53 protein-coding genes and 1 riboswitch are annotated in these 50568 nt (G+C 52.6%); of the genes, 26 read left to right on the top strand and 27 right to left on the bottom strand.

Going from position 1 to position 50568, the window contains the following annotated elements; all coding sequences use genetic code 11:
• Positions 1-89 (top strand): IS3 family transposase (locus EVJ24_RS13970; protein WP_145984890.1); only part of this gene is annotated, 89 nt, incomplete at its 5' end.
• Positions 90-147: 58 nt separating this feature from the next.
• Here the strand turns inward: EVJ24_RS13970 and EVJ24_RS13975 are convergent.
• On the bottom strand, positions 148-1773 hold the full coding sequence (locus EVJ24_RS13975; RefSeq protein WP_070328113.1) for an ABC-F family ATP-binding cassette domain-containing protein: 1626 nt from the start codon (positions 1771-1773) through the stop codon (positions 148-150).
• A 132-nt stretch (positions 1774-1905) separates the two neighbouring features.
• Between EVJ24_RS13975 and EVJ24_RS13980 the strand changes: the two genes are divergently transcribed.
• Positions 1906-2517 (top strand): stage II sporulation protein M, encoded by a 612-nt coding sequence (locus EVJ24_RS13980; RefSeq protein ID WP_161568755.1) that lies wholly within the window; start codon positions 1906-1908, stop codon positions 2515-2517.
• A 23-nt stretch (positions 2518-2540) separates the two neighbouring features.
• Here the strand turns inward: EVJ24_RS13980 and EVJ24_RS13985 are convergent, their stop codons facing one another.
• From EVJ24_RS13985 to EVJ24_RS14005, 5 genes are all read right to left on the bottom strand, one after another.
• A complete protein-coding gene (locus tag EVJ24_RS13985; RefSeq protein ID WP_131441672.1) occupies positions 2541-3263 on the bottom strand; it encodes a DNA/RNA nuclease SfsA in 723 nt (240 codons plus the stop codon).
• Between the two features lie 2 nt (positions 3264-3265).
• Positions 3266-3712, bottom strand: a complete 447-nt coding sequence (locus EVJ24_RS13990) for an SACOL1771 family peroxiredoxin (RefSeq protein WP_131441673.1) — start codon at positions 3710-3712, stop codon at positions 3266-3268.
• 54 nt (positions 3713-3766) lie between these two features.
• Complete coding sequence (gene pepT / locus EVJ24_RS13995; protein ID WP_131441674.1) at positions 3767-5005, bottom strand: peptidase T; 1239 nt, start codon at positions 5003-5005, stop codon at positions 3767-3769.
• Between the two features lie 118 nt (positions 5006-5123).
• Positions 5124-5798 (bottom strand): LrgB family protein, encoded by a 675-nt coding sequence (locus EVJ24_RS14000; RefSeq protein WP_131441675.1) that lies wholly within the window; start codon positions 5796-5798, stop codon positions 5124-5126.
• Positions 5795-6151: a CidA/LrgA family protein gene (locus EVJ24_RS14005; RefSeq protein ID WP_131441676.1), complete on the bottom strand. Its 357-nt coding sequence runs from the start codon at positions 6149-6151 to the stop codon at positions 5795-5797. Before EVJ24_RS14005 ends, EVJ24_RS14000 begins: the two co-directional genes overlap by 4 nt.
• A gap of 151 nt (positions 6152-6302) precedes the next feature.
• Here EVJ24_RS14005 and EVJ24_RS14010 point away from each other — a divergent pair, with 151 nt between their 5' ends.
• Positions 6303-7040, top strand: coding sequence for a YwqG family protein (locus tag EVJ24_RS14010; RefSeq protein ID WP_131441677.1), 738 nt, complete (start codon positions 6303-6305; stop codon positions 7038-7040).
• A 47-nt stretch (positions 7041-7087) separates the two neighbouring features.
• On the opposite strand, the gene EVJ24_RS14015 is transcribed toward EVJ24_RS14010, so the two are convergent.
• Positions 7088-10231 carry an efflux RND transporter permease subunit gene (locus tag EVJ24_RS14015; RefSeq protein WP_131441678.1) on the bottom strand — a complete coding sequence of 1048 codons (3144 nt, stop codon included), beginning with the start codon at positions 10229-10231 and terminating at the stop codon, positions 7088-7090.
• 29 nt (positions 10232-10260) lie between these two features.
• On the bottom strand, positions 10261-10827 hold the full coding sequence (locus EVJ24_RS14020; RefSeq protein WP_131441679.1) for a TetR/AcrR family transcriptional regulator: 567 nt from the start codon (positions 10825-10827) through the stop codon (positions 10261-10263).
• 227 nt (positions 10828-11054) lie between these two features.
• Between EVJ24_RS14020 and EVJ24_RS14025 the strand changes: the two genes are divergently transcribed.
• The 3 genes from EVJ24_RS14025 (at position 11055) to EVJ24_RS14035 (ending at position 14601) form a co-directional block, all read left to right on the top strand.
• Positions 11055-12125, top strand: a complete 1071-nt coding sequence (locus EVJ24_RS14025; RefSeq protein WP_131441680.1) for a Fe(3+) ABC transporter substrate-binding protein — start codon at positions 11055-11057, stop codon at positions 12123-12125.
• A gap of 131 nt (positions 12126-12256) precedes the next feature.
• Positions 12257-13894 carry an ABC transporter permease gene (locus EVJ24_RS14030; protein ID WP_131441681.1) on the top strand — a complete coding sequence of 546 codons (1638 nt, stop codon included), beginning with the start codon at positions 12257-12259 and terminating at the stop codon, positions 13892-13894.
• A complete protein-coding gene (locus tag EVJ24_RS14035) occupies positions 13894-14601 on the top strand; it encodes an ABC transporter ATP-binding protein (protein ID WP_131441682.1) in 708 nt (235 codons plus the stop codon). Before EVJ24_RS14030 ends, EVJ24_RS14035 begins: the two co-directional genes overlap by 1 nt.
• Before the next feature lie 52 nt (positions 14602-14653).
• Here EVJ24_RS14035 and EVJ24_RS14040 read toward each other — a convergent pair whose 3' ends face one another.
• From EVJ24_RS14040 to EVJ24_RS14055, 4 genes are all read right to left on the bottom strand, one after another.
• Complete coding sequence (locus EVJ24_RS14040) at positions 14654-15100, bottom strand: hypothetical protein (RefSeq protein ID WP_131441683.1); 447 nt, start codon at positions 15098-15100, stop codon at positions 14654-14656.
• 105 nt (positions 15101-15205) lie between these two features.
• A complete protein-coding gene (locus EVJ24_RS14045; protein ID WP_071398818.1) occupies positions 15206-16102 on the bottom strand; it encodes a class F sortase in 897 nt (298 codons plus the stop codon).
• A gap of 18 nt (positions 16103-16120) precedes the next feature.
• A complete protein-coding gene (locus EVJ24_RS14050; RefSeq protein WP_236637673.1) occupies positions 16121-17443 on the bottom strand; it encodes a copper amine oxidase in 1323 nt (440 codons plus the stop codon).
• A 98-nt stretch (positions 17444-17541) separates the two neighbouring features.
• Positions 17542-18321 (bottom strand): helix-turn-helix domain-containing protein, encoded by a 780-nt coding sequence (locus EVJ24_RS14055; RefSeq protein ID WP_131441685.1) that lies wholly within the window; start codon positions 18319-18321, stop codon positions 17542-17544.
• 123 nt (positions 18322-18444) lie between these two features.
• Between EVJ24_RS14055 and EVJ24_RS14060 the strand changes: the two genes are divergently transcribed.
• Both EVJ24_RS14060 and EVJ24_RS14065 read left to right on the top strand, forming a co-directional pair.
• The gene (locus EVJ24_RS14060; RefSeq protein WP_131441686.1) at positions 18445-20094 is read left to right on the top strand and encodes a glycoside hydrolase family 13 protein; all 1650 of its coding nucleotides are present in this window, start codon (positions 18445-18447) and stop codon (positions 20092-20094) included.
• Between the two features lie 103 nt (positions 20095-20197).
• Positions 20198-20704, top strand: a complete 507-nt coding sequence (locus tag EVJ24_RS14065; protein WP_131441687.1) for a flavodoxin domain-containing protein — start codon at positions 20198-20200, stop codon at positions 20702-20704.
• On the opposite strand, the gene EVJ24_RS14070 is transcribed toward EVJ24_RS14065, so the two are convergent.
• Positions 20668-22266, bottom strand: a complete 1599-nt coding sequence (locus EVJ24_RS14070; protein WP_131441688.1) for a glycoside hydrolase family 55 protein — start codon at positions 22264-22266, stop codon at positions 20668-20670. The genes EVJ24_RS14065 and EVJ24_RS14070 overlap by 37 nt on opposite strands.
• A gap of 265 nt (positions 22267-22531) precedes the next feature.
• Between EVJ24_RS14070 and EVJ24_RS14075 the strand changes: the two genes are divergently transcribed.
• The 4 genes from EVJ24_RS14075 (at position 22532) to EVJ24_RS14090 (ending at position 24348) form a co-directional block, all read left to right on the top strand.
• Positions 22532-22732 (top strand): cold-shock protein, encoded by a 201-nt coding sequence (locus EVJ24_RS14075; RefSeq protein ID WP_016507985.1) that lies wholly within the window; start codon positions 22532-22534, stop codon positions 22730-22732.
• Positions 22733-22857: 125 nt separating this feature from the next.
• Positions 22858-23271 (top strand): pyridoxamine 5'-phosphate oxidase family protein, encoded by a 414-nt coding sequence (locus EVJ24_RS14080; RefSeq protein ID WP_070328358.1) that lies wholly within the window; start codon positions 22858-22860, stop codon positions 23269-23271.
• A gap of 194 nt (positions 23272-23465) precedes the next feature.
• Entirely contained in the window at positions 23466-23969 is a 504-nt protein-coding gene (locus tag EVJ24_RS14085) for a DoxX family membrane protein (protein WP_071398824.1), read from the top strand.
• An 82-nt stretch (positions 23970-24051) separates the two neighbouring features.
• Positions 24052-24348 (top strand): DUF3817 domain-containing protein, encoded by a 297-nt coding sequence (locus EVJ24_RS14090; protein WP_021068057.1) that lies wholly within the window; start codon positions 24052-24054, stop codon positions 24346-24348.
• A gap of 25 nt (positions 24349-24373) precedes the next feature.
• On the opposite strand, the gene EVJ24_RS14095 is transcribed toward EVJ24_RS14090, so the two are convergent.
• Positions 24374-25639 carry an MFS transporter gene (locus tag EVJ24_RS14095; protein ID WP_131441689.1) on the bottom strand — a complete coding sequence of 422 codons (1266 nt, stop codon included), beginning with the start codon at positions 25637-25639 and terminating at the stop codon, positions 24374-24376.
• A gap of 110 nt (positions 25640-25749) precedes the next feature.
• Between EVJ24_RS14095 and EVJ24_RS14100 the strand changes: the two genes are divergently transcribed.
• Complete coding sequence (locus EVJ24_RS14100) at positions 25750-26940, top strand: helix-turn-helix domain-containing protein (RefSeq protein WP_131441690.1); 1191 nt, start codon at positions 25750-25752, stop codon at positions 26938-26940.
• A gap of 4 nt (positions 26941-26944) precedes the next feature.
• Here the strand turns inward: EVJ24_RS14100 and EVJ24_RS14105 are convergent, their stop codons facing one another.
• Together EVJ24_RS14105 and EVJ24_RS14110 are read right to left on the bottom strand one after the other, a co-directional pair.
• Positions 26945-27952, bottom strand: coding sequence for a S66 family peptidase (locus tag EVJ24_RS14105; RefSeq protein ID WP_131441691.1), 1008 nt, complete (start codon positions 27950-27952; stop codon positions 26945-26947).
• Between the two features lie 64 nt (positions 27953-28016).
• On the bottom strand, positions 28017-28343 hold the full coding sequence (locus tag EVJ24_RS14110; protein WP_071398828.1) for a winged helix-turn-helix transcriptional regulator: 327 nt from the start codon (positions 28341-28343) through the stop codon (positions 28017-28019).
• Positions 28344-28449: 106 nt separating this feature from the next.
• On the opposite strand from EVJ24_RS14110, the gene EVJ24_RS14115 reads away from it, so the two are divergent.
• On the top strand, positions 28450-29250 hold the full coding sequence (locus tag EVJ24_RS14115) for a VOC family protein (RefSeq protein ID WP_131441692.1): 801 nt from the start codon (positions 28450-28452) through the stop codon (positions 29248-29250).
• 12 nt (positions 29251-29262) lie between these two features.
• Here EVJ24_RS14115 and EVJ24_RS14120 read toward each other — a convergent pair whose 3' ends face one another.
• Together EVJ24_RS14120 and EVJ24_RS14125 are read right to left on the bottom strand one after the other, a co-directional pair.
• The gene (locus EVJ24_RS14120; RefSeq protein WP_070328350.1) at positions 29263-30255 is read right to left on the bottom strand and encodes a 5'-3' exonuclease; all 993 of its coding nucleotides are present in this window, start codon (positions 30253-30255) and stop codon (positions 29263-29265) included.
• Between the two features lie 193 nt (positions 30256-30448).
• Entirely contained in the window at positions 30449-31759 is a 1311-nt protein-coding gene (locus EVJ24_RS14125) for a hemolysin family protein (RefSeq protein ID WP_071398830.1), read from the bottom strand.
• Positions 31760-31960: 201 nt separating this feature from the next.
• Between EVJ24_RS14125 and EVJ24_RS14130 the strand changes: the two genes are divergently transcribed.
• Positions 31961-32758, top strand: a complete 798-nt coding sequence (locus EVJ24_RS14130) for a glucose 1-dehydrogenase (protein ID WP_071398831.1) — start codon at positions 31961-31963, stop codon at positions 32756-32758.
• Between the two features lie 41 nt (positions 32759-32799).
• Here EVJ24_RS14130 and EVJ24_RS14135 read toward each other — a convergent pair whose 3' ends face one another.
• Positions 32800-34755 (bottom strand): ATP-binding protein, encoded by a 1956-nt coding sequence (locus EVJ24_RS14135; protein ID WP_131441693.1) that lies wholly within the window; start codon positions 34753-34755, stop codon positions 32800-32802.
• A 195-nt stretch (positions 34756-34950) separates the two neighbouring features.
• Between EVJ24_RS14135 and EVJ24_RS14140 the strand changes: the two genes are divergently transcribed.
• Positions 34951-35271 carry a PadR family transcriptional regulator gene (locus EVJ24_RS14140; protein WP_071398833.1) on the top strand — a complete coding sequence of 107 codons (321 nt, stop codon included), beginning with the start codon at positions 34951-34953 and terminating at the stop codon, positions 35269-35271.
• Entirely contained in the window at positions 35268-36296 is a 1029-nt protein-coding gene (locus EVJ24_RS14145; RefSeq protein ID WP_131441694.1) for a DUF4097 family beta strand repeat-containing protein, read from the top strand. The genes EVJ24_RS14140 and EVJ24_RS14145 overlap by 4 nt, the downstream gene beginning before the upstream one ends.
• 41 nt (positions 36297-36337) lie before the next feature.
• On the opposite strand, the gene EVJ24_RS14150 is transcribed toward EVJ24_RS14145, so the two are convergent.
• The 4 genes from EVJ24_RS14150 to EVJ24_RS14165 form a co-directional block, all read right to left on the bottom strand.
• Positions 36338-37033: a LutC/YkgG family protein gene (locus EVJ24_RS14150; RefSeq protein WP_071398835.1), complete on the bottom strand. Its 696-nt coding sequence runs from the start codon at positions 37031-37033 to the stop codon at positions 36338-36340.
• The gene (locus tag EVJ24_RS14155) at positions 37030-38433 is read right to left on the bottom strand and encodes a LutB/LldF family L-lactate oxidation iron-sulfur protein (protein WP_131441702.1); all 1404 of its coding nucleotides are present in this window, start codon (positions 38431-38433) and stop codon (positions 37030-37032) included. The genes EVJ24_RS14150 and EVJ24_RS14155 overlap by 4 nt, the downstream gene beginning before the upstream one ends.
• A gap of 2 nt (positions 38434-38435) precedes the next feature.
• On the bottom strand, positions 38436-39173 hold the full coding sequence (locus EVJ24_RS14160; protein ID WP_131441695.1) for a (Fe-S)-binding protein: 738 nt from the start codon (positions 39171-39173) through the stop codon (positions 38436-38438).
• A gap of 238 nt (positions 39174-39411) precedes the next feature.
• Positions 39412-40701: an NCS2 family permease gene (locus EVJ24_RS14165; protein WP_070328344.1), complete on the bottom strand. Its 1290-nt coding sequence runs from the start codon at positions 40699-40701 to the stop codon at positions 39412-39414.
• A gap of 236 nt (positions 40702-40937) precedes the next feature.
• On the opposite strand from EVJ24_RS14165, the gene EVJ24_RS14170 reads away from it, so the two are divergent.
• The 5 genes from EVJ24_RS14170 to EVJ24_RS14185 all read left to right on the top strand — a co-directional run bounded on the left by EVJ24_RS14170 (position 40938) and on the right by EVJ24_RS14185 (position 43752).
• Positions 40938-41171, top strand: a complete 234-nt coding sequence (locus EVJ24_RS14170; RefSeq protein WP_131441696.1) for a hypothetical protein — start codon at positions 40938-40940, stop codon at positions 41169-41171.
• Positions 41172-41182: 11 nt separating this feature from the next.
• A complete protein-coding gene (locus tag EVJ24_RS14175; protein ID WP_071398837.1) occupies positions 41183-42142 on the top strand; it encodes a LacI family DNA-binding transcriptional regulator in 960 nt (319 codons plus the stop codon).
• A 67-nt stretch (positions 42143-42209) separates the two neighbouring features.
• The gene (locus tag EVJ24_RS14180; RefSeq protein WP_016507928.1) at positions 42210-42494 is read left to right on the top strand and encodes a HesB/YadR/YfhF family protein; all 285 of its coding nucleotides are present in this window, start codon (positions 42210-42212) and stop codon (positions 42492-42494) included.
• A 96-nt stretch (positions 42495-42590) separates the two neighbouring features.
• Complete coding sequence (locus tag EVJ24_RS15540; protein WP_269089715.1) at positions 42591-42725, top strand: hypothetical protein; 135 nt, start codon at positions 42591-42593, stop codon at positions 42723-42725.
• A gap of 97 nt (positions 42726-42822) precedes the next feature.
• Positions 42823-43752 (top strand): manganese-dependent inorganic pyrophosphatase, encoded by a 930-nt coding sequence (locus EVJ24_RS14185; RefSeq protein ID WP_071398838.1) that lies wholly within the window; start codon positions 42823-42825, stop codon positions 43750-43752.
• Between the two features lie 46 nt (positions 43753-43798).
• On the opposite strand, the gene EVJ24_RS14190 is transcribed toward EVJ24_RS14185, so the two are convergent.
• From EVJ24_RS14190 to EVJ24_RS14200, 3 genes are read right to left on the bottom strand one after another with little or no spacing between them, the layout of a single operon-like run.
• Complete coding sequence (locus EVJ24_RS14190; protein WP_131441697.1) at positions 43799-44923, bottom strand: DUF418 domain-containing protein; 1125 nt, start codon at positions 44921-44923, stop codon at positions 43799-43801.
• 21 nt (positions 44924-44944) lie between these two features.
• On the bottom strand, positions 44945-46498 hold the full coding sequence (locus EVJ24_RS14195) for an ABC-F family ATP-binding cassette domain-containing protein (RefSeq protein WP_131441698.1): 1554 nt from the start codon (positions 46496-46498) through the stop codon (positions 44945-44947).
• 60 nt (positions 46499-46558) lie between these two features.
• Complete coding sequence (locus EVJ24_RS14200) at positions 46559-47167, bottom strand: NAD(P)-dependent oxidoreductase (RefSeq protein WP_131441699.1); 609 nt, start codon at positions 47165-47167, stop codon at positions 46559-46561.
• 132 nt (positions 47168-47299) lie between these two features.
• Positions 47300-47401, top strand: a riboswitch (purine riboswitch).
• Positions 47402-47479: 78 nt separating this feature from the next.
• Between EVJ24_RS14200 and EVJ24_RS14205 the strand changes: the two genes are divergently transcribed.
• Genes EVJ24_RS14205 through EVJ24_RS14220 form a run of 4 tightly spaced genes read left to right on the top strand, consistent with a single transcriptional unit; the run spans position 47480 to position 50432 of the window.
• Positions 47480-48061, top strand: a complete 582-nt coding sequence (locus tag EVJ24_RS14205; protein WP_071398845.1) for a xanthine phosphoribosyltransferase — start codon at positions 47480-47482, stop codon at positions 48059-48061.
• A complete protein-coding gene (locus tag EVJ24_RS14210) occupies positions 48058-49362 on the top strand; it encodes a nucleobase:cation symporter-2 family protein (protein ID WP_071398846.1) in 1305 nt (434 codons plus the stop codon). The genes EVJ24_RS14205 and EVJ24_RS14210 overlap by 4 nt, the downstream gene beginning before the upstream one ends.
• Positions 49363-49395: 33 nt before the next feature.
• Entirely contained in the window at positions 49396-50043 is a 648-nt protein-coding gene (locus EVJ24_RS14215) for an NAD(P)H-binding protein (protein ID WP_131441700.1), read from the top strand.
• The gene (locus EVJ24_RS14220) at positions 50040-50432 is read left to right on the top strand and encodes an RDD family protein (protein ID WP_131441701.1); all 393 of its coding nucleotides are present in this window, start codon (positions 50040-50042) and stop codon (positions 50430-50432) included. Before EVJ24_RS14215 ends, EVJ24_RS14220 begins: the two co-directional genes overlap by 4 nt.
• A gap of 47 nt (positions 50433-50479) precedes the next feature.
• Here the strand turns inward: EVJ24_RS14220 and EVJ24_RS14225 are convergent.
• A partial coding sequence (locus EVJ24_RS14225) for an IS3 family transposase (RefSeq protein WP_145984890.1) occupies positions 50480-50568 on the bottom strand: 89 nt, incomplete at its 5' end.

Raw genomic sequence — 50568 nt, forward strand, 5'->3', positions numbered from 1 at the left:
TTAGCTACTACAATCACCATCGTTACCAATGGAACATGAAAAAGATGACTCCTGTACAGTACAGGAATCATCTTCTTCAAGTCGCATAAGTTTTTTTTCATATGTCCTTTACATTGGGTACAGATTACGTGCGCCGATCGATTTTTATTATGCGTTTTGGTAAAGTGATTCGACTTGTTGTTGAAGCGATTCGTTCTCGAGGAACTGGTCGTACGTCGCTTCTTTGTCGACAATCCCGTTCGGCGTCACTTCGATGATGCGTGTCGCAATCGTCGAGATGAGCTGATGGTCATGTGAACTGAAGAGGAGTACGCCTTTGAACGTCTCGAGGCCGTTATTGAGCGCTGTGATTGATTCGAGGTCCAAGTGGTTCGTCGGATCGTCAAGGACGAGCACGTTCGAATTCGAGAGCATCATCTTCGAGAGCATGCAACGAACTTTCTCTCCCCCTGAGAGGACAGACGCTTTCTTCATGACTTCTTCGCCAGAGAAGAGCATACGGCCGAGGAAACCACGGAGGAACGTATCTGACTCGTCAGCTGGCGAGAACTGGCGTAACCAGTCCAAGATGCTCTTATCTGAGCCTTCGAAGTATTCCGAGTTGTCTTTCGGGAAGTACGACTGGATCGTCGTCACGCCCCATTTGACCGTACCCGTGTCTGGCTCCATCTCACCCATGAGGATCTTGAAGAGCGTCGTGATGGCGACGTCGTTGCGACCGACGAAAGCGACTTTGTCCATCTTGTTCAATGAGAACGTGACGTTGTCGAGTACTTTGACACCGTCGATCGTCTTCGAGACGTTGTCGACGTACAAGACGTCATTTCCGATTTCACGTTCCATCGAGAAACCGACGAACGGATAACGGCGTGATGACGGACGGATGTCATCCAGTGTGATCTTATCGAGCAACTTTTTACGCGACGTCGCTTGACGCGCCTTCGAGGCGTTCGAGCTGAAACGAGCGATAAAGTTTTGGAGCTCTTTGATCTTCTCTTCTTTTTTCTTGTTCTGGTCGTTGGCCATGCGCGATGCGAGTTGGCTCGACTCGTACCAGAAGTCGTAGTTCCCGACGTACAGCTGAATTTTACCGAAGTCGAGGTCAGCCATATGTGTACAAACTTTGTTCAAGAAGTGACGGTCGTGGGAAACGACGATGACTGTGTTCTCGAAGTTGATCAAGAACTCTTCGAGCCATTGAATCGCTTTGATGTCAAGTCCGTTCGTCGGCTCATCGAGGAGCAAGATGTCTGGCTTACCGAACAACGCTTGGGCAAGGAGTACCTTGACCTTCTCGCCACCCGTGAGCTCGCTCATGAGTTTATGGTGCGACGCGTCAGTGATTCCAAGACCTTGAAGCACCGTTGCGGCTTCCGACTCGGCTTCCCAACCGTTCATCTCAGCGAATTCACCTTCGAGTTCAGCGGCACGCATGCCGTCTTCGTCAGAGAAATCTTCTTTCATATAGATTGCATCTTTTTCTTTCATGACTTGATACAAGCGCTCATGGCCTTTGATGACTGTTTCAAGCACAGCCTGGTCTTCGTACGCATAATGGTCCTGTTTAAGGACAGCGAGACGTTCGCCAGGTGAGAAGCTGACGTCACCCGTTGACGTCTCTTGCTCACCGGCAAGAATTTTCAAGAATGTTGATTTACCGGCACCGTTCGCGCCGATCAAGCCGTAACAGTTGCCTGGTGTGAACTTGATGTTCACGTCTTCGAACAACTTACGGCCACCGAATTGAAGACTTACGTTATTTACTGTAATCATGTATAGAATACCTCGTTTTTCTGATTTGTTTACGACGTGTATTGTATCACGTTTTTTAAAAACGCGCAGTCGCGGGTAAATATGAAACAAATGTGGAACAGATTCGTATGAATGGATAAGGGGGAATCGCTCATGAAAACATCACTATCGATCCGTGAGGCGTGGAACGACTACTACCGCAAAGATTTCGTCCGACTGTTGCTCGTGTTCTTCGTGACAGGCGTCGTCTCGTATTGGTTATTCCGCACGTTCGTCGCGGCCGAACAAGTCGACGAAATTTTAGCCCAACTCGGCGAATCGTTTGAAGCGAGCGGGCTGACGTTCGACTCGAGCGCACGCGACACGATGATCGCCTTGTTCGTGAACAATACACGTGTCACGTTGCTCGCCTTCTTGCTCGGAGTGATCCCACTCTTCATCCCCTATGTGTTCGTCGTCATCAACGCCGCCGTCATCGGCCTCGTCGCCATGCTCGTCGGTTTCACGGGCGAGTCGGTCATTAAAGTGCTCGTTCTCGGAATTTTACCGCATGGCGTCACCGAGATCTCGGCGATCCTGCTCGGGGCGGCGATGGGTCTGTCGCTCAACCGTCATGTATGGAAGAAGTTACGAGGGAAAGAGACAGACGTCACGTTCAAAGCGCTATTGTTCGCAGGATTCAAGACGTTCCTGTTCATCGCGGTCCCGCTCCTCGCTGTCTCTGCTGTCATCGAGGCGTACGTCACGCCGCTCTTGCTACAGTAAAAGTCATCACAGGATGGCTTTTTTTAATTGAAGTAATGTGTCGTCTCGAGACAGCGCAGCTGGGTAATGCCTTCTATGGTGACTTCGCAGTTCAACTGCCAGACTTCGAACCCGTCCGCGATCGCGTCACGAATCCGTTGGCGAATCAAAGCGTCGTGTCTCCGATTCGGATTGCCGGTGAAGACAGGCGCATCATATAAAAAGACATACAATAAAACGGCCCGTCCTGCTTGTGGCAACGTCGCGATCAGTGTTTCAAGATGACGGATGAACCGTTTCGTCTCGACAGGGGTTTGCCTTGCGTTTCCTTCAAAGCGAGGGAGCGGCGTCACGAACAGTTCCGTCAGCGGTGTTTTCACTTCCATATAGACTGCATCGACTTTGAAATCGAGGCGTGAACCACCTGACACGATTTCACGTTCGACACGTTCTAGAGACGGAAAGACCGGCAAAGCGTCCGCTTTCAAGAGATGTTCGACGTAGTCGTTGGCACGCCCTTGATGGATGCCGATCCAGCGCTTGTCCCGGTCAATCGAGATGGCTTCCACCGTGAAAGAAGTGAGGCGTCGCGAATTGTTTGCCGCCGAGACGAGGCAAGGAACACCGTCGAAGATGATATCACCAATCCGTCCCGTGACCGGACAGTGGCACGCGACGATTTCGTCATCGAGCAACACGTCCATGACGAAGCGGTTGCGCCGCTTGACGATCACCCCTTCTTTTAACGGTCGTTCAAACCGATACATCGTCAGTCGACGCGAGTGACCGTCGTGTCGAGCTCGAACGTCACGTTGCCGGCCAAGGCGCGTGAGATCATACAGCCGTCTTTCGCTTTCTTGGCGATTCGTTCGACGAGCGTGATATCCCGGTCGGTGGCGTCGGCCTTTACGTTGATCACCGTTTTATAGCGGATCGTCTCGTACGTGAACACGCGGTTCGTCACGTCGACGATGCCTTCGGCGTCAATTGTGATACCTTGATGGGAAAGATCGCTCCGTCCGAGCATGGCCGCAAGCGTGATGATATAGCACGTCGCCGCAGCTCCGAGGAGCATCTCATCGGGATTCGTCCCGATACCAGGGCCGTCCATTTCCGGGGGAATCGAAATTTGCGTCTTCAACCGTTCGGCCTCGATCGTGCCGACGTCGTTACGTCCGCCGGTCCAGTCAAGGTTCATGTGAAACGTATGCTTCATAAAAATCGCCTCCAATGTCTCTAGTGTAGAAGAGAATGATTGGAGGCGCATAGATTATGCTCGCGCGCGTTCGGCGAACGTGCGGAGCGTCTGGATAATGACGTGTGTCGCTTTTTCCATGTTGTTGACGGAGACGTACTCGAACTTGCCGTGATAGTTCTCGCCGCCAGTGAAGATGTTTGGCGTCGGGAGACCCATATACGACAGTTGTGAGCCATCGGTCCCGCCGCGGATCGGTTCGATTACCGGTTCGATCCCGAGCTCGCGCATGACGTCGGCGACGGTGTCGACGATGTGTTTGACCGGCTCGATCTTCTCGGCCATGTTGTAGTACTGGTCGTCCATCTTCAAGTCGATGCGTGTCTCGCCGTATTTTTGTTTCCATTCGGCGACAAGCTTCTCGAGCAAGACTTTCCGGGCCTCGAACTTCGTCCGGTCGTGGTCTCGTATGATGTATTGGAGAACGGTCGTCTCGACATCACCCGAGAATCCGTTCAAGTGGAAGAATCCTTCGTAATGGCTCGTATGCTCCGGTGCCTCGTCGGCCGGAAGGCGGTTATGGAACGCCATCGCCAGTTTCATCGAGTTGACCATCTTGTTCTTGGCGCTGCCCGGGTGGACGTTCGTGCCGTGGAACGTGACGGTCGCTCCGGCGGCGTTGAAACTCTCATACTGAAGTTCGCCAAGCGGACCGCCGTCCATCGTGTAGGCGAAGTCGGCGTTGAAGCGGGCGACGTCGAACTTATGGGGGCCGCGCCCGATCTCTTCGTCCGGTGTGAACGCAATCCGGACCGGTCCGTGTGGGATTTCCGGATGCGCCAGTAAGTGTTCGACCGCCGTGACGATTTCCGCCATGCCGGCCTTATCATCGGCACCGAGCAACGTCGTCCCGTCCGTCGTCATGAGCGTATGGCCGACGTAATCATCAAGTTCGGGGAAGTCACGCGGTGACAAGATAACATTGAGTGCCTCGTTCAAGACGATATCGCCACCCGCATAGTGTTCAACGAGTTGCGGATTGACGTTGGTGCCTGTAAAATCGGTCGCCGTATCGACGTGAGCAAGCAGCCCGATCGTCGGCACGTCATGGTCGACGTTACTCGGCAACGTCGCGAACAAGTAGCCGTATTCGTCGGTCTCGACGTCCTCGAGCCCAATCGCCTTCAGTTCGGCCTCGAGATGGCGGATCAAATCCCATTGTTTCGCCGTCGACGGCGTCGTCTCACTCGTGAAGTCAGATTGGGTATCAATCTTTGCGTAGGTCATTAATCGTTCAATCAATTTTGCTTGCATGGTAGACCTCCTCTAACGAATCATTACTTATTTAGTGTAGCATGAGAGCTGTTTTGAAAAGTATCAAAATTGTTTGACAACAAACAGGGAGACGCCGGGGCGTCTCCCTGTCTTGCAACTAAAATAGGAAAGGTAATAGGAGCGGCAACAAGAACGACGTGAGAATGGCGGTCAATCCCATCGCGGCGCCACCCGTCGCGCCTGAGAGCGGATGTTCGGTCGCGGCTTGGGCCGTCCCGATGCCGTGGCTGATCGTCCCGAGGGCGAGTCCGCGCGTGAACGGGTCGGTCACGTTGAACATAGATAGAATCACTGGGCCGAGCATGGCGCCAAGGATGCCGCAGGCGACGGCGACCGAAGCGGCGAGCGCGGCGTCACCTTGCAACTGTCGTGCCAGTTCGAGCGCGATTGGCGAGGTCACCGATTTGACGGACAAGGCGAGCAAGACGTGATCCGTCAACTTGAGGGCAGTTCCGAGACCGACAGCGACGAAAATCGTTGATAACGTCCCGAGCACGATGGCACCGAGCGCTCGTTTAGCCCGAGCGAGCAGGATCGGCAAGTTGCGATAGAGCGGCAAGCCGAGCGCCACTGTCGCCGGCCCGAGCAGTGTCGTGATCGCATCTTTCGCCGGCGCATACGTGTCGTACGTCTGTCCAGAGACGAGCAATAACAAGATGAGCGTGAGCGTGCTCAAAAAGACAACGTTCGTGAACGGGGACGCCCATTTGAATGACAGCTTCCGACTCAACATGTAGACGGTAATCGTGATCAATATCCACAGGACGGTCATGACGCCTCACCGTGTCTTCCGGAAACGAGCGCCGTCACGACGAGACCGATCGTCATGCTGATGATCAAGGCGAGGAAGAGCGGAACGCCTTCCTCCTTTAAGAGAGAGCTATAAGACATGAGCCCGACCGCGATCGGGATGAAGAAAAAAGCGAGGTGCTTCGTCAAGAAGCCGGCGCTATCTTCGATCCATTCGACGCGGATGATTTTGGTCATCAATAAGAGCAGTAACAGGACCATGCCGATGACGCTCCCTGGCACTTTTAAATCGAGCACGGCGACGATCCAATTCCCGAGCGCGCTCAAGCCAAATAAGAGCGAAAGGCCGATGATCCATTTGATAAGACGTTGCATGTGATTCATCCTTTCGCATATACGTTCAAAACGTATGGATTCTCTCAAACTTTATCATCTAGGTCAAGATGGAGGCTATGACAAAAAAGATGATGGGTACATATGTTCGGGGTGTTATAATGAGCTCACTACTAACAAATGAGGTGTATTTATGGAACAGACAGCAGTCAAACGGTTTATTCAAGAACAGCAACTCAAAAATGAGGCAGACGTCTTGAACGCGTTCCAACAACGAATCAATTTGAGTATGGTGCCTCGAACGACACGACAAGAGGTGGCGATTGGCCATTCGAAATTTGGTGGGTATCCTGACTTGTCGAACGCGGCCGACCATCCGGGTGAGGATTTGACTTTTTTGGCCCAATTCCGTCTCAGCGACTTCGTGGGGTACGAATCTGTTACCGCTTTACCGAAGGACGGGCTGCTGTCTTTCTTTTATAATCTCGAAGAACAACCGTGGGGCGACAAGGACGAACGTCATCTTTGGCGTGTTGTGTACACGGAAGACACAGACCTTGAACGTGTCAAAGTTGGGGAGGCGCTGAACGAACGGGCAGTCTCGTTTGATGAATCGTACGCACCCAACGTTGATATGCTCGCCCATCTATTGAATGACGACCAGTTCGAGGCGTTCGAAGAACTGATTGACGATGAGGAATTTCACGCAATCGGCGGTCATCCGAGCGCTATTCAAAATGATGTGTTCGAAGAGGTTCAGGACACATATGGTGACCGCTTCAAGCGGCCGTTCCTGCTCTTCCAAATGGATTCGTCAGAAGAGCTCGATATCATGTTCGGCGATGTCGGGATTCTTTACTTTTTGATTCCGACAGAGGCGCTTCAGGCCAAACGATTCGAGGAGACCGAAATGATTATGCAATGCTATTGAACAAAAAAAGAGATTTGACCGAGAGCCGGTCAAATCTCTTTTTTTAATTATGCTTGTTGTTTCTTGCGGAACCGGGCGAAGAACTCATAGACGATTGGGACGATGAGTAACGTCAGTAACGTCGAACTTGTGAGTCCTCCGATGACGGTGACACCGAGTCCTTTCGAGATGAGTGCGCCGCCTTCGAGTCCGAGGGCAAGTGGTGATAAGGCACCGATCGTCGCGAGCGCCGTCATGAGAATCGGACGGAGTCGCGTACCGGCTGCTTCGAGCAACGCTTCACGCGTCGATAGACCGGCTTCTTCTTTATGAATAACGCGGTCAATCAAGACGATCGCATTTGTGACGACGATCCCGATCAACATGAGCGCACCAATCAAAGCAGATACGGAAATCGTTTCTCCCGTGATCAAGAGGGCGACGAGTCCGCCGATGATCGCATAAGGGAGCGAGAACAATACGACGAACGGGGTGACGGCACCGCCGAACGTGACGACGAGCACCAAGTAGACGATGGCGATGGCTGCGAGCATCGCGAGGCCGAGCTGCGTGAACGATTCTTGAATCTGTTCTGTCACGCCGCCGACGTCATACGAGACGCCAGTCGGGAGATCGATGTCAGAGACACGTTCTTCGATGGCGGCCGACGCTTCCGTCGCCTTGTCCGTGCTAAGTTCGACGCTGACGGTAGCAAGGAGCTTGCCGTCGCGCTGGACGAGCGTGTCCGGCGTCGTGCCTTCTTCGACTTCGATGAAGTCTGAGATTGGGCGCGGCCCGAACGGCGTCGTCACTTCTTGCGCTTGCAAGTCTTCAATGCTGTCATACGTGACTTGTTCCGTCGGGATGATGACGTCGAGCTGTTTGTCATCGATCGTCACACTGGCGAGCGGACTGGCCTGTGCTTGGAACTGACCGATCGTTTGAGCGAGTTGAGCGGCCGAGACGCCAGCTTCAGCTGCTGCTTGTTGATCGACGTTGAACGTGTACTGGACGTATGACTCACGAAGATCAGACGTCGCTTGGCGGACGTAGTCCGTCTCTTCTTCGATCGTCTCGATGAATGTCGGGACAATCGCTTCAAGATCTTCGAGCGAGTTTGCGTAGACGTTATACGTCACACCGCTCGTTCCGGCACCGCCGGCGAAGTTTTGTTCTTTCCATTCTCCGCCTGAGGCAAGTTCGTTCAATTGTTCGATGTCTGCCAATTTGACGTCGGCAAAGTCTTCTGTGTCCGGGTCGTACTGGACGATGAAGATCCCTTGCTTGTTATTCCCCGGGTTGAGCGGGTTTTCGCCACCGACCGTGAACTGGACGTCGGTCGCGTTCGGCTGGTCTTCCATAAAGTACGTCTCGGCGATCTCAGCAGCCGCGATCGAGTCGTCAAGCGTCTGTCCCGGTTCCGGGTCGAACGTGACGAACAGCGTTTTCTCCGAATCTTGGTTCAAGAAGTTGACCCCGATGGCTGGTACGAGGGCAAAACTGCCGATCAAGAGAAGTGTCGCGAGTCCGAAGACGACGAGCTTGTGATTGAGCGACCAGTTGAGCACACCGCGGTACCATTCGGCAAGTTTACCGGGTCCTTCTTCTGGCTTCAGCTTGTCACGGTTTTTAAAGAACGAATCGGCCATCATCGGTACGACCGTGATCGCGACGAGGAGCGAAGCGAGCAAGGCGAAGACGACGGTCAAGGCGAACGGCAAGAACAGTTCGCCGACGAAGCCGGTCACGAAACCGAGCGGTAAGAAGACGGCGATCGTCACGATTGTCGATGACGCGATCGGGACGAACACTTCTTTCGTCGCGGCGATGATCAACGCTTTGCCGCGTAACGGTTCGTTCGGACGAGTGAGTCGACGATAAATATTTTCGATGACGACGATTGAGTCATCGACGACGCGTCCAATCGCGACGGTCATCGCCCCGAGCGTCATGATGTTGAGCGTGATATCGAGTTGCTTCAAGACGATGAGCGCCATCAAGAGCGATAGCGGAATCGAGATGACAGCAATGATCGTCGAACGGAAGTTACGAAGGAACACTAAGATGATCAAAATAGCGAATAGACCACCGAGTAACGCCTTCGATACCATCGTCTCGACCGATTCTTCAATCGGCTGACCTTGGTCGAGTGTGATTGAGACGTTCGCCGTATCATATTCGGCCTCAAAGTCGTCTAAAATCGTTTTGACGGCGTTGACGACGTCGACGGTGTTCGCGTCTTGTGTCTTCGTCACTTGAATTCCGATCGAACGTTCTCCGTTCGACCGCGAGATTGATTCTTCGATGCCGCGGTCTTCGATTGTCGCGAGTTCGCTTAAAGCGACGGTCGGGACTGTTGTCGGCACATTCGCAGGTGGGACTGTGCCAGGGACTTCGCTTGGCAACTCAGGTGTCTCGCCAGTCGGGAATCCACTTGGCGTCCCTGGGGCGGTCGGTTCAGCTGGGGCTGGTGAGTACGGGATTTGCAGGTCGCGGAACGCTTCGAGCGTCTCCGACTTCCCGTCGATGACAACGGCCTGTTCCGTATCCCCGAGCTCGTACAAACCGAGCGCGATGCGGGCATCGTTTGCTTGAATCAACTGTTTGACCGTATCTTCTGTCAAGTTGTATTCGGCAAGTGCGGCCTCGTCGAAGCGAAGCTCGACGCGACGGACTTCTTGACCGGCGATTTGGACGAGCTGGGCACCTTCGACACCTTCAAGGGCCGGTTGGAGTTCGTCTTCGACAAGTTTTGTCAACTCAGCTAAATCGAGGCTTTCATCTGAAACGGCTGCACCGACGACCGGGAAAGCGTCGAAGCTGAGGCGTGACACTTGCGGGTCTTGGACGGACTCTGGCAGCTCGACGTTGCTGAGTGCATCTTTGACCTGTTGTTCGGCTGCTTCCATATCCGTGCTGAAATCATAATCGATTTGAATGTTCGAAGCGTTTTGGAACGAAGACGAACGAACTTGTTCGACACCGTTCAAACTCTTCAAGCGATCTTCGAGCACGGTGCTCACTTCGTCGAGCACTTGTTCAGGGGAAGCACCGGGATAAATCGTCGTTACCGAGACGGTCGGTGTCGTGATGTCAGGCAGTGTCTCTAGTTTCATCGTCAGGCCGGCAAAGATTCCGGCGGCCGTTAAGATGATCGTCATCAACCAAACGGCAAACTTGTTGTTGACGGAGAAGGTTGTGATCTTTTGCATGGGGTTCATTTCTCCTCTAATAAATTAGTCTAGTTTCCCGAATCGATATGTCGGGCGCGCTCGATGAGTCGAGCAATAATGGCTTGTTTTAAAGCGGTAGGGGGGACGCCGACATTGAAGTGTTCGGACATCATCATCCCTTCAAGGGCATAGCGGATGATCATCGTCTCGACGGGATCGCTCGTCTGTTGAAATTCGGCGAAGAACGTGTCGAGGTCATGCTTCCAACGGTCGGCGTACGCTTGATCGACGGCGAATAACGTCAAGAAGGCAATCATCTTCTCGGCATCAATATGAATCGGTGAGCGTTCCGGGTAGAGTTTCGTCTCATCAAATAAGCGGACGAACGCCTCGACGGGACCGTGGCCGTCAGCCTGAAGTGATTCGTATAAATCGTTTTGTTCGGTTTGAAGCCGTTCGACGATGGCGGTCAAAAGCGCTTCTTTCGACGGATAATGATACAACAGGCCGCCTTTTGAGACACCAGCGGTCTTTGCGACTTCATCTAATGTCAGTTGGTGCACTCCGTGCTCCATGATGATCTCGGTCGCGGCATCTAACAGTTTTTGTTTCGTGATAGTTGATCGGTTTGTCATTTCGTCACTCCTTTCTGTACCGACCAGACGGTCTTTTCATTTCAACTATAGGCGCCTCATCATTTTGAAGTCAAGAAATGATATCGTCAAAACTGTTAAGTTATAAATATATAACTACTGGTAACGTTTTCAAAAAAAGGTTGACATGAGAATGATTATCATCGATTATAATGATTGAGAGTAATTATCATTACCAACAAAGAGACTAAAACGTGGGGGAAATATAAATGAACAAAAAGTACATGGCACTTGGACTTTCGGCAGCACTTACGACATCACTGCTCGCGGCTTGCGCGAGCACGGAAGAGACGACTACTACGGGGGACAATGAGACGGCAGAAGAATCAAAAGTCGTCAACGTCTACTCGAGCCGTCATTACGATGTCGACAAAGAACTCTACAAACAGTTCGAAGAAGAGACGGGCGTGAAAGTCAACGTCGTTGAAGGAAAAGGTGATGAACTTCTTGAACGTTTGAACACAGAAGGTGAGAACACAGAAGCGGATCTCTTCATTACTGCTGACGCCGGGAACTTGCACCAGGCAAAAGAAGCAGGGCATCTTCAAGCGGTCGATAGCGATGTGCTTGAGTCGAACATCCCAGAAAAATACCGTGACACGGACAACGAATGGTTTGGTCTCACGAAGCGTGCACGTGTCATCGTCTACGCGAAAGATCGCGTGAAGCCGGAAGACTTGTCGACGTACGAAGCGCTCACGGAAGAACAGTGGAATGGGAAAGTACTCGTTCGTCCATCTGAAAACATGTACAACATCTCGCTTCTCGCGTCATTCATCGAAGTGAACGGCGTCGACCAAGCGAAAGAATGGGCAGAAGGCATGGTCAACAACATGGCACGTGACCCACAAGGGAACGACCGTGACCAAGCGAAAGCCGTCGTCGCCGGTGAAGGGGATGTGGCCATCATGAACACCTACTACATGGGTCTCATGCTGAACTCAGAAGACGCGGAAGAGAAGAAAGTCGCTGAAGCGCTCGGTGTCTTCTTCCCGAACCAAGACACGACAGGTACGCACGTCAACATCTCTGGAATCGCGATGACGAAAGCGGCGAAGAACTCTGACAACGCGAAGAAACTCATGGAGTTCATGTCTGACCCGTCAGCGCAAGAGCAGTTCGCAAGCGCCAACTACGAGTACCCGGTCAACGAATCGGTCGAGCCGAACGAGCTCCTCAAATCATGGGGTGAGTTCAAAGAACAAGATATCAACCTATCTGTTCTCGGTGAAAATCAGCAAGAAGCCATCCGCATCTTCAACGAAGCCGGTTGGAAATAAGACGACTTCGGCTTGAACATACGTTCAGGCCGAAGGTTTTTGCGTTTCCTGACAGTCTAAAGGTATGACCGGGACGATGAAACTGATATGATGGGACAGGAAGTAAATGAAAGAAACGGGAGCTGTAAGACATGAACTGGTATGCAATCAAACGACAACTGAATGGATGGTCCATCCTGAGCTTTATCGCGTTGTCGTTTATCGTCCTGCCAGGAATCGTCGTCTTAGTAGAACTGTTCGCACCGGTCAATGACAATTGGCAACACATCCGCGAATACCTGCTGCCGACGTATGTGAGGAACACGTTGTTCATCATGCTCGTGACCGGTTTCTTGACGACCATCATCGGAACGAGCCTCGCTTGGTTCGTCACGGTGTATGACTTCCCGTTACGGCGATTCTTCAAATGGGCGCTCATCTTGCCGCTCGCAATCCCGCCGTATATCGGTGCTTACACGTATCATGGCATCTTGAACTACACCGGCGTCATCCAGACGACGCTGCGCAACGAGTTTGGCATCACCGTGGATCAGACGTACTTCAACATCATGACGATCCAAGGGACGATCTTCATCTTCACGTTGTTCTTGTATCCGTACATTTATACAATCACACGCGCGTTCCTACACAACCAGTCATCGTCGATGATCGAGAACGCCCGCATCCTCGGACGCGGGTCGTGGGATATCTTCTTCACCGTCGTCATCCCGATCTCACGCGTCGCCATCATCGGTGGCGTCAGTCTCGTCTTGATGGAAGTGTTAAACGACTACGGCGTCGTCAAATACTTCGGGATCCAGACGTTCAGTACGGCCATCTTCAGCACGTGGTTCGGTATGAAGGACACGTCTTCAGCGTTAAAACTTGCCGGCACGCTCATGATCATCGTCATCGCCATCTTGATGGGGGAACGACTCGTCCGGGGCCGCAAGCAGTTCAGCTATGCGACGACAAAAGTGAAGCCGCTCAAGCCAAGACCATTGAACGGCTGGCATCGTTACGCCGTGTTCGGTTACGTGGCGACGATCTTCGGCATCGCTTTCGCGATCCCGTTCATCCAACTCGTCGCTTGGACGTTCTTGACGTTCGAGCAAGTGTTCACGGCTGAATTTTTCCGCCTCGTCTGGAACACGGTGAGCGTCGCCTTTATCGCGACGATCATCATTCTCGTATTCGCACTCATCATCGCCAACTATACGCGGTTGTTCCCATCGAACATGACGCGCGTCATCTCGAAAGTGACGACGCTCGGCTACTCGATTCCAGGAGCGGCCATCGCCATCGCTGTCATCACGTTATTTTTACTATTAGACGAATGGGTGCTAAAAGCAGCGCTCGCGCTTGATCTCGGACAGACGTTCGTGTTCCGGACGACGCTCATCATGCTCATCTTCGCCTACGTCATCCGTTTCCTCGCCATCGGTTACAACTCGATCGAGAGCGGATTTGAGAAAGTCGGGAAGTCGTTCACGGAAGCGTCACGCATGCTCGGTTGGGGCACGGTGCAGACGTTCTTCCGGGTCGATATCCCGATGATCAAAGGGGCGATCATGAGCGCGTTCATCCTCGTCTTCATCGATATTATGAAAGAGTTGCCGCTGACGCTGTTCTTGCAGCCGTTCAACTTCTCGACGCTTGCGACGCAGGCGTTCAAATATGTCAGTGATGAGAAGATTCACGAAGCGGCGCTCGCGTCGATCGTCATCGTTCTCATGAGCGGATTGTTAATCTTTGTGTTCCATAAGGTGCTTGATAAGGAGGCCGACTAATGTTTGTTCAAATCAACGATTTACACTTCAGCTATAAAGGTGCGCAAGCAGAGACGATCAAAGGATTCTCGCTCTCGATCACGAAAGGCGAGATCGTATCCCTCCTCGGCGACAGCGGTTCGGGGAAAAGTACGATCTTGCGCCTCATCGCCGGTCTCGAGATGCCAAATCAAGGCGTCGTCGTCGTCAACGATTGCGTCTGTTGTGACGACTGCCAGTTCATGCCGCCCGAACAACGCGGCGTCGGTATGGTGTTTCAAGACTATGCGCTCTTCCCGCACATGACCGTTGAGAAGAACATCCGCTTCGGCCTCCATAAGCTCAGCCGTAAAGAGCGGAACGAGCGGGTCGAGGAGATGCTCACGCTCGTGAACTTATCTGAGTTCCGGCATCGCTATCCGTATGAGCTCAGCGGTGGTCAGCAACAGCGTGTCGCGCTCGCGCGTGCGCTCGCACCGAAGCCGTCCCTCTTGATCTTAGACGAGCCGTTCAGTAACTTGGACACGTCGCTCCAACACCGGATCCGCGACGATCTGCGCCGTCTCCTCAAACAGACGGGGACGACGACGATCTTTGTCACGCACGACGAAGAAGACGCGGAAGCGCTCGCTGACCGCATCGTCTATCTCGGAGAAGGCAAAATTAAAAAGCAGATCATGACGGAGAACAACAAGACGTTCAACCCGCAGATTCCTTGCTTTGTGTAAGTACGGCGCACTCATTGATCAAAAATGGGTGCGTCTTTTTTTGTGAAGTTCATTACTCAAAAAATCGATTGTCTAAATCGGACAGATGCTCCTGCCAATCCGACCAGTAGGACTGGAGTGATGTGATCAATCCATGCCCACCAAAGCTAATTGTACTTTCGTGGGACGCATAAATGATCCAGTTCATTTTTTGGTCAAACCAATAGCGTTCTAAATAACGACCTTCATAACAAGGATCTAATGAAGCGGTGTCGATTTGCCATAGTGTACGGTCCTCATGCAGTTCAAATATAAGCTCCGTCCCTTGGACCCATACCCATTGGCGGATTTCTTCGATTTTTTGATCAACATCTTCAATATAATCGCTGTCGAATGCAATCACATCGAGTCGAGGAGAAGTGGAAAGAGGGTACCAATAATACGAATCGTTCACACCCCAAATGGTGCGAATTCTTCTCTTTAACTGATTTGCGAATGGTTGTGAAAGTCGAGTCCTCATGACTTGAAACTCCTTATCCTAAATCTATGTATTTTTTGCTACATTCACTATATATGGAAAACAGAAAAAATGCCCTTAGATTTTTTATCCAAGGGCGTTTCGTGTCTACTTCGCTGTCTGAGACGGCTTCGACTCATTTCCAAGCCGGTCGATCGCCGTCACGTAATACGTTGCCTGCTCGTTCGTGACTTCAACACTCTTCCGGGCGTGTGACGGGACGCTCTCGATACGTGTCGCGTTCCCGTCGTTGACTTCATAGACACGGTAGCCGATGACGGCATCGTCACGGACCGCGTGCCATGTGAGCAAGTTACCGCTTAACGTGACGTTCGTCGGGGCGTCGAGTTCCACTGTCGACTTGATCTCGCTATCGACAAGCTCCGTGTAAACGACGAAACGTTGGTCATAACCGCCGTCCCCGAACGTACCGGAACACGTGATCAAGTTCAAGTTGCGATTTGACGTGGTGCCAAAAATCTCGTCGATCGGGGCATTTTTCGTGTCATAACTCTCTGTTTTTGTGACACGAAATCGCAGCGTGTTGCCGTTCTCGTCGATAATCGTCACGTCATCGCCTGTCTTCAGTTGATCGAGTTCATAAAAGACGGCGGGCCCCGTCTTACTATCAACGTGTCCGGCGACGACGGCGTTGCCTTTACTGCCTGGTTTGACACCGGGTTCGAACCAGCCGACTTGATTCTCGTCAACGGGTACGCCCATCTGTCCGTTATCGAGCACGCCGACCTGTTCGATCGCGGTGTCGACATTGATGCTCGGGATTTGAATCTGGACAGGTGACACGGCTTTAGTGCTTTCCTCTTCCTCGGCTAAACGAAGTTTCTTCACCTCTTCCTGTAGAAGTGAGAATTCAGCCGATAAATCTGGGCTCTCCTCTATTTGTTTTTCTTCTACAGGTGGTGATGACGATTCTTGAGCGCTCGTCCACGACCAGAAGCCAAAACAAAATAGAGAGAGCGCCAAAAACAAATGGCGCTTGTTCATTGGGCTCTCTCCTTTAGTTTATTGTTCTGATACTTTACGGTTGCGAAGCGTAACAAAGGCGAGCATGATTCCGCCAAGTATGGCTAGGCCAGCGTAAAGGGTATTCATTGATTGTGCTTGTGCACCACCGAGACCTGTTTCAGGCATCGCTTCCGGCATTGCTGTTTCAGCGAACTTGTCAGGCATTTGTGTCACGATCGCGTTACCGAGTGTTTCACCAACACCGAACATGAACGCGTATCCTTCACGGAATGACATCCAAGCTGCATCTGCGTCACCGGCTACATATTGATCAAACGTTTGGAGCACGAGTGCCTCATGTTGCATGATCGCTTCTTGACCGGCCGCTTGTGGCAAGTTGCCTTCTGTCGCCGCATCGAGGAACGTACTGAAGTCGACAGCGAACTGATCGAGTTTCATGCGTGCTTCTTCGATTTTAGCTTCGTCGCCTTCAAGTGTTGCTGCGACGATGTCACCTTGTGCTGTGATGTGGTTACCGTTCCATACTTTTTCAAACTGAGCCGCACCTTCGTCACCGTAGACCGAACCGATGGCTGCTTTAAAGTCGAGCGTGTTTTGATCTTCGGCCCAGCTGACGTAGTCGAAATCTTCCGCTTTGTCGTAGCCTTTTTGCATGCCGATCGCTGCGAGGGCGAAGTGTTCACCAGCGAGGCTATTCAATGTCGAACGAAGTTCTACAGCTGGTGTGTCAGCAGGCGTCGGGAATTTGTCAGGCATTTGTGTGACGACCGCTCCTGAGAGGGCTTTACTGATGTCGAACATGAGTTTGTAGCCTTCACGGTATGTCATGTAAGCCGACTTGTAGTCACCAGCGACGTAGTTATCAAACACCGAGAGAACTTGGTCTTCGTGAAGTTCAAGGACGTCAGCGGCTGCTTCTTTCGGTAAGTTGCCTTCTGTCGCAGCGTCGAGGAATGTCGAGAATTCTTCGACGAACTCATCGACTTCGGCTTCAGCCTCGGCACGAAGTTCTTTGTCGTCTGACTTGGCAGCTTCGACGAAGTCAGCCGAGTAGCTATTATGGCCGGCGAAGATGTCTTCGAACTGAGCCGCGCCTTCGTCACCGTAGATTGAGGCGATGGCTGGCGTCATGTCGAGCGCATTTTGATCGAGTGCTTTCATTGCGACTTCGGCATCCGGTGCCCCGTCGTAAGCTTTCATCATCGATGTGACGGCTAAGACATAATGCTCAGATAGTAATTGGTCGAGCGTGGCACGAAGGTCTCCAGCTGGCGTGCTCACCGTTGGCGCCTCTGCTGCTTGGGCGTTCAATGGTACGAGTAACCCTAGTGCCAGTGCCGGTGCTACAAATTTGTTCATTGTTTTTTTCTTCATGTTCAATCGCTCCTTTTTTGTGAGTGGTTGTCGTTGTTTACACCCATCTAACGGAGCGGTTCAAAAAATGGATCACTTTTTGATTATTTTTTTTCGTTTTTTTGTTGAAGTGTGCGGTAAACCCCTGGTGCGACGCCATATTTCCGTTTAAAAATCCGGTGGAAATAAGGATACGTTCGAAACCCGGACAGCTCGGCAATCCGTTCGAGCGAATGTTGCGTATACCGCATTTGCTCTTCGGCGAGCTGAAGTCGGATCGTGTGCGCGTACTCGATGATCGTCATCCCGGTCACTTCCTTAAAGAGGTGCACGGTCCGCGATACGCTCAAACCGACAGTATCAGCGACGTCGGCAATTTTGAAGTCGGCGGTGACGTTTCCTTCTATATAACGCATCATGCGAGACACGACCGGGGGACGTACATTCGTCCGGACGTCTCGCATCGATCGGTCGAGCATGAGCAGAAGCGCCTCAATCAACTTCTCGATCAACGCAGTGCTCTGTTCATCGGTCGGTCGTCGTGCCTCTTCCGTGACGTGTTGCCAAAGCGACAGGAGGCGAGGGTCAATCGAGATCGTAGTGAGCCGTGAGCGGTTGCCTGCCGACCACCACGCGTCGAGCGTCGGACCAGTGCAGAACAAATGATAGTCGCCACTCGCCGGGGTATCGATATTCAACTCATAGTAGTCACCCGGTTTGACGAGCAACAGATCGCCGGGGTGCGCGACGTACGTCTCCCCGTTGACGAGGATTCGGGCCGACCCTTCAGTCTGCAAGCGGATCAAGTACGTGTCCAACCGGTTGGCGAACGGAAAAGTATATGCTGCTGTGTGATACGAATAGCCACAAAAGCCGATTTCCATCGAATTACTCCTTTATAATAGCAAGATTGTGTATATCTTAATCATATCATGGATAGGCACAGGCGGCGGGACAAGGTACGATGATGACGTCAGATCTGAACCGATGATGAGGAGGAGACTTTTATGAAACAATGGTGGAAAGAAGCGGTCGTCTATCAGATTTATCCGCGCAGCTTTAACGACTCGAACGGGGACGGAATCGGGGACATCCCGGGCATCACGGAAAAGATGTCCTATTTGGCTGAACTCGGGATCGACGTCATCTGGTTGTCACCGGTGTACGATTCGCCGAACGATGACAACGGCTATGACATCCGCGACTACCGTGCGATTATGGATGAGTTCGGGACGATGGACGATTTCGATGCGATGCTCGAAGAGGCGCACCGTCACGGCATCAAGATCATGATGGACCTCGTCGTCAACCATTCTTCCGATGAGCACCAATGGTTCATGGAGTCTCGGTCTTCGAAAGACAGCCCGTACCGTGACTACTACATTTGGAAAAAAGGCGAGAACGGTCAGCCGCCGACGAACTGGGGCGCGTTCTTTGGCGGCAGCGCGTGGGCGTACGATGAAGCGAGCGACGAATATTATCTGCACTTGTTCAGTAAGAAACAGCCCGACTTGAACTGGGAGTCGGAGGCGCTGCGCCGCGAAGTGTACGATTTGATGGCCTACTGGCTCGACAAAGGCGTCGACGGTTTCCGGATGGACGTCATCAACATGATCTCGAAAGACCAAAGCTATCCAAACGGGGAGACGCGCGGGACGGGCTACGGAGACGGAACGCCGTTCTTCTTCAACGGGCCGCGCATCCATGAGTTCATGCAAGAGATGAATCGTGAAGTGTTGTCGAAGTACGATACGATCACGGTCGGGGAGATGCCGGGTGTCAGCGTCGACGAGGCGAAGCTTTACACCGGTGAAGACCGTGACGAGCTCAACATGGTGTTCCATTTCGAGCACGTCGACGTCGGCAACGGCAGCTTTGGGAAGTGGAATCCGACTGACTGGAAGCTGACGGAGTTGAAGACTATCTTCTCGCGTTGGCAAGAAGGACTCGAGGAAGAGGGCTGGAACAGCCTATATTGGAGCAACCACGACCAACCGCGGGCGATCTCGCGATTCGGCAACGATTCGGACGAGTACCGGGTCGTCTCTGGCAAGATGCTTGCGACACTCCTGCACATGTTGAAAGGGACGCCGTACATTTATCAAGGCGAAGAGTTCGGCATGACGAACGTCGCGTTCGACTCGATCGACAAGTACCGTGACATCGAGACGCTCAACGCGTATCGCGATTACACATCGAACGATTTGTTGACGCACGAGGAGATCTTCCGCGGCATCCACGCCCGAGGACGCGACAATTCGCGGACGCCGGTCCAGTGGTCGGCTGACGCGCAAGGTGGGTTCACGACCGGTACGCCGTGGATCGATGTCAATCCGAACTATGTCGACGTGAACGCGGAAGCGGCACGTCTTGATCCGAATTCACTCTTCCATTACTACCGTCAGTTGATCGCGCTGCGGAAACAGAATCCGGTCGTCGTCTACGGGAAGTATGAGCTGTTGCTCCCGGAAGACGAAGCCGTCTACGCGTTCACGCGAACGCTCGAAGGAGAGACGTGGCTCGTGATGTGCAACTTCTCTGCTGAAACACAAGAACGGACGTTGCCGTATGACGTCAAAGACCGTGTCATCGGCAATATGGAGCCGATCGAACCGTTCACGCTTCGTCCGTACGAGGCACAAGTGTACAAACTATGACAAAAAACTCGCCCAAGCGGCGAGTTTTTTTCAAGCGTATAGTATTCTCCAAACCATTCGGGAATAGGAAGAGTAGACTCTGACTTAATAAGGGGGAAACGAGATGAAGACGTTGATTGCGTATACGTCACGATATGGTACGAGCGAGAAAGTCGCCCATCTTTTGGCCGCACGGTTGTCCGGAAACGTCCACGTTCAAAACTTGGTCGATGAGCCAGACGTCGATTGGGCAACGGTCGACCACGTCATCGTCGGGGGATCGATCCGGATGGGGAAAGTTCAAGACGAGCTGACCGACTGGTTGAAGCAAAACGAAGTCCAATTGCTCGAACGTCCGCTCGGATTGTACTTGTGCGCAGGCACGCCGACCGTTGCGGAGCGGCAACGTGAGCTCGAAGGCGCGTACGGGGAACATTTACGAGCACACGCCTACTTCGTCGAAGTCGTCGGCAGCGGCTATGACTTTGAGCGGATGGGCTTCCTCGACAAAGCCATCGTCCGGATGATGGCCAAACAGACGGTCAGTTCGCTCAATTTGGACGAAGCCCGGTTGAATGAGCTCGTCGAGTCGGCTCAAGCGTCACTTCGCACCCGATCTGAGAAACCATAAGCGAATAAGTCGTGCGCTTCGACCGGGCTACTCGTGGAGATGAGGACATCTCCACTTTTTTGTTCGCCTTCGATGTGTTTTAGCACGACGTTAGCTAGCTGTCCGCCGATCTTAACTGAGATCGGGGCCGAATTCCGGCACGTGACATCTTCGATTGTGACGTGATCGGTCCGATTGTCGCCGCCGAAAAGTTCGATGTCGGCACGGCTAGAAACGAACCCGCTTGTGGCAATTCGTTTTAATTGAACGTTCCGAGACTTATACTGGACGGCGAGCGCTGGATGTCCTGTATAATCATAGGACGGGTCACCGATAGCCGTAAAGCCATGGATCAATACGTCTTGGTACGCCGATATGACGAGGCTACGGGGCGACGACTTGGCGTATAGCTTCGAGCGTACCGGTTCAATCGATAGTAAATTCGTCCCTGAGATGAACCGCGCCGTCTTCGACTCGGGATCGTCGGCCAAGTGGTGCCCGATGTGGCGAAAATTGAAGGACCGGTTATCACGATACGAGACGTGCCCAAAAATATGAACGTCATGGGCGGCCGAGGACGTACCGTGGGCTTTCACCTCGACGCCTCCAAAACAACCTTCCGTCATATTGTTGACGAGCACGACGTGACGCGAACCGTCATCTATCTCGATGCCGTTTGAATTGGAGAAGCCGTGGGCGTGCGTACGTCCGTGCGGGTGATGACAATAGCAGTTCGTGATGTAGATGGCGTCGCTATGATGCGTCGTGATGCCGTCGTCCCCATAGTTCGTCGCCTCGCAGCGGTCGAGCCAGATGTAGCGGCTGCCTTTTTTGGCACGCAACCCGTCCCCGAGGTAATGGTAGTGAGGGGCGGTGATATCGAACGCGTGCAGCCCGGCACCTTTGGCGGTGACGTGATGGACCCAGGCGAATTTGACGTGGGCGAACGTCAACGCGCTCGAAGCCGTGTCTCCACTCGACGTCCGATCGACGTCGCCAAGGCGCTCGACGTTCCAGTCGAGCGTCAGATGGGCGACCTCAATGTGATGATTCCCATAAAACGGTGTCGCATTTCGCAGCAGACGGCGATGCTTCGGTGTACCGTCGGCCAAGCGTAATACCGTGTCCAGTTGTCCCGCACCTTCGAGCACGCAGTTCGAGGGGATCCGGACGCCACGGACGATATAGACACCGGCCGGCACGTGGACGTGGCGGTTCGACCGAAGCGCGAGCCGGAATGCGAGCGTGCAGTCCGTCTTGCCGTCCCCGACGGCCCCGTAATCGGTCACGGCGACGTGATAGCGTGTCGTCTGCAGTAAATTCAAATGTTCCGCGTCGAGACGACGCATCCAGACCGGCCGGATGAGATCGTCGACGACCTCGAGCGGGAGTGCACTCGTCACCGGTGTAATTCGTTCCGTCATCGGCAAGTGGGAGCGGTACGAATTGGATTGGTCAGGATAATGATCGTGTCGCGTCGCTTGATGCCAAGCGAGCGTCTCCGTCAATAGCTCGTCTGTCGACCAGGCCGCGTGACGGGCGATGGTGGCAGCGATATGCGTGCGGTCAATTTGATTCATCATATGAGTCGTCCTCCTAACGTTCACTACATGTGATGTACCCGTTTTGAAATTATTTTTAGCAAACCGAAGTATTTAGTAGACAGAAGCATTTATCCATGGTATATTACATATGTGCTTAATTAAGAATAGCTGGAAACATAATTCACAATCGCTTGGGATTATTTTTCATGAAAGATAATCCAACAAGTTTTGTGCTTTTTTTTGGTCAGTTTTTTCTAGTAAGGCACTACTAGAACGCACAGCGTTTATTTCAGGAGGGTTCATTATGAACACAGGTAAAGTAAAATGGTTTAACTCAGAAAAAGGTTACGGCTTCATCGAAATGGAAGGCGGAGACGACGTATTCGTACACTTCTCAGCAATCCAAGGCGACGGCTTCAAGACACTTGAAGAAGGCCAAGCAGTAACTTTCGAAATCACTGACGGAGCTCGTGGCCCACAAGCTTCTAACGTTGAAAAAATCTAATCTTCCTTTCTAAGGAATTTTATAACCTGCTCGCTTCGGCGAGCAGGTTTTTTCGTGTCTTCGTGTTTAATCAAGTGCCGCAAGGGAATGATTATACGAGTGACTATGATAAGGGGGCTTTAAAAATGGATGCTAAAACAACGGCACAACAAATTCTAGATGCAAGCAACGTGGGAACGATGGCCACGGTATATAAAGGGAAGCCGCACAGCCGATACATGACGTTTTTCCATGACGGTCTGACACTCTATACGGCAACCTCGAAAGATACGGATAAAGTCGATGAGTTGAAGAACAATCCGTATACGCACGTCTTGATCGGCTACGACGGGGACGGGGTCGGCGACACGTATCTAGAGATTTTAGGAGAGACGTCGGTGTCTGATGACGAGTCGATGAAAGAAAAAGTGTGGAACGAAAAGCTTGAGGGCTGGTTCGACGGCCCGGATGATCCAAAACTCGTCATTTTAAAAATCTCACCGCAATCGATGCGTGTGATGAATAAAAAAGGCCAACCGCCACAACAAGTTGATCTTTAAATCAGTGGAAGCAATGTCTCGAGCAGACGTTGCTTTTTTTGGTGCAATTTCCAAAAAGTGACTGACCTGTGACACACATATGAACGAAACGTGAACTATTGTCTCAAGCTATGTGAAAACATGAACATGGGTGATATATTGTGAATGTAATCACATATAAGCAATCATTCACCCATTCAAAAGGAGGAATTATCATGTTCACAAAGTTTTGGCAAAACCACAACATCGCAACCGGCATCTTGACGGTGTTACGGATCTGGCTCGGCTATCAATGGCTCACAGCCGGATGGGGTAAAATCACAGGCGGGTTCGGATCAGAAGGCTTTCTGAATAATGCGCTCACGCTTGCGACGGGAGATCACCCGGCGGTCGCCGGCTGGTGGGCAACATTCCTTGAAAACTTCGCGATCCCAAACGCAGCACTTTTCGATATCTTAATTCCATACGGTGAGTTCTTGGTTGGTCTCGGTCTCTTGCTTGGTGCCCTCACACGCAGTGCGGCTTTCTTCGGACTCGTCATGAACATGGCATTCTTATTGTCAGGAACGGTCAGCACGAACCCGACGATGTTGATCGTATCGGTCTTGATTCTCGTCGCGGGCTACAACGCAGGCAAAATCGGCGTCGACGGTTTGTTCCTTCGCCGCTTCGTCGAAACAAAAATTTCGCATCGTTCACCAAATCGTCAAATAGCCTAACGACTTTCTAACGTTCTCCTGTGACAAACTTCACCTCTATCGGCTACGATGAACGTAGCATCGATTAAAAAGGAGAACGGATATGAACGCAACTCGATTCAAATGGCTCGGTTATACAGAGGGGATGTCATTCCTGCTCTTATTGTTGATCGCAATGCCGCTCAAGTATTTGGCTGGCATGCCGCTAGCCGTCAGCATCGTCGGTGCGGCCCATGGTTTCCTGTTCGTCGCTTACGTGGCGGCAGCGGTTTACATGGCGTGGCGCTTCAACTGGGGCTTCAAAGTGTTAGTCCTCGCGGTCATGGCTTCGGTCATCCCGTTCGGACCGTTCTTGTTAGAGAAACGAGTCCTTCCATCAACAGAGAAGACATCGAACTGAAAAACGTTCGATGTCTTTTTTTCGTTCATTGACGCGTCGGCGCGCTTTCGACTTCAGCCAGTACCGTCGCTTTTTCAACCGCGATATCGTGACGGATGCGATGCATCGCGAACAGCGTGATCGAAAGCAGGCATACCATGCAAATTGTATAAAGTGACGTGACCGACATCCATTCGCTCAATAACCCGAACGACACGAAACCGAGCGGGGTGATCCCCATGGCGAGTGATTCGAGGACACCCATGACACGACCGAGGTAGCTTGGTTCCGTGTTCGTCTGCAAAAACAGTTGGATGGGAATATTGACGCGGATGATGAAGAAACCGCTCAACAAAGCGAATCCGGTGAGGAAGACGATGGCGGGTGTGACCGAGAAGTCAAAATAGAGCGGAACGGCCGGGCCGATAAAGAGGCAACTCATGACGATAAGCGATGTGCGGACCGTCGCTAGACGATACTTGATCTTAAAGAACGGCAGCGCGTGGGCAAGAGAGGCGACTAAAAATCCGACTGCGAACATACTTTCTAAAAAGCCGAACTGGAGCGGGCTGACCCCGATCTGTTGCAAGGCGGCAATCGGGAACAGTACTTCCGAAGCCACGAAGAAGAAGTTGAGGAACGCCGCAAGAATCGTCAGCGTCCATAGCACGCGTTGGCGTTTCAAATAGCGGAAACCGGAGCGGACGTCGTCCCACGTCGATTGATCGGTGGAAGCATGTTCATACGCTTGGAATGTGAGACGTGAGGCGAACAGGGCGGCAATGAGGAACAAGAGGGATGAGCTGAACAAGAACGCTGAAATCGGTAATAGCTTGAACAGCGCCCCGGCTAAAAGTGGCGTACCAATACTTGAGACGGAAATGATACTTTGGATGAGCGAATTGGCGCGTTGAAGCCCGTCTTCGTCGAACAGGAGTGGAATCGAACTCGTCAACGTGACAGACAAGAAAGTGGAGACGATAGAAAGCAGACATGTAATAATCAAGAAAGCAGGAACGCCGAACGTCCAAATGAGGCTCGCGGCCCCGGCCAAGAAGAACAATAGCCCGTTGACCGATTCCATCGTGATGATGACGCGTTTTCGGTTCAATTTGTCAGCATATGCACCGGCAAACGGTGATAATAGAACACGAGGCAACGTCCCGGCCAGTAAGACGAGGGCGAACTGGAGCCCGGAACCGGAAGTTGTCAGCACCGTCAATCCGGCGACGAACGTGAATAGACTGGAAGCGAATAACGACATGAATTTCCCGAGCAACAACACGTGCAAGTTCGAGGTAGAAGTAGTCATACATAGTCTCCTTTGCAATTAAGTTCAATGTGATTTAACATTATAATAGACGACGAAAAGAGATTTGTAAACAATAAGTTCAATTAAATTTAACTTTTAAGAGGTGCTCTATGATTGGACAGCGGATTAAGACGTTACGAAAAGAAAAAAAGTTGACGCAAAGTCAACTCGCAGACGGCATCATCACGAAATCGATGCTCAGTATGATTGAGAACGGGAAAGCCGAAACGTCGATGCGCAGTCTGCGCGAGATTGCCAAGCGGTTGGACGTGTCGGTGCAGTCGTTACTTGTCGATCCTCGTGAGGCGGGCTTACAAAAAATCGTCGAAGAGATTGAATATATGCAAGGAAGTCTTAACTCATGGGAAGATGAAGCTGTTCAAAAGGCTCTCTCACCCTACTTAGACTTAGAGATGAACTCGGTATGGCAAGGGAAGGCTTACACATTACTTGCGGACAGTATGTTTTATAGTGGAAATCAACAAAAACTTCTGGAGTTGTATGATCGAGCGATTACGGTGTTCGAACGGGTCGAGGAGAAAGAAGAGCTGATCATGGCTCGCATTAGCCAAGCCTTTTATTTACTCATGTGGAATCGTTTTGACGATGCGATTGAACGCATCGACACGATTGAATTGATTGATTCGAGAAGTATGAAAACGAAAACTCGCGTCGAGTTTAGTATGCTCATGGTGTTTCGAAATATGTTGTATGACGATGATTTGCCAGGTGCGGTTCGTCGTCTCGAAGATACACTTGATTATATGAAACGGACGAAAATATATTATCGCGTCGATGATGTGTACCGCACGATTGCGATTTGTGCGCTTTATTTGAAAGACGAAGCGGTGATTATCGATGCGTTGAAAAAAGCAAAACAATATACTGACTTCACTGGAGACGTGACGATGCAAATTCGTCTAGCGATGACAGAAGCGCTATATGCGATTGAGTATCGGAAAATAGACCTTTTACAACAACAGATTGCTGTCATGGATCAGTTGTTAGAAAGCAATACAGAATTCATCGCGGCATTTGAGATGAGTAAAGGTGTCTATTTTGCCCTGACTGGTGAAGTCGAGACAGGCCGGAAATCATTTTTGAAGCTGTTGGAGCATCACGATCAGTGGGCGAAGCACGGGTTTGTCGATCAAGCGATTTACTTTGAAGGGTTATTAATTGGAACGAGTTATGGATGTGGCGATGAATGGGTCCCGTTGATTGAACGAGAGGTCGAGTTGTTCCCAGAAGGGCGTTTTCGAAGCCATCTGACTTCCATGATAAAAAAAATCAAGGGCTGAATTCTCAGTCCTTGAACGTTTGAATGAGCGTGCCTTTCCCGTCCTCGACTTGAATCGAGGCATGGGCACCGTTAATGAGTGTCAGTTGTGGTGGCACGTGCCCGCAGTCGATGTCATAAATGATGGGAACGTTGAGTAGTTCCTGTAGTTCAGCGTAGACGTCTTCTGCCGTATAACCTTGTACCGGTGGTTGGGCATCGCTACGGCCGAACAAGATGCCTGTCGTATGATCAAACCAACCGGCCCACTTCATTTGAAGCAGGGTCCGTTTGAGTGCCGGTACATCCATCTCGGCGTTCTCGAAATACCAAAGAATCGGTTCATCGTTCAAATGAGTCTGTTGGAACTGAGCGACGTCACCGTAAGGCGTCCCGATCGTATGCAAGAGGACGTCGATACAACCGCCGAGCAGACGACCGGTCGCTTCCGTCCCACCGAGTGATTTCCATTCGGTCGGCTCGGTCAAATGGTAGACGCATGGACTCGGGTTACCGTGCTGCCATTCTTTTTGAAATTGCTCTGAAGACAGTTGAATGACGGTCTCGCCGTGTTTCGTCGATAAGACGTCGAGCCAACGCGAGCTCGTCGCATCCCACGATTCCCCGCGCAGATCGACAAGGTTCGTCCCGTGAGCCGAAGCGATGCCGGTCTTGAGCGTGTAGACGAATAAAAATAAGCTGACGTCAGAGTAGCCGAGCATCCACTTCGCTGGGAGCGTGTCCCAAGCGATTTTATCGAGTAGCTCGAGCAACAAGACGCCGCCCCATGGCGGGATGATCAAATCGACGTCCTCATCGTGGAACAGTCGCGTCAGCTCTTGGGCACGGACTGCGGCCGGCGCCGATTTTGCTTTATGTTGTGTCCAAACAGACGGTTCAAATTGAAGCGTGAAGCCGTGGCGTGCGAACGTCGTCTCAGCTTCGTGAAGTAAACTATGACGCGCGGCTGGTACGCCGGACGAAGGGGCGGTGACGCCGACGTGGCGGCCGGTGAGCTGTGGATAACGAATCATGAGATCCTCCTGTGGATAAGTGATGGGCGGTAATACGGAAATGAGTTATCCACATGTGGACAATTTATTTTTGTTGCATGCGCGCAGCGTGCTTCATGCCCCAAGCGTTCATCGTCTCGAGTACCGGGATAAGCGTCTTGCCGTACTCGCTCAACTGATAGTCGACGCGCGGCGGGACTTCCGGATAGACGGTACGGATGATGATATCTTGCTCTTCTAAGTCACGCAACTGGGCTGTCAAAATCTTTTGGCTAATGTTCGGGAGCGAGCGTTTCAGTTCACTGAACCGGAGCGTCCCGCCGTTGATGAGCGCGAGTAAAATCGATGGTTTCCATTTACCGGTGATCAGTTCGAGTGCGGTATCGACTTCACAGCTTGAGATCATCGTCATGAGTCTCACTCCTCTCTAAGTATCCTTTCGGTAACTATACCACCTTTTTGTGCCGTCTTCTGCAAACGGGATACGGCATGTATAGTAAAGAGAGAGGTGAGAAAACATGATTTTAAAAAATATCCAACTCGGACCGGTCACGCTCCGAGTCAGTGAATTAGAAAACATGAAACAGTTTTACGAACAAGTCATTGGAATGGAAGTACTCGAAGTCGGTATCGACCGCGTCACGCTCGGTGCGTCGAATGCGCCGCTCGTCATCTTGCATGAAGTCAAAGGTGTGCGTCCGAACCGAAAGGCGGCCGGCTTGTTCCACATGGCAATCTTGCTTCCGGACCGCGTCGAACTCGGACGCATTCTCCGTCATTTGATCGAGCGACGGATTGAAGTCGGTCAAGGCGACCATTTGGTCAGTGAGGCGTTTTATTTGAACGATCCGGAAGGGAACGGCATCGAGCTGTATGCTGACCGGCCACGTGAGAAGTGGGAATATGAAGCGAACGGTCACGTGAAGATGTCGACCGATCCGGTTGAGTACGAATCGATGCTTGAGGCGGCAGCCGACCGTCCGTTCACAGGTCTTCCTGTTGGGACGACGATGGGACACGTTCACTTTAAGGTACGTTCCCTCGAAGCGGCGAAAATATTCTATCAACATCGACTCGGGTTTACCGTCACGACCGATTCATACCCGGGCGCACTGTTCCTCGCGGCCGACGGGTATCATCATCACATCGGTGCGAACGTCTGGGCCCGTCCGACTGAACCGATGAACGACGAGGCGGGACTTGAAGCATGGACGCTTTTTGTCGACGCTTCGACGAACCACGAACTTGGAGGGACGACGTCGGAATGGTCGCTCACCGACGACGATGGGATTACGGTCAATATAAAAAGCGTGGACTAATGTCCGCGCTTTTTAACGTGCTGAAATTTTCTTTTGACTCGAATCAAATGAGAGGCGAATGCCGCGCTTTTGATACGCTTGTTCGACCCGTTTTGAATTGATGCTGAGCTCAAGATGAGCCAGTTTCAAATGTTCAAGTTCTGGCACCGTGACATCGAGACGGACGAGCTCCATGTTGCGCTCGGCTTTTTTGCGTGTACGTCTCAAGTTACGGGGCACTTCCTCTGACGTCAGTGCCGCGATCGTTTCATTGATCAGTTGTCGTTTATCGCCTTTGACGCTAAGCGCCGTGTAAAGCTTATCGAGCGAACCGAAGCGTTTAATCAACTGTACCGATTGACTTTCGTCAAGGCCGGCTACAGGTGGGATACCGTCTGAACGGTCTCCCGTCAACGCTTTGACCGCTGAGAGCTGTTTCGGCTTCAATCCTTCGTACAACGCTGCAATCTCCTCAGGACGAATCTCGAGATGTCGCTTGAGTGGGAGCGGGCGGTTGTCTTGGATATCACAACGAGCTTGCATTTGCTGAAGCTCCTGTGTTTGAAGCCATACTGTGATACGTGGGCTCACGAGCTGAAGCAAGTCTTTATCCTTCGTCATGATGACGACAGGCGCGCTGCAGCTGAACTTCCGAGCGATGTGGGCAATCAAATCTTCTCCCTCATAGCCTTCGACTTGATATTGCGGGATTCCGCTCTCTTCAAGCAATTGGCGCATGAGTTCCATTTGAGCCTTCAACTCGGGTGGTGTCTGGCGACGGCGGCGTTTATAGCCAGGATAAAGCTCGCGACGCCACAATGTTTCACGTGAGACGTCCCATACGACGACAAAATGAGACGGACGATGTCTGCGTAGAATCGTCCGGATGAGGCCGGTCATACCGATGACGGCACTCCGATCGTTTTTAGATACCTCGCGTCCTTTTTTCGTTCGGCTCGCGGCGGCACCGTAGTAGGCACTGGCCAGCATGGAGTTTCCGTCAATTAAAAATAGTTTACGTTCCATGCGTAACCTTCTTTCTGTAGTTGTTGGACCGAACATTAATGAACTGTTCGGTGATGTTGTGTCAATGAGTGACACGCACTCAAATTAGCAACATATGTGCAGTATATCACGACAAGCCTTGAAAATATAGCGACAGTTCGAGCGTCAATCGAAAAGCCCTCCCTAATGTTCAAGGGAGGGCGGTCAAAGACACTTAGTCCATTTCGGCTCGAAGCTGGTCTTTATGCGCAAGAATCAAGTCGACGAAGACGATGCGGTGATTGTCGATCTCGCGGACGATCAGTTCGTGCTCACCTGGCAGGACGAAACGTTCGCCGGTGCGTGCATTCGCTTTTTGCGAGAGGACGAAACCACCAATCGTATCGACGTCATCCTCGATCTCAATGCCGAAGCGCTCTTCGATCTCTTGCGTGAGCACGAGACCAGACAAGCGATAATGGCCTGGATTGACTTCAGTGATCTCAGCTTGTTCGTCCCGGTCGAACTCGTCGCGAATCTCACCGACGATTTCTTCAAGGATGTCTTCGATCGTGAGCAGGCCGGCGGTGCCGCCGTACTCATCGATGACGAGACACATCATCGTCCGTGCGTTCTGCATTTTCACCATCGCTTCTTGGAGCGGTGTGAACTCCGTGACGAGCGGTAACTGATGAATGAACGATTCAAGCGGGGCGTCACTCTTGACGAGTTGGGCCGTGAACACCTGTTTGGCGTTAATAAAACCGAGCACGTCATCGCGGTCACCGTCTCGTGTGACCGGATAGCGCGTATATTGATGCTCTTGGACGGTCGCGATAATCGTCTCGATCGAGTCTTCTTCATCGATCGTCACCATATTCATCCGCGGCACCATCGCATCTTTTGCGACACGTTCATCAAACGAGAAGATATTTTGAACGTAAGCGAGTTCGTTCTCGTTGATTTCGCCACTTCGAAAACTCTCCGTCATGATAATTTTGAGTTCTTCTTCCGAGTGCGCCGTCTCTTGTGCCGTCGTCTTGACACCGAACAAGCGGAGCGTGAGCCGGGCCATACTGTTGAGCACCCGGATGAACGGATACAACAGCTTCGTGAAGAAGTAGAGCGGCCGGGCGACGAGCAGCGTCAATTTCTCGGCTTCATGTACGGCGAGCGTCTTCGGGACAAGTTCGCCGATGACGACGTGTAAAAAGGCGATGAGCAAAAAGGCGATTAAGAACGACAGGAATGTAGAAACCGACGGCGAGACGCTCAAGCGGTCGACGAGCGGTTGAATCATTCCTTCGATTTGATCGGCACCGATCCAACCAAGGCCGAGCGCGGCGAGCGTGATGCCGAACTGCGAGGCGGATAGCGAGTCATCGAGGTTCTCGATCACTTTTTTAGCGACGGACGCTCGTGAGTTTCCTTCTAGAACGAGTTGGTCGAGCCGTGCGCTCCGGACTTTGACGATTGAAAATTCGGCCGCCACGAAAAAGGCGGTCATGAAGATGAGAAAGGCGACGATCAATAAACTGAGTAACATGGGACTGTCCAAAAATTCCCCAAAAAATCGGGGATTCACCTCCATAAGAATAAGTTTGTACGTTTTTCAGGCGAGTCCTGAAAACGAATAGTTTGTTTCAGTATAGTAGATTTCCCATAAATATTCAAAAGACAGCCCGAAAGGTTTCATGAAGAGGGGAATACGGGAACTACAAAGCGAGAAGACGAAAGGGGAAACGACATGGCAAACTATCCAGAACTTCAAGGGAAAGTCGCAGTAATCACAGGTAGTTCAAAAGGACTCGGGCGAGCGGTGGCCGAGCGCTACGCGAAAGAAGGCGTCAACGTCGTCTTAAATTACAGAAGCAGTGAAGACGAGATGATGGAAGTCATCCGCGGCATCGAGGCGGCCGGAGGTAAAGCCGTCGCTGTCCAAGGTGACGTCGCCGAAGAAGGGCTCGCTGAGAAGATGATCGAAAAAGCAGTATCTGAATTTGGACAGATGGACATTTTCGTCAACAACGCCGGTGTCCAAGTCGAAGCGAAAACGCACGAGATGGAGCTCGACAACTGGAAGAAAATTATCGATACGAACCTGACCGGGACGTTTCTCGGGGTACGGGCCGCACTCAAGTATTTCGTCGAGCATGACTTGAAAGGGAATATCATCAACATGTCCTCGGTACACGAGGTGATCCCACGCCCGGGCTATACGCATTACGCAGCAAGTAAAGGCGGGGTCAAGATGTTCACGAAGTCGGTCGCGCTCGAATATGCGCCGAATCAGATTCGTGTCAACGCGATCGCTCCTGGTGCGATCGACACACCGATCAACGAAGAGACGATGCAAGATCCAGAAGAGAAGAAAGGGCTCGAAGCGCTCATTCCGACTCATAAGATCGGGCGACCTGAACAGATCGCTGCGGTGGCAGCGTGGCTTGCGTCAGACGAGTCGTCTTACGTCACGGGCACGACCATCTTTGCTGACGGTGGCTTGTCGCTCTATCCGGCATTTGGCCCAGAAAATAAAGTCCAATAACATAAGGGATGACTCGCCCGAGGCGAGTCATCCCTTATTGTTTAGCCGCTCATTTGATCTTCCTCGATATATTTCGGCAAGACGATCGTGAACGTCGATCCGAGACCGACACGTGAGTCGACCCGGATCGTCCCGTCATGCCCTTCGACAATCTCTTTACAGATGGCAAGACCGAGGCCGGTGCCACCGATCTTCCGGCTGGCCGAATTGTCGACGCGATAAAACTTGTCGAACAGTTTCGGGAGCGCTGAAGTCGGGATCCCGATGCCAGAGTCCGTGACGGAAATTTCGACGCCGTCCGACTGGTCATTCGTGACGGATACCGCAACTTTTCCGCCGTTCGGTGAATATTTGATCGCGTTATGAAGCAGGTTCGTGAACAGCTGGTTGAGTCGGTTCCGGTCCCCGTACACGAGGATGTCGTTATCACATTCAAACGATAAGTCGTGGTGTTGACTCGCGCCTTGGTGGACGGCAATCGTTTCTGCCAAAATATCGTACAAGCTTTCGGGCTCGTTTTGATACGTCTGTTTTCCCGACTCCATTCGCTGCACGTCGAGTAAGTTGGAGATCAAATCCTCGAGACGGAGCGTCTCTTTATGAATCATTCCTAAATATTGATCCGTCCGTTCAGCCGGCATCTTCCGGTAGCGCATAAGTTCGGTAAACCCGATGATGCTCGTTAAAGGAGTGCGCAATTCATGAGACACCGTCGCGACGAGTTCCGTCTTCAAGCGGTCGACCTCGGTTTCTTGCGTCACGTCCCGGAAGACGAGCATCGTGCCGTGGCGTGTGCCGCGCAAATGGATTTTTTCCGCGTACATTCGGATGAACCGTTCTTCTTGATTCATCGAGAACGTCACGCTCTCTTCCATCGCTTCGCCGTCGAACGCACGGCGCATGAACGAGAAGAAGGAATCTTTTTGATCGACTTGGAGACCGAGTTCTTCAAGGTCGACGTCAAGCCGATAAAGGTCCGTCTCGTTTTGCTTCGTGATCGCTTGATTGAACATGACGAAGAGCGCCTGGTTGGCGAGTTTCTCATGCGTCGTATGTTCGACATAAATGACGGCGTCACGGATCGAGTGCAAGAGCCGCGCGGTCTTCTCGCGCTCTTCTTCGACTTGATAACGCTGCGACGACAGTGAGGCCGCCATTTGACGGAACGATTCGGTCAGTTGCCCGACCTCGTTCCGGGTCGATGCCAAAACAGGGACGGGTATGACTCGGTCGTCGGTGAGCCGTTCGCTGTTCGTGATCAACTCTTGCAGTTGATCGGTCAACCGTTTTACGTGAGGCCGAGCCGCGATGAAGAGGACGAATAGTACCCCGAGTAGCGACAGAAGCCAAAGTACTTGCGCCCATTTCGTATGGGTGGCGAGCTGTTCACGGAGTTGGTTTTCTTCCGCATTCAATGCGTTGCGGTATTCGGTGAACACCGTCTCCATGTCGACGATGCTCGCGCTCATGTCAGCCGCGCTCTTCGAGTTGATTTGGAATTTCCGATTGGCCTGAGCTTCGGTTTGAGGCGTTACTTTCCCGAGCGTCGGCATTTGCAGGAACGGCTCGGTGACCGTGCCTGCCCGCTTCGCGACGACGTAGCGCTCGAGGCTCGGCATGACGCGTTGTTGATAGGCGGAGAATAACGCGCGGGCATCCCCCGCATACGTCTGTTCTTTCGCCGTGACCGCGTTCGTTTCGAACCAGGCGGTCTGTGTTTCGATCAAGTCTTGTTTCTCTTTGACGCGGGCAAGCAATTCCTCGTCGCCGAGGAGGACGTAACCGCGCATCTCATATTGCATGGACTGCCATGTCTCGAAGAGCTCGGTCGCATTCGTGCGACGTTCGCTGACGTGCTCGAGCGATGAAGTCGTCTGTTCGATTCGATTTTCCGTATATACGTATACGGCGAGTGAGGTGAGGAGGATCAGTCCAATGAATAAATAGAAGACGAATAAAAACTGCCTTCCGATCCGCTCGTCAATCCAAGCTTTCATAAGGACCGTTCCTTCCTGGAACTACATACATTCCGGCTGTGACAATTATTTTACTACGAGTGTCGTTCCCCTATTGTACAGATTTGGGCAGCGATATACCACTTATCGAGATGTAATAAACATGCTAGCTAATATCTATTGAACAGTAGTGGTCGATATGCTATTGTTTAATGAATAGTAGAGGAGGCGAATCGATTGAACCCTCAATTTAAAAAAGGGGTCTTAAACTTGTGTGTACTTGCACTCGTCGAGACGAGTGACCGTTACGGTTATGAGCTCGTCCAAGCAATCTCGGCAAGAGTCGTCATCTCGGAAGGGGCGGTTTATCCGCTCCTTCGGCGACTCACGTCGGAAGGCTACTTCACGACGTATTTGAAGGAGTCGGCAGAAGGACCGCCACGGAAGTACTACGCCATCACGGAGCAAGGGAAGATCCATCTAGACGAATTGCGAGCGGAATGGGAATCATTCACGACAGGAGTCAACGAATTGATTAAAAGGGGAGACGACAAATGACAGAAGAACAGTATTTAACTGAACTCGAACGGTTGCTCATGGGGATCAGCATCATCGATCGGGTCGATATTTTGCGGGACGTTGCGGAATACTTTGCGAGCGGGCGACTCGATGGGAAAAGTGACGAAGCGATGGCCGAGGAGCTCGGGACACCAGAAGTGCTCGCCTCAGAACTGCTCGTGTCGGTCGATTCGATCGCGGCGGAGCCGATTGCGCCGCCTGCCATCGTCCAGAGCCCGAACGTGGCGTTTCAACACGTCTCGATTCGCGTTCAAAATGCGCACGTGAACGTTGTACCGTCCGCGGACGGCTATGCCTACGCGACACTAGAAGATGAGACCGAACATGGCGTCAAGATGGACATCGTCAACGACACGCTCGAGGTGCGGATCGAGTCGGAACGCCGCTTCGGACTGTCCGACTTGTTCTCGTGGTTCGGGACGAAAACACCGGTGCTGCATGTCGAGTTGCCGCGTCACACGTATGAATCGGTCCGTCTGAACAATCGGCACGGCTCGAGTGACGTCCGTGAGGTGCGAGCTGCTTTGATCGAGGTCGAGAGCGAGAACGGTCGCATCAACGCGAGTGAGGTCCGGGCCGGTCACGGGACGTTGCGCTCGTCAAACGGGAATGTCTGCCTGACGATGAGCGCGGGCCAAGACTTTGACGTTCAAACATCGAACGGTCGAGTCGAAGTGAGAGATTCTGTCATTGAACGTCTCACTCTTCAATCGTCAAACGGTCGGCTCGACATCGTCGACGTGGACGGCGCAATCGAGGCGAAATCGTCGAACGGACGTATCGATTGTGTGATCGATGCGATTGAACATCCGCTTCGATTGAAGACGACGAACGGAAAAATCGAACTGCGTCTGAAGCAAGAGCCGAGCGACACCGTCATCCGCGCCAAGACGAGAAACGGCCAACTCGACATATTTGGGGAGCGGACGAACGAGCGGACGTTCGGGGACGGTGCGCTTGAAGTCAAACTGACGAGCACGAACGGAAGCATCACCGTCGAATAAAGAATAAACGAAAAAACTCGCCACGACGGCGAGTTTTTTCGTTAGAGATCATGTACGAGAACGTAGGCGACACGGACCGGTCCGTGGACACCGACGATCAAGTTCATCTCAATATCGGCCGAGTTTGACGGGCCCGAGATGAAGTTGACGCCTTGCGGTGAGGCGAGCTCGCCGTTGCGGTCGAGTTCGGCCAGTTGTTTCGCCGCTTGCGTCATTCGGGGCACGAGCACCGATTTCGGGATGATGGCGATGTGATCTTGTGGCAACAAGCTGATTGTCCGCGATTTTCCGGGGGCCGCGTATTGGACGATGGTCGCACTTTCAGCGAGTGCTTGGTCGGCAATCGTGATCCCAACGTCAGCTTTCACGGCAAGGGCGCGGCTGTCATCTGGACGCGCGGCATCCCACCAGTCGAACGACAGGCTCGTTTCGGGTGCCCATTCCTTAATGCGTGCATCGTCCTCGGCGATAATCGTCTTGCCGTCGTATCGTTCGAGGAGAAGACGGAGCGTGTCATCGAGATGAGTCGACTCACATTCGACGACGTCGGTATGAATGCGCGTCGCGACCATACGGAACGTCTCGAGGAGTTCCTCTGTTGAAGCGTCTTTCAACACCTCGTCTTGCGGACGGTGCTTGTATACTCGTTTCGGAGGCGTCAAATCGACGTCGCGTCCGAGTTGTCCCGCGATCCGCTTTAAAAAGTCTTCACGGTTGGTGATCGTTCCTGGATTCATTGTGCATTCCCCCGTTTCTTAAACCAGTCGCGGACCGTCTGTTTGGCCGGCTGCGGCAAGTCTTTCGAGTCGGTCCAAGCCGGTAAGCCTTTGTCGATTTGCCCCGCTGTCGCAAACGGGGACGACGCGAACGGCGCGATCTGTTCGGCCGCCTCGAACAAGAACGGGCTCGATGACGTGACGGCGAAGCCTTTCATGGCGATGCGTTCGACGAACGGCGATTTTTTCTTGTCTTCGACGATGACGCGGCGATGCTCGATCAACAGTTCATGGAGTGGGATTTTGACCGGACACGCTTCTGTACAGGCACCACAAAGACTTGACGCATACGGCAGTTCTTTATAGTTCTCGTAACCGTCGAGTAGCGGGGCGAGCACGGCGCCGATCGGTCCCGGATAAATCGAACCATAGGCGTGGCCGCCGATATGACGATACACCGGGCAGACGTTGATACACGCCGCGCAACGGATACATTGGAGCACGGACTGGAACTGAGTCCCGAGAATGCCGGACCGCTTGTTGTCGACGATGACGAGATGGAATTCTTCCGGGCCGTCGACTTCACCGACGCTTTTCGTGCCGGCGAACGTCGTGATGTATGACGTGAGCCGTTGACCGACCGCGCTCCGGCACAACATGTTGACGAGCACTTCGAACTCTTCGTAAGACGGGACGACCCGCTCCATCCCCATGACCGAGATGACGGTGTTCGGGAGTGACGTGACCATCCGGCCGTTACCTTCGTTCGTGACGAGACCGACGGCGCCGCTCTCGGCGATGGCGAAGTTACAACCGGTGATGCCGACCTCTGCTTTCAAGAAGTCTTTGCGCAGCTCACGGCGCGCGTAGCGGCCGAGCTCGGTCGGGTCGTTCGTTCCGTCGTAGCCATGGGCCGTGAACGTCTTGTGGACATCGTTCCGGTCTTTATGGAGCGCCGGTGCGACGATGTGCGACGGTGGGTCGTTGTCGAGCTGAAGGATCCATTCCCCGAGATCCGACTCGACGACCGTACACCCTTCTTCGTGAAGCGCCTCGTTCAACCCGATCTCCTCGGTCACCATCGACTTCGATTTGACGACGTGTTTGGCGTCTTTTGCGCGCACGACTTCGCGGATATAGCGGTTCGCTTCTTCCGGCGTCTCGGCGAAGAAGACGTTGCCGCCCCGCTTCGAGATATTCTCACTCAACTGGTGTAAGTAATAATCGAGATGCTCGAGCACGTGCTGGCGAATCTCTTCCGAATGGTCGCGGAACGCTTCCCAATCCCCGAGTTCTCCGGCCGCGTTCAAACGTCCGTCGCGCAGGCGATTTTGCGCCGAGCTGACGGCTTGGCGCATGAGCGGGTTATCGATCCCGTCTTTCCGCCGATCTTGAAACTTCTCATCTAACCGAATCCCCATGCTCATGCTTGTTTCACCCCTTCGTTCAACACTTCCGCGATATGCATCACTTTGATCGGATGCCCTTGTTTATGCAGGCGCCCCCCGATGTTCATCAAACAAGACGCATCAGCGCCGATCAACACGTCGGCCCCTGATTTTAAAATCGACTCGACTTTCTCGTCGACCATCTGTACCGACACGTCCGGCATCTTGACCGAGAACGTCCCGCCGAAGCCGCAACAGTTATGTACGTTTTCGAGTGGGACCATCGTCAACCCGTCAACGTTTTTCAACAACTGTCCCGGTGCCGCCTCGATCCCGAGCAAGCGCGTCATATGGCACGAGGCGTGATACGTCGCTTTCGCCGGGAATTTCGCCCCGACGTCCGTCACTTCGAGCACGTCGACGATGAACTGCGTCAGTTCGAACGTCTTTGCCGCATGGGCTTCAGCCCGCTCTTTCCAGACGGGGTCGTCTTTGAACAAGTGCGGATAGTCGCGCATCATCATGACACACGAGCCGGACGGTCCGACGATATAGTCGGCGTCCGCTTTCTCGAACGTCTCAATCATGTGTTTGGCAATCTTTTTCGTCTCTTCATGGTAGCCGCTGTTATAGGCCGGTTGACCGCAGCACGTCTGCTCGAACGGGAAGCTGACGTCACAACCGAGATGTTCTAATAGTTCGACCGTCGCTTGTCCTACCGATGGGAATAACGTATCGGAGAGACAAGTGACGAACAACGCCACGTTTGGCATGTCCATTCCTTCTTTCCTGATTTTAGTCAAATTCGAAAACGGTTTCACAGTTATTATTCCATAACAAATGAGCACAAAACAGAAAAATGGAATCATTTTCTCAAAAAAATGTAAAATACTGTCTAATTGAGAACTAAATGATAATGAATACATATTCATGAAGAAACTGCTATACGACAGTGATTCCCTGATTAATAACAGAAAAACCCTCGTCGGGAACGAGGGTTAAAGTCAAGTATTATAGGAAAAACATTTCCAAAATAAACAATCCGGCGAACAAGTAGATGAGCGGGTGGACCGTCTCTTTGTTCATCGCCTTGAAGATCGGGTAGAGGATGAACCCGAAGGCGATCCCACGTTCGATACTGCCTGAGAGTGGCATGATGAGGATCGTCATGAACGCCGGGAAGTATTCACTGAAATCTGTCCAATCGATATAGCGGACGTTCGTCAGCATGAGTGCGCCGACGATGATGAGGGCCGGCGCCGTGATGGCCGCGACACCTGAGATCGCACCGATGAGCGGGCTGAAGAACAATGTGAGACCGAACAAGCCGGCGACGACGGCTGTCGTCAGTCCGGTCCGTCCGCCTTGGGCGACACCTGCGGCCGACTCGATGTAGGCCGTCGATGGACTCGTTCCGACGAGTGAGCCCCCCATCGTTGCGAGTGAATCAGCGAACAAGGCCCGGTGCCCGTTCTCGATCGTCCCGTCTTCTTTCAACAAACCGGCTTGCTTGCCGACACCGACGAGCGTTCCCGTCGTGTCGAACAACGTGACGAGGAAGAACGACAATACGGCCCCGAACAAGCCATATTGGATGACGTCCGAGAACGCCGTGAGCGGATTGACCATGAGTCCTTCCGGCAATGTCGGCATCGCCGTCACGCCTTCGATTTTCAATAGACCCATGAAGTAGGCCGCGATACCTGTGAGCACCATCCCGATAAGAAGGGAACCCGGTACGTTACGTGAGAACAGCAGCGCCGAGACGATCAGCCCACCGAGGACGAGCAAAACGCTCGGTGACGACAACTCCCCGAGACGGACGAGGTTCGCCTCATCCGCGACGATGAGTCCAGACAGCTTCAAGCCGAGCGAAGCGATGAACAACCCGATGCCGGTCGTGATGGCGTGCTTCAATGAAGCGGGAATCGCTTGAATCAGTTTCGTCCGGATCGGTGACAGTGACAAGATCAGGAAGAAGACCGACGAGACGAAGACGACGCCGAGCGCGGCTTCGGGTGCGATCTGTTGTTGCGCGACAAGTGTATAGGCGAAGAAAGCGTTCAAGCCCATCCCAGGTGCGACCGCGATTGGCAGGTTGGCATAGAACGCCATCAATCCGGTTCCGATCAAGATGGCGATGATCGTCGCCGTGAACGCCTGGGCGAACGGAATGCCTGCGTCGGATAAAATCGCCGGGTTGACGACCGAGATGTAGGCCATCGTGACGAACGTCGTGATGCCGGCCATCACTTCTTGTTTAACGTTCGTTCCGTGTTGCTGTAAACGGAATAAGTTCATTAGAAAGACTCCTTATAAGTAGTAATTTCCGAACATTAACTGTCCGGTAAAGTGAAATACACGTTATCAACTTGTTGACTATACGAAATCGAATCGACATCGTCAATGATTTCGAGTTAAAAAACTAAAAAATTTCTCATTTTAGCGTTTAATGTTCGGAATTAGAGATTATTACTAAAGTGCTTGCTCTGAAACGCGTTTCAGAATGTACGGTAGAGTCAAAGGAGGGAAGCCTGATGAATCCGACGACGTGGAAGACTTGGTGTAGCGGGATTGTCTATGAACTGGTCATCAATCAATTGTACACACCGTTCGGACGCATGTTGTGCGCCCAATTTCAAGATGAGTTTCTGCACTTGCCCGTCGAAGAACGGTTTCGTCTCGCCCAAGCGATTCGGCGACAAGTGATGGCAAGAGATGACAGTCGGTCAGTAGAATGGGTACACTATATGAAAAGACTGACAGATTGAGGTGAGGCGGGATGGCGAATATTCGAGATATCGCGAAACAAGCGGACGTGTCGGTAACGACGGTCTCGCGGGTGATTAACGAACATCCTTACGTTTCAAAAGAGAAGCGACAGCGTGTCCATGCGGCGATGGCAGAGCTTGGCTATTTACGGAATCAGCAGGCGCTGACGCTGTCGACTGGGCGCACGCAGCGATTCGTCGTCGTGTTGCCGTATATGGACCATCCGTACTACGGACTGTTCGTCAATGGACTCGCGAAAGCGGCGCTCGTAAAAGGGTATCGTCTCGTCATGTGGCAGACCGAGTACAAGCTTGATCAAGAGCGGCAAGCACTCGACTTACTGAAGCATCGTGAAGTCGATGGGGCAATTCTGTTGTCGCATGCGATGTCGTTCGAAGAATTGGAAACGTACCGTGGCTTCGGCCCGATCTCGGTCGCGACGGTCGGTGCGCCTGAGACGATTTCCTCGGTCCATGTCGACCATTACGCGGCGTTCGTCGCCGGATTGCATGTGTTAACACAAGCCGGCTATGCGGATATCGGTATCGTCTTATCGCGGCAGTCTAGTCCGAGCTCAATCGCGCGTCAGCGGGCCTACTTCGATGAAGTGGTGTCCGCGCGTGAGCGATGGGTATGGACCGGTTACTTGACGAGTGAAGACGGGATCCGCTTAGCGGCAGAGTTCCTTCAACGAAAAGAGCGTCCCCGCGCGCTCTTTTTGTCGTCCGATTACGTCGCGCTCGGTTTTTTAGGGGAGATGCGCCGGCGTGGCGTCCGCATACCGGAAGACGTCGCCATCCTCGGGTTTGACGGCCACCCAATCAGCCAGGCGTTCGGTTTATCGACGATGCACGCGCCGCATGAAGAAATCGGTCGCGCCTTGTTCGACGTGACGTTCGATGGGATGGACGGCGGTGCGGTTAGGACGCAAAGTCTGACCGTCACGTATCTTTCAGGCACGACACTCTAGGCAACTTCCTCGCTCGCTTTTTGAGAAACGATTAGAATGAAGACAGAAGTCGAGAGGAGGATGTTACATGAAAATCAACGTGACGGAAGAAGCACTCCAATTTTTTAAAGACGAAATGGAAGTCGAGGCGGGACAGACGGTTCGTTTGTTCGCTAAATACGGGGGTTCGACTGATTTGACGCACGGGTTCTCGGTCGGTGTCATCACAGAAGAGATTGATAACGCCGTCGTCGAGACGAACGCAGATGGAATTCGTTTCGTCGTCGCCGAGCAAGACGAATGGTTGTTCCAAGGACAAGACGTCAACGTCGAGATCCGCGGGGATGAAGTCGTGTTCGTCCAAGCTGACTGACATGACAGTTTGTTTACGGATGTGAGACATCCGTTTGACCGCGTCAACCTCGGGGAACAGTCTACGACAAGACTCAGTACCGAAAGGATGAGACAGATGTCAGACAAAGACAAACGTGAACAAGAAGAACAAGAGAAGTTGAACCGGGACCAACCGGATATCTCGCACGAAGAAGATTCAAAAGGGGATCATTCGGACCTCGAAGAGACAGACGAAGACAAACAATCGTGAAGAGCCGAGTCTAGGCTCTTTTTGTTTTGGAATTGAAAGAATGGGGATTGACGGTATAATGGATAAGGGAAAACTACAACAGTGAGGAGAATGCATCATGAGTACAGTACTTGTCTTCGGACATAAAAATCCAGATACGGATACAATCTGTTCGGCGCTCGCTTACGCTGAACTGAAAAAGAAATTAGGCATGGACGCCGAGGCGGTCCGTCTCGGTGAGGTGAACGGGGAGACGCAATACGCGCTCGACCACTTCCGTGTCAAGGCGCCGCGCCTCGTCGAACGTGTATCGGACGAAACGAACTCGGTCATCTTGGTCGACCATAATGAATTCCAACAAAGTGCGCCCGACATTGCTGACGTGCGGATCCTTGAAGTCATCGACCATCACCGCATCGCTAACTTCCAAACGGCAGACGCACTTTATTACCGGGCGGAGCCGGTTGGCTGCACGGCGACGATCTTGCTCAAGCTGTACAAAGAACACGGTGTCGAAATCGCGTCTGACATGGCCGGATTGATGCTATCGGCGATCATCTCGGACTCGCTCTTGTTCAAGTCACCGACATGCACGGACGAGGACGTCAAAGCAGCGAAAGAGCTTGCAGACATCGCCGGAACTGACGTCGAGGCGTACGGTCTCGAAATGTTGAAAGCAGGAGCCGACTTGAGCCAGAAGACGGTGCCTGAACTCATCTCGCTCGACGCGAAAGAGTTCGCGATGGGCGACTACCGCATCGAGATCGCCCAAGTGAACACGGTTGACGCGAACGACGTATTGAGCCGTAAAAGTGAAGTCGAGGCGGCGATGGCGAAGACGATTGCTGACAAACAGCTCGACTTGTTCGTCTTCGCGATCACGAACATCTTGACGAACGATTCAGAAGCACTCGTTGTCGGTGCGAAGCATGATTTGTTCGAACAAGCGTTCAACGTCGAACTGTTAGACGGCCTGGCGACACTTCCTGGCGTCGTATCACGTAAAAAACAAATCGTTCCTGTGTTGACAGCAGCGGCGACGAACTAAGAAATGAGAAAGGCTCGAAGCGAGATGCTTCGAGCCTTTCTGCATGCTATGATACTTTCTTCTGAATCCCATACGTCCCGATTCGCCATAACTTCTCGAACGGTCCGTAGCGATGCGATTTGAGCCACCACATCGAGAAGAACGTTTGGGCAATCAAAATCGCGATGCTCAAGAACAATCCTTCAGTGAGCGACAGACGTCCGTAATACCCGAGCGCGATGACGGGAAGGACGACGACGAGCGTGTGCGTCAAGTAGTTCGTCAGCGCCATCCGGCCGAGCGCCTGGAGCGGACGGAATGTGAGTCCTTTCCGGACGGCGACGGTGAACAGACAGACGTACGTCGTCGCGAGCAGTTTTCCGGAGATGATGACAGCTGCGGAGTTCGTCGCCGAATAATCTGCACCGCCACCATAGTGATGCCATAAAATGATGCCAAAGAAAGGCAGGGCGAGTACCGTACAAATGACCGCCGTCCGCGTCAATCCTTGAATCGTCCACGTCAGCAACTTCCGTTCCCGCCCGATGTAAAGGCCGAACAAGAACAGGCTTAGAATTTCAACCCCGACAAAAAATGAGTTTTGGAACATGTCAAAAATCTCTTCGTCTAAGCGATAGTCGAACCACGGACCGAACCCGGAATTGAACACATCTGGGAATGGACCGCCAAAAGACAAAACGCCGATTGACCATTCAATCAAGATCGAGGAAACGTAGAACAATAAAAAGCTCGTAATCAACAAACTCCACGCCCACGTCAAAATCGCGCGGTTACTCAATCCATAAAACAACGGGAGCAATAAGCCCCACATCGCATACGTATGTAAGATGTCACCCGACCAGATGGCCAAGTGAGCAAGTCCGAACAGGAATAAGATAGCGATGCGTCGGATGTAACGGCCGACCGAGTCCCCACGCGCATACGAGCGCTCAAGGAAAATCGAGAAGCCGATGCCGAACAAGAGCGAGAAGATCGTGTAAAACTTCGTCTGGACGAACAAATCGAACAGCGTCCGGACGAGTAAATCACTCCCTGTATAGTCAGGGTTACCGAAGATCCAGTCGCTCCCGAGCATGGTGGGGATATTGACGAGGAAGATGCCGCACAGGGCAAATCCTCGAATAATGTCATAGAGAACGATGCGTTCGTTCAATTGGATGGGGCCTGTCATGCGACACTTCCTCTACATGGATTAAAATACTTTTGTCGTCCACGATTCACAGTTCCAGACGTCGGTGACGATGTCTTGGTAGAACTCCGGTTCGTGACTGATGAGTAGGATACTGCCTTTATACTCTTTCAACGCGCGCTTCAACTCTTCCTTCGCGTCGACGTCCAAGTGGTTCGTCGGCTCATCGAGGAGGAGTAAGTTTGATTCGTTGTTTTGGAGCTTACAGAGGCGGACTTTCGCTTTTTCCCCACCACTGAGGACGGCGATTTTACTCTCGATATGCTTCGTCATGAGACCACACTTCGCGAGCATGGCTCGGACTTGTTGCTGGTTGAGTGACGGGAACTCGCTCCAAATCTCTTCGATACACGTATTGTTGCTGACGGCCGCTTCTTGTTCGAAGTACCCGATCTCTAGGAACTCGCCGCGTTCGACCGTTCCTTCGAGCGGATTGATCATGCCGAGCAGACTCTTCAAGAGCGTCGTCTTCCCGATCCCGTTCGCACCGACGAGGACGATCTTCTGACCACGCTCCATCTGCAAGTCGAGCGGACGTGAGAGCGGCTCATCGTAACCGATGACGAGATCTTTCGCGTCAAAGATGAGACGGCCTGACGTGCGCGCCTGCAAGAAACGGAACTCTGGCTTCGGACGTTCCGCGCTCAGCTCGATGACGTCCATCTTGTCGAGTTTCTTTTGACGTGACATCGCCATGTTTCGTGTCGAGACGCGGGCCTTGTTACGGGCGACGAAGTCTTTCAAATCAGCGATTTCCGCTTGTTGGCGTTTATAAGCCGACTCAAGCTGCGACCGTTTCATCTCGTACACTTCCATAAATTTGTCGTAATCGCCGACGTAACGCGACAAATCTTGGTTCTCCATATGATAGACCAAGTTGATGACGCTGTTTAAGAACGGGATATCGTGCGAGATCAAGATGAAAGCATTGTCGTAGTTCTGAAGATAACGCTTCAACCACTCGATATGAATCTCATCCAAATAGTTGGTCGGCTCATCGAGGAGGAGGATGTCCGGCTTCTCAAGGAGTAGCTTCGCGAGCAACACTTTTGTCCGTTGTCCACCTGATAGGTCAGCGACGTCGCGGTCGAGACCGACGTCTAAAATACCGAGTCCGCGGGCGACTTCTTCGACTTTCGCATCGATGATATAAAAGTCGTTCGAGTCGAGCGTCTCTTGCAGTTCGCCGACTTCAGCGAGCATGTCGTCCATCTGCTCAGGTGACGCGTCGCCCATCTCCATGTAGAGTTCGCCGATGCGTGTCTCCATGTCGATCAAGTATTGGAATGCGCTTTTCAACACGTCACGAATCGTCATCCCGCGTGCGAGGACGGCGTGCTGGTCGAGGTAACCGACGCGGACGTTTTTCGCCCACTCGATTTTCCCTTCATCCGGTTGCAGTTTGCGCGTGATGATGTTCATGAACGTCGATTTTCCTTCACCGTTTGCTCCGATGAGGCCGATGTGTTCACCTTTTAATAGACGGAAAGACACGTCGTTCAAAATAGCGCGGTCACCGAAACCGTGGCTCAAGTTTTGTACTGTTAATATACTCATAATTCGTATTCGTTCCCTTCAAAGTTGACTATCCGATATTGTAGCATGGATTCAAAAAAATTAGTACGCCAGTCCAACCGACTGCCGGACGAAACTGTTCTCTTCGACCGTGTTCAACATGAACTGGGCGACGTCGGCGCGTGAAATCTGTTTACCGTCGGCAGGGATCCCGTCGATGTCCGTCCGGTACACCGATGTTCGCGGACCGTCCGTCAGTTGCATCGGCCGCACGATCGTGTAGTCGAACGACGAGTTGCGCCACAGGTCGACCGCGGCCCGGTGGTCGCGAAGCGGCTTCCGGAGCATGAACGTCACGACCGTTCCGGCGATCCCGGGAATCTCTTTGTCAATCCCGGCAGACGCGAGGTACAGAATGCGCGTCACATCGTTCGCTTTCATGGCGGGGACGAGTGCATCGGTCACGCTGGCCAAGAAATCGGGGTCACTCAAATCGGTCCCGAGACAGCTGATGACGGCGTCGTGCCCTTTGAGTGCGTCGGTCAACGCCGAACTGTCCGAGACGTCGCCTTCTATGATCTCGAGCTGTGGGGTCGGGATGAGTTTTTTCTGTTCGCGCACGAAGGCGGTCACATGATGGCCGTGCTCAATCGCTTGATCGACAAACTGATGACCGGTCCGGCCGGTGGCACCAAGAACGAATAGCTTCATAATGGATGTGGCTCCTCTCGTTTTTCCAGTATCTTCAGTATACAGCAGTTTCAGAAAAATCGGACTTTTAGCAGTCTTTTCATAAACGGGTTGCAATTTCCACAATCTCGTCTACAATAAACTTTATCTTATATAACTAAAAAGATTCGCACTCGTATATCCGTGAGAATATGGCTCACAAGTCTCTACCGAACCACCGTAAATGGTTCGACTACGGGTGACGCTTGTCGTGTGCATTCTTTGTGTTTTCATGCGGTTCGTCGTCCCCGGGTAGGGGTGACGAATCGCATTTTTTTATTGGAGGGAAACACAATGAAGCAGTTAGAAGACAAAATTAGAGACGAAGGCCGTGCCTTGTCGGACCAAGTATTGAAAGTCGATGCGTTCCTGAACCACCAAGTCGATCCTGAATTGATGCAGGCGATCGGTCGTGAATTCGCAGACCGATTCCGTGATGACCAGATCGACCGGATCGTCACACTCGAATCGAGCGGGATCGCCCCGGCGATGATGACGGCGCTCGAGCTCGGCATCCCGTTCGTGTTCGCCCGCAAACGGAAATCGCTCACGCTCCAAGACGACCTCGTCGAAGCGGACGTCTATTCGTTCACGAAACAAGAGACGAACCGCATCAGCTTGAGCCGTCGTTTCGTCCAACCGGATGAGCGCATCCTCGTCATCGATGACTTCCTCGCGAACGGAGAAGCGGCGCTCGGTTTGACGCAGCTCGTCGAGTCGGCCGGTGCGACCGTCGCTGGTGTCGGCATCGTCATCGAGAAGTCGTTCCAGCCAGGACGGGACAAACTGATCGACAAAGGGTATCGTGTCGAATCACTCGCCCGTATCGCCAAACTTGGAGCAGATAGCATCTCGTTCGTAGAGGTGGTCCGATGAACACGTTCAAAACGGCCAGTCTCGGGTTCCAACATCTGCTTGCGATGTATACAGGCGCAGCCATCGTCCCGCTCATCGTCGGTGGGGCCATCGGGCTCGGACCGACTGAGCTCGCGTATCTCGTCGCCATCGATTTGTTCATGTGCGGCGTCGCGACATTGCTTCAAGTATGGACGACCCGCTTCACCGGTGTTGGGCTACCGGTCGTGCTCGGTTGTACGTTCACAGCGGTCGGTCCGATGATCGCCATCGGCAGTTCGAGCGGTATTACAGCGATTTATGGGGCGTTGATTGCGAGCGGTGTCATCGTCATCTTGATTTCAGGCTTCGTCGGCAAACTGGCCCGATTCTTCCCGCCGGTCGTCCTTGGTTCGGTCGTGACGATCATCGGCCTCTCGCTCATCCCGGTCGCCATCAATGATATCGGCGGCGGGACACCGGGTGAGCCTGGTTTCGCTTCGATGCAAAACTTGGCGCTCGGCGGATTGACGATCGGTTTGATTCTCGTCTTGAACCGAGTCGGTACCGTCTTCAGTCGGGCGGCAGCGGTCTTGTTCGCCGTCTTGATCGGTACCGGTGTCGCCGCGTTCCTCGGTCTCGTCGATTTCAGCCCGGTCCGTGAGGCCGGCTGGTTCCAAATGGTGCAGCCGTTCTACTTCGGGGTGCCGACGTTTGACGTGTCGGCCATTCTCGTCATGACGCTCGTCGCCATCATCTCGATGATCGAATCGACCGGTGTGTTCTTGGCATTGAGTGACATCACGAAAAAACCGATCGGATCAAACGAATTGACGAAAGGGTACCGAGCCGAAGGTGTGGCGACGATCCTCGGCGGGATCTTCAACAGCTTCCCGTACACGACGTTCAGTCAAAACGTCGGACTCGTCCAGCTGTCGGGTGTCAAATCACGTCGTGTCATCTTTTGGACGAGCGGGCTTTTGATCTTGCTCGGCTTCTTGCCGAAAGTCGCGACGTTCACGACGCTCATCCCGAAACCGGTGCTCGGTGGGGCGATGCTCGTCATGTTCGGAACGGTCGCCGCGTCGGGGATTCGCATCCTTAGCCAAGTCGATTTTGCGAAAAACGAGAACTTGATCACGATCGCGCTCTCGATCGGCATCGGGCTCGGAATCACGGCCAACCCAGGTATTGTCGCCAATATGCCGGAATCGATCCAACTGTTCACGGATAGCGCCATCGTTGCCGGCTCATTCACAGCCCTGTTCTTGAACGGTTTCTTCCGTCTCGTCGATCGGTTCAGTCCCGACGAGGTCGTTGCCGATGAACGGCAAGTCAGCTAGACTGAAAGGAGTACGTAACAAGGGGGAACTAGGATGGGAAAAACAGCACTCGTTGTCGGCGCGACCGGTTTGATCGGACGCGAGCTCGTCGAGCAGTTGCTCGAACAAGAACGGTATGACGCGGTATGGATCGTCGTCCGCCGCTCGAAACGTTGGAGTCACCCGGAATTACATGAAATTGTCGGCTTTGAGAAGATGGATGAGACGTTGCCTCACATTGACGATGTGTACTGTGCACTCGGTACGACGATTGCCGTCGCCGGATCGCAGCAGGCGTTCAAACATGTCGACCTCGAGTTACCGCTCGAAGTCGCGCGTGTCGCGAAACAGCACGGCGCCACACGTTACGCTGTCGTCTCGGCACAAGGTGCGTCATTGCGCTCGCCGTTCTTCTACAACCGAGTGAAAGGTGAACTTGAGAACGGGCTCAAAGTGTTCGGGTTCGAGCACTTGATTATCGCTCGCCCGTCGCTCTTACTCGGCGACCGCGAGTCGTTCCGGCTCGGTGAGAAAGCGGCTGAAGTCGTCAGCCGCCCATTCCAACCGCTGTTGCTCGAAAAAGTGCCAAACGCGGCCCCAATCCAAGCGTTACATGTGGCCCGAGCCTTGATCATGGCGGCAGAAGAAGGACAAGGCACGGAAGTGTTGACGTCTGGAATGATGCAGGGAATGAGCCAATGAAGCGAGTGACGAGTAAACGCACGAAAGCCGTCATGATTGACGGTGTCATTGCCGGGTTACTAAGTTTCGGTGTCGAACAGCTCGTTCGGAAGAAAGTGAAGAGCGAGTTCGTCCACACCGTCATCACACCGACACTCGTCTCGTATGCGATCGAGGCGTGCCAGATGAGCCGCGGTGGTCAAACGATCGGCTACAAGCTGCTTGGTCTCGAACTGAAGAACGATGACGGGACACCGGTCACGGCCGAGCAAGCGTTCAAGCGTGCCCTCCATCGGGACACGTTGACGGTTGCGGCTTACTTCAAGGACCGCGAACACTTCGAGGCGGAAGACGGTGCCGTCTTGCCGCACGACAAAGCTTTCCATATGCACGTAACCGAAAAGAACTGACCTCAGGCGTAATCTGTACCCAATGTAAAGGACATATGAAAAAAAACTTATGCGACTTGAAGAAGATGATTCCTGTACTGTACAGGAGTCATCTTTTTCATGTTCCATTGGTAACGATGGTGATTGTAGTAGCTAA

This window comes from Exiguobacterium sp. SH1S21 (genome assembly GCF_004337175.1).
Classification (GTDB): Bacteria; Bacillota; Bacilli; order Exiguobacteriales; family Exiguobacteriaceae; genus Exiguobacterium; species Exiguobacterium aurantiacum_A.

What these genes read in the sequence shown, in the direction of transcription:
- EVJ24_RS14145 (WP_131441694.1), top strand. Translation starts at nt 35,268, where the DNA reads ATGACAGAAGAACAGTATTTAACTGAACTCGAACGGTTGCTCATGGGG.
- EVJ24_RS14175 (WP_071398837.1), top strand. Translation starts at nt 41,183, where the DNA reads ATGGCGAATATTCGAGATATCGCGAAACAAGCGGACGTGTCGGTAACG.
- EVJ24_RS14205 (WP_071398845.1), top strand. Translation starts at nt 47,480, where the DNA reads ATGAAGCAGTTAGAAGACAAAATTAGAGACGAAGGCCGTGCCTTGTCG.
- EVJ24_RS14035 (WP_131441682.1), top strand. Translation starts at nt 13,894, where the DNA reads ATGTTTGTTCAAATCAACGATTTACACTTCAGCTATAAAGGTGCGCAA.
- EVJ24_RS14095 (WP_131441689.1), bottom strand. Translation starts at nt 25,639, where the DNA reads ATGACTACTTCTACCTCGAACTTGCACGTGTTGTTGCTCGGGAAATTC.
- EVJ24_RS14120 (WP_070328350.1), bottom strand. Translation starts at nt 30,255, where the DNA reads ATGGAACGTAAACTATTTTTAATTGACGGAAACTCCATGCTGGCCAGT.
- EVJ24_RS14160 (WP_131441695.1), bottom strand. Translation starts at nt 39,173, where the DNA reads ATGCCAAACGTGGCGTTGTTCGTCACTTGTCTCTCCGATACGTTATTC.
- EVJ24_RS14075 (WP_016507985.1), top strand. Translation starts at nt 22,532, where the DNA reads ATGAACACAGGTAAAGTAAAATGGTTTAACTCAGAAAAAGGTTACGGC.
- EVJ24_RS14030 (WP_131441681.1), top strand. Translation starts at nt 12,257, where the DNA reads ATGAACTGGTATGCAATCAAACGACAACTGAATGGATGGTCCATCCTG.
- pepT (WP_131441674.1), bottom strand. Translation starts at nt 5,005, where the DNA reads ATGCAAGCAAAATTGATTGAACGATTAATGACCTACGCAAAGATTGAT.
- EVJ24_RS14025 (WP_131441680.1), top strand. Translation starts at nt 11,055, where the DNA reads ATGAACAAAAAGTACATGGCACTTGGACTTTCGGCAGCACTTACGACA.
- EVJ24_RS14015 (WP_131441678.1), bottom strand. Translation starts at nt 10,231, where the DNA reads ATGCAAAAGATCACAACCTTCTCCGTCAACAACAAGTTTGCCGTTTGG.
- EVJ24_RS14135 (WP_131441693.1), bottom strand. Translation starts at nt 34,755, where the DNA reads ATGAAAGCTTGGATTGACGAGCGGATCGGAAGGCAGTTTTTATTCGTC.
- EVJ24_RS13980 (WP_161568755.1), top strand. Translation starts at nt 1,906, where the DNA reads ATGAAAACATCACTATCGATCCGTGAGGCGTGGAACGACTACTACCGC.
- EVJ24_RS14155 (WP_131441702.1), bottom strand. Translation starts at nt 38,433, where the DNA reads ATGGGGATTCGGTTAGATGAGAAGTTTCAAGATCGGCGGAAAGACGGG.
- EVJ24_RS14195 (WP_131441698.1), bottom strand. Translation starts at nt 46,498, where the DNA reads ATGAGTATATTAACAGTACAAAACTTGAGCCACGGTTTCGGTGACCGC.
- EVJ24_RS14020 (WP_131441679.1), bottom strand. Translation starts at nt 10,827, where the DNA reads ATGACAAACCGATCAACTATCACGAAACAAAAACTGTTAGATGCCGCG.
- EVJ24_RS14165 (WP_070328344.1), bottom strand. Translation starts at nt 40,701, where the DNA reads ATGAACTTATTCCGTTTACAGCAACACGGAACGAACGTTAAACAAGAA.
- EVJ24_RS14190 (WP_131441697.1), bottom strand. Translation starts at nt 44,923, where the DNA reads ATGACAGGCCCCATCCAATTGAACGAACGCATCGTTCTCTATGACATT.
- EVJ24_RS13985 (WP_131441672.1), bottom strand. Translation starts at nt 3,263, where the DNA reads ATGTATCGGTTTGAACGACCGTTAAAAGAAGGGGTGATCGTCAAGCGG.
- EVJ24_RS14180 (WP_016507928.1), top strand. Translation starts at nt 42,210, where the DNA reads ATGAAAATCAACGTGACGGAAGAAGCACTCCAATTTTTTAAAGACGAA.
- EVJ24_RS14115 (WP_131441692.1), top strand. Translation starts at nt 28,450, where the DNA reads ATGATTTTAAAAAATATCCAACTCGGACCGGTCACGCTCCGAGTCAGT.
- EVJ24_RS14040 (WP_131441683.1), bottom strand. Translation starts at nt 15,100, where the DNA reads ATGAGGACTCGACTTTCACAACCATTCGCAAATCAGTTAAAGAGAAGA.
- EVJ24_RS14060 (WP_131441686.1), top strand. Translation starts at nt 18,445, where the DNA reads ATGAAACAATGGTGGAAAGAAGCGGTCGTCTATCAGATTTATCCGCGC.
- EVJ24_RS14170 (WP_131441696.1), top strand. Translation starts at nt 40,938, where the DNA reads ATGAATCCGACGACGTGGAAGACTTGGTGTAGCGGGATTGTCTATGAA.
- EVJ24_RS14185 (WP_071398838.1), top strand. Translation starts at nt 42,823, where the DNA reads ATGAGTACAGTACTTGTCTTCGGACATAAAAATCCAGATACGGATACA.
- EVJ24_RS14220 (WP_131441701.1), top strand. Translation starts at nt 50,040, where the DNA reads ATGAAGCGAGTGACGAGTAAACGCACGAAAGCCGTCATGATTGACGGT.
- EVJ24_RS14050 (WP_236637673.1), bottom strand. Translation starts at nt 17,443, where the DNA reads ATGAACAAATTTGTAGCACCGGCACTGGCACTAGGGTTACTCGTACCA.
- EVJ24_RS14085 (WP_071398824.1), top strand. Translation starts at nt 23,466, where the DNA reads ATGTTCACAAAGTTTTGGCAAAACCACAACATCGCAACCGGCATCTTG.
- EVJ24_RS14110 (WP_071398828.1), bottom strand. Translation starts at nt 28,343, where the DNA reads ATGACGATGATCTCAAGCTGTGAAGTCGATACCGCACTCGAACTGATC.
- EVJ24_RS14125 (WP_071398830.1), bottom strand. Translation starts at nt 31,759, where the DNA reads ATGTTACTCAGTTTATTGATCGTCGCCTTTCTCATCTTCATGACCGCC.
- EVJ24_RS14005 (WP_131441676.1), bottom strand. Translation starts at nt 6,151, where the DNA reads ATGCAACGTCTTATCAAATGGATCATCGGCCTTTCGCTCTTATTTGGC.
- EVJ24_RS14215 (WP_131441700.1), top strand. Translation starts at nt 49,396, where the DNA reads ATGGGAAAAACAGCACTCGTTGTCGGCGCGACCGGTTTGATCGGACGC.
- EVJ24_RS15540 (WP_269089715.1), top strand. Translation starts at nt 42,591, where the DNA reads ATGTCAGACAAAGACAAACGTGAACAAGAAGAACAAGAGAAGTTGAAC.
- EVJ24_RS14065 (WP_131441687.1), top strand. Translation starts at nt 20,198, where the DNA reads ATGAAGACGTTGATTGCGTATACGTCACGATATGGTACGAGCGAGAAA.
- EVJ24_RS14070 (WP_131441688.1), bottom strand. Translation starts at nt 22,266, where the DNA reads ATGATGAATCAAATTGACCGCACGCATATCGCTGCCACCATCGCCCGT.
- EVJ24_RS14080 (WP_070328358.1), top strand. Translation starts at nt 22,858, where the DNA reads ATGGATGCTAAAACAACGGCACAACAAATTCTAGATGCAAGCAACGTG.
- EVJ24_RS14210 (WP_071398846.1), top strand. Translation starts at nt 48,058, where the DNA reads ATGAACACGTTCAAAACGGCCAGTCTCGGGTTCCAACATCTGCTTGCG.
- EVJ24_RS14130 (WP_071398831.1), top strand. Translation starts at nt 31,961, where the DNA reads ATGGCAAACTATCCAGAACTTCAAGGGAAAGTCGCAGTAATCACAGGT.
- EVJ24_RS14000 (WP_131441675.1), bottom strand. Translation starts at nt 5,798, where the DNA reads ATGACCGTCCTGTGGATATTGATCACGATTACCGTCTACATGTTGAGT.
- EVJ24_RS14010 (WP_131441677.1), top strand. Translation starts at nt 6,303, where the DNA reads ATGGAACAGACAGCAGTCAAACGGTTTATTCAAGAACAGCAACTCAAA.
- EVJ24_RS14200 (WP_131441699.1), bottom strand. Translation starts at nt 47,167, where the DNA reads ATGAAGCTATTCGTTCTTGGTGCCACCGGCCGGACCGGTCATCAGTTT.
- EVJ24_RS14055 (WP_131441685.1), bottom strand. Translation starts at nt 18,321, where the DNA reads ATGGAAATCGGCTTTTGTGGCTATTCGTATCACACAGCAGCATATACT.
- EVJ24_RS14045 (WP_071398818.1), bottom strand. Translation starts at nt 16,102, where the DNA reads ATGAACAAGCGCCATTTGTTTTTGGCGCTCTCTCTATTTTGTTTTGGC.
- EVJ24_RS13975 (WP_070328113.1), bottom strand. Translation starts at nt 1,773, where the DNA reads ATGATTACAGTAAATAACGTAAGTCTTCAATTCGGTGGCCGTAAGTTG.
- EVJ24_RS14090 (WP_021068057.1), top strand. Translation starts at nt 24,052, where the DNA reads ATGAACGCAACTCGATTCAAATGGCTCGGTTATACAGAGGGGATGTCA.
- EVJ24_RS13990 (WP_131441673.1), bottom strand. Translation starts at nt 3,712, where the DNA reads ATGAAGCATACGTTTCACATGAACCTTGACTGGACCGGCGGACGTAAC.
- EVJ24_RS14105 (WP_131441691.1), bottom strand. Translation starts at nt 27,952, where the DNA reads ATGATTCGTTATCCACAGCTCACCGGCCGCCACGTCGGCGTCACCGCC.
- EVJ24_RS14150 (WP_071398835.1), bottom strand. Translation starts at nt 37,033, where the DNA reads ATGAATCCAGGAACGATCACCAACCGTGAAGACTTTTTAAAGCGGATC.
- EVJ24_RS14100 (WP_131441690.1), top strand. Translation starts at nt 25,750, where the DNA reads ATGATTGGACAGCGGATTAAGACGTTACGAAAAGAAAAAAAGTTGACG.